This window comes from Vibrio sp. 1401, assembly GCF_033340295.1.
On sequence record NZ_JAWOWF010000015.1, the window covers coordinates 57672 to 101856 of the forward strand.

The window sequence follows — 44185 nt, forward strand, 5'->3', positions numbered from 1 at the left end:
AATTAAAAACCAATGCTTCATACCATTACCAACGTAGAAAAACTCTTGTTCATTGTGTCGACAAAACACGCCGAATCTTTAGCGCTTTTGTCCACCGACTGGTTTGTCTATGCAGCGTTCATGCCACTGGAGTCAATGCAAAATCATCTCTCAAATAAAACGCAACACTAAAATACCCTACCCTTACAGTCCATACGTCAGGCAAAGTCTGTTACCAATGGTCTCACTTTATTGTTATTTAATGGTTTTAGTCACTATCGTTAACCGATAAACTAACGCAAATTTCTCATTTAGAGCACTACTATGTTAAAAACCATATCGAAAGGCTTTGCTGTTGTTGTTGCCGTAATGGCTTTGTCGGCATGCGATAGCGGCAAGAGTCAGCCTCAGCAAGGCAAACAATACGAAGTTTTGCCAGTATCCCTTGAAGAATATGATTTAGCTCCCCTGACTGAAGCATTCTCTTTAACTTGTGGCCACTGCCGCTCAATGGAAGAGTTTGTCCCTCAAATTGAATCATTGACCGATCAAAGCGTTGAAAAAATGCATGTAACGTTCAATGAAAGTGCACAAGTGAGCGCCATCATCTTCTATACTGCCGTAATGCAGCTTGAATCAACACCAGATAAAGCGTTTATGGCGGATCTTTTTACTGCTGTGCAAATGGGTGCCGATGCAACGGCTGAGGAACGCCAAATCGCCGTAGAGAAAGCCTTTGAGTCTCGCAACCTTATCAGCCCTTACCATTTAGATGAAGCACAGCAAAAAACGCTGTTTGAGTACATCACTAAGGCAGAAGCGATCACGACTCGCGGCCAAATTAACTCCGTTCCAGCCTTTATCGTAAACGGAAAATATCAAGTGATTACTGGTGGTCATGACAGCGTTGAAGCCATGGCAGAAACCATCAACTTTTTGCTAAAACAACCTAAATAGACAAGGAGATTACGTGTCTAAATTTTTGTTTCCTCTTATTATTTTTATTTTGGCGGGCTTTTTCATTTACCGTACTTGGACAAACCATAAAGTAGCAGATGAAAACTTTGCCAAAGGCCAAGCATTCTTACTAGAAAATGCGAAAAAAGAAGGCGTTATCACAACAGAAAGTGGCCTTCAATACATGGTTCTTGAAAAAGGCGAAGGTGAGGTTCACCCAACTGCAACAAGTAAAGTAAAAGTACACTACCACGGCACCTTGATTGATGGCACGATATTCGATAGCTCTGTTAATCGTGGTGAGCCTATTTCATTTGGTCTTAACCAAGTCATTAAAGGCTGGCAAGAAGGTCTACAATACATGGTAGAGGGTGAGAAAATCCGCCTTTTCGTACCAAGCACGCTTGGCTATGGTAAGAGTGGCTCAGGCCCAATTCCACCAGCAAGTGTTTTGATCTTTGATGTTGAACTGCTAGAAATTCAATAAATCTAGAAAACTTTGTCTTAAAACCAAAGTATCAAAACCAAAAACGCCGCGAACCACGCGGCGTTTTCTGTTTTAAGAAAGGTTAAAAACCAATATAGTGATCCGAAAGCAATGCAATGAACAACGCCAAAAGATGATAGATAGAGAATTTAAACGTCTCCATCGCGGTATTTGGCTCTGGTGCATATTTTAGCTTCCATGCATGGTACATAAAGCCAACATTGAGTAGTAGTGAGGCAAAAATATACACCACGCCGACCATACCAACCAAAACCGGTAGGACACAAACCAAAGTCAATAGCACCGTATACAACAGAATAGAAGTTTTGGTGTACTCAATGCCGTGTGTCACTGGCAGCATGGGAATATCTACCTTGCGGTAATCCTCGACACGATGAATAGCCAGAGCCCAAAAATGTGGTGGCGTCCAGATAAAAATGATCATTACGAGCAGCCAGGCATTCGCATGTAATTGCCCTGTTACAGCAGTCCAACCGAGAAGAGGCGGCATCGCACCGGCAATCCCTGCAATGACGATATTTTGGGGCGTAGCACGTTTGAGGTACATTGTGTATACCATCGCATAGCCGAGCAAACTCATCAAAGTCAACCATGCCGTCAGCGGGTTGACTATCGCATAGAGAAGTACAAACCCTAAGACACCTAAAACTGTAGCGAAGGCTATCACCGATGATGGTTTAGTCTCACCCGATGGCAATGGTCGTTTGTGTGTACGTGCCATTCTCGCATCAATTCGGCGGTCAATTAGATGATTAAACGCTGCCGCAGACCCTGCCATCAGACCAATCCCCGTTAGGCCAACTACCGCCTGCAACCAGGGGAAATCATCAACCGGGGCTAAGCTCATACCTACTACTGCCGTCACCAACATTAACGCCACCACTTTAGGTTTCGTTAACTTCAAATAAACGGAACTTAGTCGCTTTCGCCCATTTAACGACAGCGCGATTTCTTTACTCATAGCGAACTCCTTTCGCGGTGTAATTCCAAGCCGTTTTACCCTGCCACAAGTAAAACTGGCTAACACAAACGAGACTCAACATAACAGCGGCACCAAGGTTGTGCGCCACCGCGACATAGATAGGAAGTTGAAATACTACGTTGCTTACACCCAGCATAATTTGGCACACCAGAGTGAATAACAACCACCCTCCAATTCTCTGTGAATGATGAGAATCTTGCCTCATAAGCCCAATACTATAAGCCAATACCACGGTGGCGGTAACAATAGCGCCTATACGATGAGTGACGTGTATAGTCATTCTTGCCGGATACTCCAAGACACCAAATTCATAATTCTCGAATCCAGTTTGCCAGAAAGAAAACGCTTCTTTCCATGAGAGATGGCTCATCCAGTCTCCCTCACAAATCGGCAGTGTGGTACACATCAGCGCAGCATAATTTGACGAAGTCCATCCTCCAAGGAGCACTTGCACCAAAACAACCAGGAAAACCAACAATGAAAAGCCTCTCAGAGAGCTAGAAGATGGAGAGAAATAGAGATTGTTTTGCGCTTTTAATTGGCAGTAAAAAATCGCCTGTAACGCCAATAAAACAAAACCACCGAGCAAGTGAAGCATCACGATGACGGGCATTAATTTAAGAGTAACTGTCCACATTCCCAAAAGTGCCTGCCCAATCACCAATACGCTTAGCAACATCGGAATGGTTGAATTTACACGCTCAGACCTTACTGATATCGCTGCCATCGCAAAAATGACTAAACCTAACGTTCCTGCAAAATAGCGATGAATCATCTCAAGCCATGCTTTCTCATGCTCTACTGCCCGCTCGGGGAAGTTCAGGTTAGCACGTATGACGTCTTCTTCTTGATGCGGCACAGAAAAGTGCCCATAACAACCAGGCCAGTCCGGGCAACCTAACCCTGCATCTGAAAGGCGAGTATATGCCCCTAACATGATCACCACGAGAGTTAGGAGCAAACTGAATCTCACCAACTGAATTAATTTCATATGCACTTCCTCTAACCGACTCGTGACAGTTTTAAGAGCTTGCGTAAGTCCGCCAACATACCTTTATTCAATAGGACTAAGTCCTCATTTGGTTTCGGCGAGTAAGACATCACCAGCTGCCCAAGAGGATCAACGATCAACATTTGCCCAGGTTTCACTTTAGAGGTAACCAATTCATTCATTTGCATCGCTAACATCGATACTTCCATGGGATCTGAATGCTCAGTCTGCCAAACGACTGGCACTACTCGCTCTTGATACTTACCTAAAGCAACATGGCTTTGCTGAAGCAGGTAAAGCTGCTGTTTACACTCTTCAGTGCATTCGTTAGGCAATACATAAGCGAGTTGCCAACCATGGTCTTTGAGAGGTGACTCTTGACCAAGTTGCTCTAACGTCGTGTATGGTTCGACTAACTCGCCTCTATTGGTCACTCCGCTTTGATACCACCCTTGTGTGAGAATGACTTTTGCAATGACAGCGGGAAGCGCGAACGTACAAACCAGCACAATCAACATTAGTCGTCCTTTGGTTACTTTAGATGTCATGCTTCACCTCCATGTGACGCAACTTTTTTTGCCAACGAACAAAAACAATTAAAGTCAGTAATAAGAAAACACCTGCCATCGAAAACCATTGAATCGAATAGCCAAAATGTTTGGCACTATTGAGTGGCAATGGATTCCAAGGAAAGTCATAGGGCCAACGAGTTAAATTGTCTGGCTGCAAGACTGCGGGCATAAGTTCAATATTCAGTAGCTGATTCAATTGCGCGATGTTTAGGTTTTGCACGCGAATAACATCGCCAACTTCCGGCATTAACTCTGAACTCAGTGGATTAGTAGATTTTCGGTACAGGCGTCCTGTGATGAAAGTCGAATTATCGAGTTTGGTGACCGTTGGTAACACTGAGCGTTCTGCTCTTCCCTCGACAAAACCAAGCTCCAATAACGCATAGGCACTAGGCTCATCGCTCGTCAATACAATCTGAAATGCTAAATATCCCACACTGCCTTTATGCGTTTGGTTGTCTAACAAAATTACGGGAAACGCCTGAGGAACAACATTAACTTCCACTTTTTTCCCGAGGATACTTTCCTCTCGCCAGTCGTTGTCTTCAAGAACGACGCTTAGTGCTTGGTACGCACTATCCGCACGCGCGAGAATGGCTTGTTCCAATGCTTGTTTTTCTTGCCCTCTCTCAAACTGCCAAAAACCCAGTTTGACCAAAAGAGAAAACACAACCACAGTTAAACCAACTGCAACCCAAAACCGTTTCGATAGCCATAATTGTCTTGATAACAACAATGATGAAACCGGAGGTGCCATGTCCACCGTATTTCTATTCAAACTGACGCTTGTCCTTTTGCTGCTTTTCATTATCTTCAACCTCGCAAAAGCGCTTATCGAAATGGTTCGTGAAGACCCAGATAATCCTGAAAAAAGAGACAAACCCATGAGTCATTACTTAGGCCGTCGAGTCATGTTCTCCGCTTTGGTGGTCGTCCTTTTGCTTATTGCGCTCAGCTCGGGTTGGCTAGCACCAAACCCTCGCCCTTATTAGTCGAACCAAGAGTTCACAGTGCGCCTAAAGTACGTAAACAAACACAAACAGACATAACCAAACCACATCCACGAAATGCCAATACCAGCTGCCCGCTTGAAAGGCAAAATGGTTCTTTGGCGAAAAGTGATCTTTAGCGATTCTGAACAGCAGCACGATCAAGAAGATAGTCCCAAGACAAACGTGTAAACCGTGGAACCCCGTCAACATGAAGAACGTGTTACCGTAAATACCGGACTGCAACGTGAGCCCTATGTCTTGATAAGCATGAACATACTCAACCGCTTGGTAATATAGGAAAAAGCCAGCAAGTACGATGGTTATCTCTAACCAAACAATCAGTGCCGTTCTTTTGTCTTGTTCAAGGCTTATATGCGCCATATGTAGCGTAATAGACGACAATAGCAGCAAGATAGTATTGGTAAGGGGTATGCCCTGCCACGGCATAGCTTGTGTTGTTTCTCCCCCCGGTGTCAGTGTGAGTGGCCACATCGCTTCGAAGGTTGGCCACAGGACTTCGTTAGTCATGAATTTATTATCTGCCCCACCTAACCAAGGCACAGAAATCATTCTGGCGTAGAACAAGGCACCAAAAAAGGCACCAAAAAACATCACTTCAGAAAAGATAAACCAGCTCATTCCTTGGCGAAAAGAACGAGTAATTTGCGAGCTGTATTTTCCACTCAGTGATTCAGTAATCACATTACTAAACCAACCAGCCAACATGTAAAGCAAGAACAAGAAGCCCACCGCTAGCACAATGCCACCAATGGTTCCCACTACACCGTCGCTTTGTGTCCCCTGGACGGTCATGCCTGCGCCAACAGCAACCAAAAACAGAGCAAATGCACCGATGATCGGCCAGCTACTTTGAGCGGGAACATAATATGTTCCTGGCTTGTTACTCATAATTTCTCTCCTTACTGACCAACCTTGGTCTGTATCTCTCTCCCTGAGTGGCTAAGAGCCTGTAGGAGGGGGAAGTTTATAGAGTGTGTAAGACAGCGTTAACGTGTGTATAGACTCCGGCAAGTCCGGTTCGATATAAAAAATCAACGGCATTTGAGCTTGCTGTTTACCATCCAGAGGCTGCTGGTTAAAGCAAAAACACTCAATCTTATTGAAGTAAGCAGCTCCAGTCCCGGGAGAAACAGAAGGAACGGCTTGCCCCACCAACTTCTGCCCGCTTTCATTAAATGCAAGGTATTCGGTTTGTACGACTTCACCTGGGTGAACATCCATCGAAATCACTTTGGGTCTAAACTCCCAAGGCATATCTGGGCTGACATGAGCCATAAACTCCACGCGAACAGTTCGGCTCATGTCCGGTTGCATACCTGTCGGTTGAATGGCGGCTACTTCACTTGTCTTTCCATTGATTCCCAGTGCGTCGCACATCACGTCATAAAGTGGGACCAGTGCATAGCCGAAGCCAAACATTAACAGGGTCGCCAAAAGCAACTTCACTGTGAGCTTCTTGTTTGATGGATTCGGTTTCATGTCACTCACCCCACTCTTTGCTAGTCAATCTTAGGCGGTGTAGTAAACGTATGATGCGGCGCAGGGCTTGGCACTGTCCACTCTAAGCCTTCCGCACGTTCCCACGGTTTTGCAGAGGCCTTTTCCCCGCCACGAATACACTTGATCACCAACCATAAGAAGATCAGTTGTGACAACCCGAATGCAAACCCACCAATTGATACTATTTGATTAACATCAGCAAACTGAATGGCGTAATCCGGTATGCGTCTTGGCATGCCCGCTAAGCCTAGGAAGTGCATTGGGAAAAACAGGACATTGACGGAAATAATTGAGCACCAGAAATGCCATAAACTCAGCTTGTGGTCGTACATATTGCCCGTCCACTTAGGTAGCCAGTAGTATGCCGCTGCCATGATCGAGAATACCGCACCAGATACCAACACATAATGGAAATGGGCAACCACGAAGTAAGTGTCATGATATTGGAAATCCGCCGGCACAATCGCCAACATCAGTCCCGAGAAGCCGCCAATAGTAAAAAGCACAATAAAGGCAATGGCAAACAACATTGGCGTTTCAAATGTCAGAGCTCCACGCCACATGGTGGCAACCCAGTTAAAGACTTTAACCCCCGTTGGTACCGCAATCAGCATAGTGCAATACATGAAGAAGAGCTCAGCAAAAACTGGCATCCCCGTGGTAAACATGTGGTGCGCCCACACAAGGAAAGATAACAATGCAATGCTGCACGTCGCGTAAACCATCGAATGATAACCAAACAGCTTCTTACCACTGAAAGCAGGCAGAATGGCGGAAATGATTCCAAACGACGGTAAAATCATGATGTACACTTCTGGGTGACCAAAGAACCAAAAGATGTGTTGGAACATTACCGGGTCACCACCACCAGCTGCGTCAAAGAAGCTAGTCCCGAAATATTTGTCAGTAAGAACCATGGTCACTGCACCCGCTAGTACCGGCATAACCGCGATCAACAAGAAAGCGGTAATTAACCAAGTCCAAACAAACATTGGTAACTTGAACCAAGTCATTCCCGGAGCTCGCATATTTACGATCGTCACGATAACGTTGATCGCGCCCATAATGGAGCTGATACCCATGATATGCACAGAGAATACAAACAGCGCAGTGCTATCTGGTCCATAAGTCGTGGACAGCGGAGCATAAAACGTCCAACCAAAATCAGGACCGCCGCCAGGTAAAAACAACGAGCTAAACAAAATAAGAAATGCAAAAGGTAAGATCCAAAAGCTCAAGTTGTTCATGCGCGGCAGCGCCATATCAGGAGCGCCGATCATCATCGGGATCATCCAGTTAGCAAGACCCGTAAATGCTGGCATCACCGCACCAAATACCATCACTAAACCGTGTACCGTGGTCATTTGATTAAAAAACTGCGGATCGACTAGCTGTAGCCCTGGCTGGAACAGTTCGGCACGAATGATCATTGCCATCGCACCACCTGTTAGAAACATCGCAAAGCTAAACCAAAGGTAGAGGGTGCCTATGTCTTTATGGCTTGTAGAATACAACCAACGAGTGATGCCCTGGGGTGCATGATGCTCGTGACCATCATCGATCGCAATGGTACTGTTCGCACTGGCTTCTGCTGGCGCAGACTTCACTGCCTTATCTATTGGCTTACTCATATTTCCTCCTTAGCACTGCCTTGTGCCTTAAAGGCATTCACATCGGATGCTTGCACTGTATCGCCAGTATCGTTGCCCCATGCATTTCGTTGATATGTGATAACCGCGCCAATTTCTTTGTCACTTAACTGATTAGAAAAAGCCTGCATTGCGGTGCCCGGGCGACCGTTGACAATAATATCTATGTGCTCTGTAACATCTCCGGTTGCAATAGGACTGCCTTTAATCGCGGGAAATGCACCCGGAATCCCCTCACCATTTGCCTGATGACACACAGCGCAACGCGCCGTGTATATCGATTCGCCTTGCGACATCAATTCGTCCATAGATAAGTCTTGAGAGAGCGCTTCTTGTGCCGCCGCTTTTTGAAGCGCGAGTTCTTCCTTCTTACTCGCTAGCCATTCATCGAACTTTTCTTCTTCCATTGCATGCACCACCACTGGCATAAATCCGTGTGCACGACCACATAGCTCCGCACACTGACCGCGATATACGCCTGGCTCATCAATTCTTGTCCATGCTTCATTGATAAAACCTGGAATGGTGTCTTTCTTGACGGCAAAGTCTGGTACCCACCAAGAGTGAATGACATCATCAGAAGTCATCAAAAAACGCACTTTGCGATTCACAGGCAACACCAAAGGGTTGTCTACTTCCAGTAAGTAATGCGCGCCTTTAGCTTCGATTCCATCAATTTGTTTTTGGCTGGTGGCAAGCAAACTGAAGAACTCAACATCTTCACCAAAATAGCTGTAATGCCATTTCCATTGCGAGCCTGTGATCTTGACCGTGATATCCGATTGGCTTGTGTCTTCCATTGCTACTAGAGTTTTTGTTGCGGGAATCGCCATAGCGACAAGAATGATGATGGGTATGACCGTCCAAATAATTTCCACTTTTGTGCTTTCATGGAAATGTGCTGCAACTGCTCCTTTTGACTTGCGATGACGGAAGATGGAATAGAACATCACACCAAAAACAATCAAAGCAATTACACAGCAGATATAGAAAATCAGCATATGTAATTCATACACTTGCCCACTTATCTCTGTGACCCCTTTTGTCATGTTGTAGTCATTTTCCTTTGACCAACCAAAAGAGGAAAATGTGATTAAAATCACATTCAGTGATAAGGCTAGAGTAGTCGTTAATCTTTTCAAAAGATCTCTCCTCTGCTCAGCCGCTACGCCTACGCGAGCTTCCTTGCGTCCCGATGCAAATATCGAACAACTTTACGAAAAATCACAAAAACTACGATTTCGACACGGTTTGTTATATTTATGTTAAAAGGCTAGTTATAGTTCCAAGGTTCTTCAAGAAATTAAATATGATTAAATTTTGTTCGGATAAGAAAAATTAATTCGGTTTATCGATTGCCCTCTTTGAAATGTAATTGAGAACCATTTACATTGATTTAAAAGAAAACATTGAGATACTTACCAAACGAAGTGTCCAAGAAAGTAGGCTCCCCCTACTAAGGAATGACTGATATGACAGCACTAATTACGCAATGGCTAGAACGAGACCCTGATCCTAAGACTCGTGAAGAGCTACAACACCTCGTCGATACGAACAATGAACAAGAACTTACTGATCGCTTTGGCTCACGCCTTGCCTTTGGTACTGCAGGCTTACGTGGCAAAGTGGGCGCAGGTCCAAACCGAATGAACCGCTTGGTGATTCAAGAGACCGCCACTGGTTTAGGGAACTATTTGCTTGAGCAAGTCAAAGATGCCGCGAGTCGTGGTGTCGTTATTGGCTACGACGGTCGTCCCGATTCAAAACAATTCGCGCATGATACCGCATCCGTACTGACGGCCCTTGGTATCAAGGTTTACCTAACGTATGACGTTGCAGCAACCCCAATTGTCGCGTTTGGTGTCCGTACATTGAATGCGGCGGCCGCTGTTGTTGTTACTGCCAGTCACAATCCACCAGAATACAATGGCTTTAAAGTATATTGGGAGAATGGCGCACAGATTATTCCTCCACACGACTCTGGAATCGCAGCGAAAATTGATGACGCAACAACGAAGCCATTACCTTTAATGTCTCTCGATGATGCAAAACAGCACGGTTTGTTAGTTTGGTTGGAAGACGACTACTACCAAACTTACCGTAAGACAATGAACGAAAACGCGCTGCTTACTCCTGACAACAATACCGATATATCTATTGCTTACACCGCAATGCATGGCGTTGGCGCGAATATGGCGGAAACGCTACTTGCCGACGCAGGCTTCCAAAAAGTGGCAAGTGTTAAGGAACAGCGCGAACCTGATGGAAGCTTCCCAACCGTCAACTTCCCAAACCCTGAAGAAGCCGGTGCAATGGATATGGTGATGGCATTAGGTAAGTCCGTAGATGCCGATATCGCTTGCGCGAACGATCCAGATGCGGACCGTTTTGCCGTGGCAGTTAAACGCCCAGATGGCGAGTATCAAATGCTAACAGGTGATCAGGTGGGCTCACTGTTTGGCGATTACTTGCTGGAACAGCAACCTAACGCTTTGGTTGGCAACACCATCGTATCCTCAAGAATGCTGAGCAGCATCGCTAAGGCGCATGGCGCACAATACTATCAAACATTAACTGGCTTTAAATGGCTTACTAACGTTGCCATGGAACAAGAGACAGAAACCAACCCATTCTTGTTTGCTTATGAGGAAGCGCTCGGTTATACCGTGGGTAACAAGGTGTGGGATAAAGATGGTTTATCTGCAATCGTCGCGTTTTCACAGCTAACAGGCAAGCTTAAAGCGCAAGGCAAAACACTGTGGGATAAACTGGAAGAGCTGTACCGCGAGCACGGTTTCTACTTCAACGCACAACGCAGCATCGCTCTCGACCCGAACTCTCCACCAATCGGCGACAAACTCCGAGCCAATCCACCAACAGAGATTGCTGGTAAAAAAGTTGCAGTAACCGAAGATCTAAAAACATCGGTTCGCATGTTTGACGACGGCTCTGAAGAATCCATTGACTTACCAGCAAGTGACGTATTGATTTATCACCTAGAAGATCAATCTCGCGTGATTGTTCGTCCTTCTGGTACTGAGCCAAAACTAAAATGTTACTACGAAGTCATCAACCTCTTCCCTGCGGATATGAGCTATGAACAAGCACAGCAAGCAGCAGAAGCGAAGATGAACGAACTTATCGACGCGCACCAGCAAAGTTTGTAAGTCAAAGAGAAACATAGATATTTGATACAACAAGAGGCGCAAATTCGCGCCTCTTTTTTGATTTTCACTAGAACAAGTCAAGCTAACCCGTGCTTTCCCTAGCCTACAATTTCCTTTTGTAGAAAGTACTTGTGGATGCCCTCTGCAGGATAGCCTGAGTACTGCCCCACTTTCTCAAAACCCAATTTGAGATAGAACTCAAGAGCTTGAAAGCTGTAGGTATCCAAATAAACATGGGTAACCCCATGAGGCTTTACTTTTTGTTCTAGCATCGACATTAATTGACTACCGAGACCAGAGGTTCGACTTTCAGCGTCTACCCACAAAAACTCAACAAACACCGTATTTTTAAACATTTCGCCAGTCAAGCCACCCATGATCTTGCCATTCTCATCTTTTGCGAAACAGCCTACAGCATGCACTTCCCCTTCAGGTAAATGCAGTCGGTTATAAGATCGAATACCTTCACGAACAAAATCAAGGTCTGTTTGATCTGGATTTAAACAAAATTCAAGCTTCATATATCCTCTCCTTAGGAAACACCAATATCCTAAAACAAAAAGCCAGCAATTGCTGGCTTTCTAATGGAATATGATAACTTTACAAGGCGAAACTACTCAGCATCCACAACGCCAGAATAACAAACACTAACCCCATTAGTTTATGTTGATACGTGCGGAATTTTTCGTTCTCGAGCAGCCCTTTGCCCAATGTGCCTGCTAACCCAACAAGTAATAAATTGAATGACAAGCCAAGAACGTTCAACAATAACCCTAGCGCTAGCATCTGCTCACCGGAAGATGCAGTGATATTGCTTGAGACAAACTGCGGCAAAAACATCACAAAAAAGACCAAGGCTTTAGGGTTAAGCAAATTACTCATCAAAGCACGCTGATAATAAGTTGATGCCATTTTGTTTTGACCATCAAGCTCTGGAGCCGAAGATGCCTCAGCTCGTAAGCAGTCCCAACCCATTTTTAACAAGTAAGCGCCACCTAATAGATGAAGGACTTTAAGGGCTATTGGGCTCATGGCAATCAGGGTAGATACGCCCATCGCAGCAAGCAAAGTAAGAATAACACCAGACGTCGCATTGCCTAAGCTAGCAAAAAGACCGACCTTCTTACCGTAACTCATACTAGAGCTCGCTATCAGCAACATATCGGGCCCTGGTAACAGCAACAAAGCCACTACTGCGGTGAGATAAACAGGAAGTACAGATAAATCAATCATGATGGAACCGCTTTTCTACAACAAGGCGGCGAATGTTATACCAACAAAATAACATCATCCAGCCCAAAATAGCCAAGATAAGTCAAAAAATAAAAATCATAGTTTGCCCAGTTGAAAAGTAGCAATCAATTCGCCTGTTTATCAAAATCGAATAGCAATTTTGTACAAAAATAAGCACGATGGATCCGTTACACTTCTAAAATGATTTTCTTGAGCAGACCGGATAAAGATGAAAGAAAAGAATAAGGAAATCGCTACCTTCAAGATAGCTCAAGAGCTCGGCGGTTTAGAACTTCTCGATGCAAAGTATGAGAAGCAGAATTTTTCACGCCATAGCCACGAAGGTTACACTATTGGTGTCATCGAAAAAGGGGCACAACAATTTTTTAGGACGGGCGGGAATCATATCGCGCCACAGGACAGCATCATCCTTGTTAATGCAGATGAAGTACACAACGGGCATTCAGCCTCGGAAGGCGGTTGGGAATACAAAGCAATGTACCCTGTACCTCAGCAGTTTCAAACTTTAGGACAAGAGCTTGGTTCACCAAATGTAGCTCTGCCCTATTTCCCTCAACCTGTGGTTTACGATCCTGAGCTGGCTAGTCAGTTACGATTGGTATTTGAAACACTAGAAAAATCAGACAACCGTTTATTGAGAGAAACTTTGGTTTACGGCACGTTGATCAAGCTAGCCAGTAAACACAGCACTCATCGGGCACCACTGAAAGAGTCAACCAGAGCTCAGCGACAAGTGCAGCTCGTCAGAGAATTTTTGGAAGACTTTCCACAAACGGACGTCTCACTAGAAGAACTCGCCAAACTGTCTGGATTAAGCCCTTTTCATCTGCTGAGAGAGTTTCAAAAGCAATTTGGCTTTCCGCCTCATGCCTATCAAATTCAGCAACGTTTACGTATGGCGAAGAAGCTACTAAAAATGGGACAAAAAATTTCAGACGTGGCACAAGAATGCGGCTTCCATGATCAAAGCCATCTGCATCGACACTTTAAAAAAGCCATGGGCGTCACTCCCGGCCAATACGTCCGTCACAGCTAAAGCAGCAATATTGTACAAGGCGTTATGCGACTACCGAGCTATCTTGGTAATCTGATTTAGGAATAAATAAGAAGAAACTATGGACCACACTTTGCCGTTAAAAAAAGAATCAAAAGCCACGCTATTTTGGCAAGGTACACTTGCGATGATGCCTCTGAGTATCGCAGTGCTCCCTTGGGGCTTACTCGCAGGCTCATTCGCAATTGATACTGGGCTTCACCCTTTGGAAGGACAAGCACTATCCGCCATTTTGTTCGCAGGTTCTGCACAGCTCGTCGCGATGGGAATGATTAAAACGGGAGCAGGTCTAGTGACCATGTTACTGACAACGTTTTTTATCACCTCTCGACACTTCCTCTACAGTGTATCGATGCGCAGTAAAATTGCACCGCTCCCTCTAAAATGGCGATTATCACTCGGCTTCTTACTTACTGACGAGCTGTTTGCGATTGTAGGCCACCATTCCGATAAACAATTTAATCGCTGGTATGCACTTGGGGCTGGTCTGAGTTTTTACCTGTTTTGGAATGTCGCGACATTGACGGGCATTATTGCGGGAAGTCTAATCCCTGAACTGAACGAAATGGGTTTGGAATTTGCTGTAGCCGCTACTTTTATCGCGATAGTAGTACCCACCATTAAAAATGCAGCGGTGCTCGCGAGTGTTATTGTGGCTTTGGTGAGCTCAGTTGCCCTAACCTATTATCAAATTGAGGGAAGTTTGATGATTTCGAGCATTTTAGCCATGCTTACTGGTTACTTTGTGGAACAAGTAAAGGAGAAACGCTAATGATCATGTTGGCTATTTTGCTGATGACGGTACTTGTTTTCACCAGCCGCTACTTGTTTTTAGAACCCAAGCTACCATTGCGATTAGGGACGCGCACTCAAAAAGTACTCAATTACGCTAGCCCCGCAGTACTGACTGCGATCTGGGCACCGATCGTTTTCATTCCCGATGGGGAGCTCAGCGTCAATGTGCAAAACCCATTTTTACTGGCTGCCGTACTGGCTGCTTTAATCGCGTATTTTACTAAAAATGTTCTTTTAACGACGGTTATCAGTATGGTGGTATTTCTCGTTCTACGAATTTGGCTTTAATCCGCCAACCACTCAATCTCCAACAAGGTGACATCGCCACACTTTAATCGACCAAGGAAGATGTCACCTTCATGTACCTCACCAACGCCCTTTGGTGTACCAGTCATCACTACATCGCCATCTTGAAGTGTTGTGTAACTGGTTAATTCATCCAGGATAGTTAGCGGCGGATAGAGCATTTGGTTAACGTGACCTTTTTGTACACGAACACAGTTGATTAAGAGCTCAAGGTTTAGATCATTGATATCAATGTTATCCAAAGAGACAAACCGACTAAACACAGCGGAGCCATCAAATGCCTTAGCACGCTCCCACGGCAACCCCTGATTTTTAAGCGAGGATTGCAAACCACGCTTGGTCAGATCCAATCCCAAACCAACCGCTGAATAACGTCCATCCTTGATCAAAAAGCAGATTTCAGCCTCATAATGAAGGGGCTCTTGATGGAATGAACGCAGAGTTGTTGATACGGAGGTTGCGGGTTTATTAAATACAACCATTTGCTCAGGCATTGCATTATTAAGCTCATGAATGTGTTCAACGTAATTTCGTCCAACACAAAGCACTTTACCCACTTCTACTTTCTTTTCTTCAACTTGAATAACACTCATCATTCTTCCCTGCAAAACAAAAATCCCATCATAATCTAACCTATTGACTTAACGACACTAAATAGCAACCTCTAGTGTAAAAAATAAGACATTCACCCCGTTTTGAATTTTGTATCATCTAATTGAAACAGCAAAGTATTTGTAAAACAAATAGACAAAAAAGCCAGCACGAGGCTGGCTTTAGATCAATGAGCTTGAATAATAGTTCTCGCTAAACCCTATTATAGGTAGTAACGAGCACCTAACGCCCATTTGTCATCAGTTTCACGACCATTGTCGTCATTTAGGTCAAACTGGTAACCCGCGTAACCAACAAATTTAGGCGTGAAGTTGTATTCTGCTTGTAGTGCCATTTCTTCACGAGCAGTTTCTGTTTTAGAGTTCTTAAACTCTTTACCTTCCACCATTTCATAGTTAACACTCAAGTTTAGGCTGTTCGCCAGAGCGTATGCGATGATCGCCTCGTACGCATCACTTTCTTCTAAACGGTCACCTTTTGCACTGAAGTTCATGTTTTCGTTTGAACCATAAACTGCAGCAAGGAATAGGCCTTGGCCGTACGCACCGTAAGATGCTGATACAACGTGTGATTCCGCCGTGTGCTTACCTGCATATGCAGGGTGCTGGAAATCGCCGCCATTGTAAGAGTAACCGATTTTAGCGCCCATGATTGAGTAAGAAAGCGCAGCTTGCACACGGTCATCGTATTTAGCACCGCCAGTTATAACTCCAGCATCGTTGCGCGTGTAATCATCGTTTGCACCCTGCCAACCAAGACCAAAGTTGATCACACCCGCTTCACCCAGCTCGATGGCATTACGGTAAGAAAGCATTTTATCCGCACGGCCAGTGCCAAGGTTTCCATGATCGTCATAGATGAAGTCGTTGGCAAACGCGATTGGCATATCTGCAATACCTGCGACATCGTAGTAAGGTGACCATTGCGTACCACCTACTGCACGACCATAAACCTCATGCGTTACACCTAAGTAACCTAGACGCGTTTTAAACGACTCTTCACCACCGTCTAAGTAGTTTAGCGCCCATTCACCACGTGCGTCTGCGGTGAAGCCATTACCCAAATCCTGTGTCGCAGAGATATTGATACGAGGAGAGTTAGTACCCACATCCGTGTCACCTTGCTCTGATCCATTTAAATTAACAGAAACGTGGCCGCCCATCGAAAATGTTGTGCCATCGTTATTATATAGTTCCACTGCAACTGCTTGAGTACCGAAGGTTGCTGCCGCGATTGCCGCTGCTAATAATTTTTTATTCATTTCTAAATCCATTACTTATTAGTTGGTTAGTCAGTTTTAGACCCGGCTTTGGTTCACTTTCGTAAAAACGAAATGATGAACAAAGAGAGGAATACAAAGGCTATCCGAGGCATCGTTTCCACCAGATTAGTTTTACCTTTGTGTAACAACTGCCGACACTTTATTTGATTAGTTCCTGACAACCGAGTGAAAAGATCTCAGACAAAACCTAAAAAGCAATCGTTTACTTAGCCTTCAAGAAATCGAGAAATAAAAACCTTACAATAAGAAATGCTTTAGAGAGAGTTAGCTCACAAATAGCTGATGATTCGCTATTTTTAGGCCAAACTTCCCTGCCAAATTGAAATGTTTACTTACATTTAGGGTCAAGAAGCAATTCAGGAACTTTTTGAAAAAAACACAGTCTTTAACGGAGAGGAAAAAACCTCAAAAAAGATAAACCTTTCTTTTTATAAGTGGTATGAGAAGGGGAACTTATTCTTTCCAGCAATAAAAGTGCAATCAAATCATAACTTAACAGAAATCTATCTTTCATTTTCAGCCTTTACCTTAGCGTCATCAACACATCGGGCAAGAAAGCCCATCGATTACAACTAGGGTAATAAGAAAATGAAAAAGGCAGCACTAACTACTGCAATTCTTACAGCATTGGTATCAGCACCATCATTCGCAGCAACTGTATACAAAAACGACGGTACTGAATTAAAAGTTGGCGGCCGCGTTGAGTTTCGTGGTGACTTCATCGGTTCAGACGGTGCTGAAGTTGAAGGTTCCATGGAAGATAAAAGCCGTGCTCGTCTTAACCTAAAAGGTAAAACAGACATCGGCAACGGCCTTTCTGCTTTCGGTGTTTACGAAGCCGAACAAAAAACGGGCAAGAGTGAATTCAAAAACCGCTACATGTATGCAGGCGTCGACTCTGATATCGGTGCTTTCTCTGTAGGTCGTCAAGACATGGCTGCAGTCATCATCTCTGACATGACGGATATCACAGAATTCTCTGGTGTTCAGCAAGTTATTGATTCGTCGTCTGATAAGCAAGACAGCGTTTTCGCATACCGTGGTGCGTTTGATGCACTACAACTTCAAGCAACCTACCAAGCAAACTCTAGCGATAACGAAGATAAATACGGCATCTCTGGAATGTACTCACTACCAATGGGCCTCGACTTTGGTCTTGCATACTCTGGTGGCGATGTAGATAAAGATAACTCTGAAGATCAAATTCTAGGTGGTATCGCTTACTCGATGGACAACCTTTACCTAGCAGGTACTTATTCTCAAGGTTCCCTGACTGACTCTGAAGACTTTACGGCTTACGAGCTAGTCGCAAGCTACAAAGTAGCAAGCAAAGTGACACTTGCAGCTCTATACACAGCTCAAGAGAATGATCCAGACAACGGTTCAAAGTACGACACCGTTGAAGGTATCGAGCTTGTTGGTTACTACAAACTAAACAGCAACTTCCGTACTTACCTGTCTTACTACATCAACCAACTTGATGAAGCAAAAGATGCAACAACAGGTCTAGTAACAGAAGGCGAAGATACACTGCGCCTAGGCGTACGTTACGATTTCTAGTTCACTCTTGTCCTAAGAGCGAGTCCACTTGGCCAGCACCTTTGCTGGCCATTTTTTATGTAACCCAACACAACTCGATAAGTTTTCACACTATCCAAGCATCGCTCAGCAATGAAAAACGAGCGTAACGACGCCTACTTCTGCCCTCTTTTAATGCGATTGATCACTAAGTTAGTGCATTTCATCTAATCGACAACATAGAAAAACAAAAAAACCATTTAAAATCAAACATATAAAAGTTGGCACGTGTTCTGCAATATTATTTATGCAAATGCATGGCAGCGTTTGTGCTTCTCGTTCTTTGTACCTGTTATAACAGGCACGTCCTTTGAATTGGTAATGTCGCCTCCCTCTGGGAGGCATTTTTTTATTGGCGCGAAAAACAATAGGACGTATGATCCCGCCACCTCTATCAAACTGGAATTTTTCAATTGAATCATCATCCTGTTCAAGGTGCGTCCTGGATGCTAACAGCTGGCTTGGCATTCGCCATAGTGAACAGCTTCGCCCAAATTGCTAGCATCAACTTTGGTGTCTCCTCCACCACATTTGCGTTATTCCAATATGCAATCGCCTTATTTGTTATTCTGCCCTACCTACGTACACTTGGGATTAGACGTTCTTTAAGAACCCAACACTTTGGCTGGCATGCATTCCGCATTTTTCTCTCTGTTATCGGGATTCAACTTTGGTTATGGGCTCTCGCTTACCCAGTTCCAATTTGGCAAGGTATTGCACTTCTCATGACCTCCCCGTTATTTGCCACAGTTGGTTCTGGCTTGTTACTCAAAGAAAAAGTAGGTACTGCACGCTGGCTCGCTACATTGACGGGGTTTGTTGGTGCCATGATCATTCTTGAGCCTTGGGCAGACTCATTTACATGGGCGACCCTGCTCCCTGTTGGCGCCGCATTTTTCTGGGCAGCGTATTCATTAATGGTTAAAAAAATGTCGGTAAACGATCCGCCATCAACCATGGTTGTCTATTTATTGCTGCTGATAACACCATTTAATATCTTGTTAGCGATACCGACGTTTACTATGCCAGATACGTGGACGATATGGGGTGTGCTTTTAGCCGCAGGTGCACTTACAGCACTCGCTCAATGGGCTATCGTTAAAGCATATGCAGTAGCAGACGCCTCATTTGTGCAACCATTTGATCACGCCAAACTGCCTTTGAATGTTGTTGCTGGTTGGTTGGTGTTTGGTTGGGTGCCACCTGGTCGTTTATGGTTAGGTGCTGCGATTATTATTGCATCTATTGCGTTTATTACGCATTGGGAAGCGAAAAAGACAAAGTTAATTGAAAGAAAAATCTAATTTAAAAGTTCTATATTTTCAGGAAAGGAAATGAGGAACCCATATGAGTCAACCAATCAAAATTACACTGTATCGCTGGGCTGGTAGTTGGGGCCCATTCAAAGTCAATATTCCTTGTGGTGAATGTACATTAACCAAAGATATTTTAAAGGATACTTTTGAAAACGAACTAGCCAATGTGCCCGTTGAACTTGAAGTAAAAGATTGGTTATCGCACTGGTGGGAACCATTAAAAGCTGGTGCTTGGCATGCACCCATTCTTCTTGTCGAAGGGAAAGTTATCAGCCAAGGAGAAGCATTGAATCGGGGTGTGCTTGTACAGTCTGTTATTGCTGAGTGGGTAAAACGCGATGAGCTAAAAGGCAACATTGTTTATGGTAAAGCAACTTGCCCTTACTGTGTCAAAGCCAAACAATTACTTGACGAGGCTGGCGTTCAGTATGAGTACCATGATGTAGTTAAAGACAGCGCCGCCTTATATCGCATGATTCCTGAAGTAAAAGCCATCATTGGCGAAAAAACACCGGTAACAGTGCCGCAAATTTGGTTAGATGGAAAATATATTGGAGGCGCTGACGATTTAGAAAAGTGGTTATCAGCAAAGGGGCTAGATAAAGTGCCTAACAATGTTGTGGAGATACCAAGCCAATCCGCGTAATTCTAGATTTAAATGTCATCAGTCTTTGAGTAGCGTTTTGCCAATGTTGTGCAATATGTTGGCTACTTACTAACAACAAAACAGAGAAAAGCAAAAAGCCCTGATTTTTCAATCAGGGCTTTTTAAATTATTTCGCCAGTTTTTTAATAACACGAGCAAAAACAGAAGCTTTTTTCTTCTTCGCTTTACCGTAAAGCGCTTTGTGCATCGCGTCTTTTGCAATCATCTGGCCAATATAAGCACCACCAAGTTCGTTACCCATGACCTTCTCCTGAATGTATTGACTTAACTATGTAGTAATTTTACACCACAAATAGATAAAAACAAGACTCCAGTCACATTTATTTTGTAATTAACTTTCAGTTTGGTTTTCGTGGATTTTTTGAAATGAGCGTCTATCGCTTCGGTTGTTGGTATGTTTTACCCGCCGCGACGTACGTATCTTTCTGTTTGATTTCAAAGAATGTTTCAAAGAACCACGCTGCAAACTTGATCAAGTGATCGCCTTCATTCATGACGTGCTCTACGTATTCTTGCTCTTCTCCGGACTCGTCTTCTTGAGTGGTAATATGGTAAATACGTTTCTCACCATCAACTTCTGCAAGGCCAAACTGACCCGTTAGGGATTGCGCCGCTTGTGCAACTTCTTCTTCCTCACACGCCTTCAAGACTTCGAGCGCCTTTGGCATGCTTTCTTGCTGAGTAATTTCTTTTACCAGTGTTTCAAATTCGTTTTGTTGCATTCTTTCACCTAACGATTAGAGATCGGATAGCCATTGGGCAGAAATGTATTCCAAGCTTGAGAGAAGTATCAAGGTTCGCCCTCTTCCTTTCAAACCAAGTTATTCAGTATACACAACAGGCCAGACTTAATTTAGCTGCGCATTTTAGAAAGCCGACCTTCTGGTTGCAAGTATATTCAGATGGAAGTTTCTGCTTGAACCGTCCCTTCTGGCACTTTACGAAATTGGCTTAGTACAAGAACAAAGCAAGAAAGTAACGCAATAAACAAATAAAACACCCCAAGCTGCTGCTGATTCGTAACCCATGAGTCTACTAAGTACCCACCAAACAAACCTGCTAAACACATTTGAATAGAACCAGATAACGCAGAAACCGCGCCTGCCTGTTGCTTATGTGGCGAAAGTAGCAAACTGATCGATACTGGGAATGACATGCCTTGGGCAAAACTTAAACACGTGAATGCCGTCAGCAATGAAAATACACTGAAGGGGGTAACCAGCAACATGACGCCAGCAACAGAAACAATCGCGAAACTCATCAGCAAGATTTGCTGAGCTTTGTAACGAGCATTGATCAAATTCAGCACTAAGCTACCCGTCAGCAAACCAACTGATGGTATGATCATCAAAGAGCCGTAATCTGCCGCCGTTAATCCTAACTCTTGTTGCATTAAAAATGGATACAAGGAGAGAGTAACCAGAGCCGATAAATAACTAAGCCAGTTGTAACTCGCACTACCAATCACTTGTGTATTCGTTAACAGACGCAAATAGTTCGCGCTTACTTCGCCTACTTTAAATTTTCTCTTCGGATAAGGCAGCGTTTCTGGCAGCACCAATAAACCAAGTGTAAAAATTGCCATTAAGTAAATCAGCACAAACACGAAGACAGCATGCCAACTCAGGTGAAAAGCAATCCAGCCACCAAACAGCGGAGCAATAATTGGCATCACTGAAGCAGTGACTGAAATATAAGATAGCGCTTTGGTTAATTGCATACCGTCATAACTATCACGCAGTACTGACCGACCAAGTACCGAAGCGCTGCCCGCTCCTAGGCCTTGCAGTAACCGTCCCGCTTCAAGGGCAACAATGTTGTCCGAAAACGCGATGCAAATAACCGTACCAACTAGATATACACTTTGCCCCAAAATAAACACCGGCCGACGACCAATCGCATCAGACAATGGGCCGTAAAAAAGCTGAGAGATACCGAAGCCAACGAGAAATAGCGTGACGAGATTCTGAATCGAATGTTGCGGCAAATTCAAGTCATGACCAATCAACGGCAAAGAAGGAAGATAAATACTAACGCCAACTTGGCCTGTGGCAATGATCATCATCGCTAATAACAATGGTGTTTTACGCAAACGTTCCTCCTACTTTGTGACAGATTGATGGCAAACAGTGTATATTTGATACTCAAAGATGATAATCAGCTAAGTTGGAAAGGAATTAATTCCCAAGGAGATACAATGGACTGGATTCAAAGCGTGAAGAGTTATATTCGTGTGGTCGAAGAAGGTAGCTTTAATGCAGCAGCGCGGAAACTCAATACCACCAGCTCAGCTATCAGTAAGCGAGTTCAATGGCTAGAAGATAAAATTGGCGTTCAACTACTCAAACGTACGACCCGCTCAATTAGCCAAACTGAAGCTGGTGCGCTGTTTTATCAACGAGCAAAAAGTCAGCTTGATTCATGGCAATCGGTATTAGATGAAACTCGCTCAGTCAACCAATCACCAGCGGGGCTATTAAAAATTGGCGCGACACTGGCCGTTGGTTCCAAGTTTCTAGTTCATTATCTCGATGATTTTCTTGAGAAATATCCAGACATCACACTTCAATTAACAACAACGCTACCAGGCCAATTGCCAGAGCTAAGCTTAGACCTGTTTATTAGCCGGGAATTAGAGCAACTGAACTCTCTGAGTTTCAAAGCCACTGCGCTTTTCGAACATAAAGCCCAGTTTTACGCTGCGCCTAGTTACCTAAAAAAATATGGAACACCGCAATGCGTTGAGGATCTGACAGAGCATAATGTCCTGATTTGGGGAGAAAAACCCTCACGAGAAATCAAAACAAATCGAGGTAAGCGTATCAGCTTGTCCGGTAACTTTGCCACGACCAACCCAGAAGCGCTGTTTCATGGTGCCAAAAGAGGCATGGGTATTTTGATGACGAACAACGTCATGATCAAAGATGATCTCAAATCCGGCGCGTTAGTCCCTATCCTGCCCGATATCACAGCGGATAAAGCCACTGTATATGCCTACTATCCAAAGCTGGATTATCAGCATACCCGGACTAAGCTATTCCTCGATTATCTCAAATCACGATTAGAAGAGGAGAAGCGCGCCTAGCTTAGCGTTTTTATCGCTATACCTTTAAAAGGTTCAAGCATAAAAACATGAAAATAATGATTTGTTCGTTCACAAAATTTGAAAAATCTGCCTTAGTAACCGATAGTTTATTTGATGCATATCAAATAATAATTCGTCGTGTCTTACACGATATGTTAATAACAACGCTAGGTGAAATGCTCGATGGGTCAGGTACAAATCAGTTTCCACAAAATTGATGAGATATTGAAGCTAAACGGCACGGCTCAGCTAAACCGAGTCACGTTAGATATTCATCAACACTTGCAGAGCCATTGCACTTGCGTTGTAGAAGTTGCGCATCTTCAGCATTCGGCTCATACCATTTCCTTCGCCAGCAATGGAAAAATTACAGACAACCTAAGCTACCACCTTTCAGGCACCCCCTGTGAAAAAGTGGCGAAAGACATTGGCGAACATATTTTCTATCAAGACCAGGTATACAAGCGTTTTCCTGAAGATCAGATGTTTCAAGAAGATGGCATTCAAGCTTACATTGGCCTGCCATTGAAGACACAAAATGGCGAAGTTCTGGGAATTTTACTGTCTACCTTTACCCGAAGCATCCACGCGAAAGAAGCGCAAGATATCCTCGACTTCCACCGATTTTATGCCAATGTCATTATTCATAGCTTACGTGAAAAGTGGGTCAGTGAACGTTCAGATAAGCTTCTTAATCAGCTTAGCTATGAGGTATCGCATGATAACCTAACTGGACTGCTCAACCGTAGCTGTTTAGCTGATACCTTGGAGACATTAACGCAGCAAGCGACTCGTCCATTCAGTTTGGCGTATCTTGATATCGATAATTTCAAATCGATCAATGATATCAACGGAAACTATATCGGCGACCAAATCATTAAGTTCACAGCTAACGCCATTCAACAGAGCTTGTCGTCGCCAAACAATGCGTTCCGTGTTGCAGGAGATGAATTCGCCTTCATCACGTACGACGAAGATCCTGTCGCCGTGTGTCAGGAAGTACTCGACAAAATTGAAAGCGGCTACAGCGACAAATCTAACCGGATTTCTTTCACCGTTAGTATTGGTATTGCACGTGCCCCAGTACATATGTTGAACAGCGATGAGCTGATTTTGAATGCCAGTCTCGCTCTCAAAGATTGTAAAAAACACCGCGATACACGGATTCAGCATTACGACACACACCTTAGTGCGTTATACCACCGTAGGACGCAGCTTATTGAGGCAATGCGAATCCAGCTAAGTACTGATATACAAGACAGCGATGAGTTGTATGTAGTGGTTCAACCGATCGTCGATATCACGAGCGACCGCTGGAATTACTTTGAAATTTTGACTCGTTGGAATAGCAATATCTATGGAAATATCTCTCCAGCGGAGTTCATTGAAGCTGCCGAACAATCAGGCCTGATTATCGAGTTAGGTGAACGGATTATTGAACTCGCGTGTATCGCAAAGCAAGAACTCGAAGCGAACCTAGGCTATAAAGTCAAACTCTCCATCAATTGCTCAGCGTATGAGCTGGTTGATTCCAACCGTTATATTAATCACTTAACCAACATGGTTGAAAAGTATCAGCACGAAGCAAAAGACTTTGTTATAGAGCTCACCGAGACCGTCTTACTCTCACAAAGTGGCCGTGAACAGATGGTACTTAACTCGTTGCGATACTTGGGTTTTAAAGTCGCACTGGATGATTTTGGTACGGGATACTCAAGCTTGAACTATATACACAATTATCCGATTGATAGCATCAAAATCGATGCTACCTTTGTGCAGAACATGCTCTCAAATACAACCTCTGAACAAGTAGTGTTTTTGATAGCGCAATTGGCAGAGCTGCTCGATGTGGATTTGATTGCCGAAGGAGTAGAAGACGATAGAGCACTACAAAAGTTAATTGAAATGGGCTGCCACTACATCCAAGGTTATTTTTACTCTCGTCCACACAGTGTTGAAGAAATCGTACACCTGATAAATGAACGTGAAGTGCGGAGTGCCTAACGTACTGAACAGACTGCTGTCATAGAATTCAAATCTAGTTAATGCACAAAGTAAAAGAGACCAAGCTATGCTTAGTCTCTTTTTGTTTTTTGAGCGAAGTACTTTATTACAGCACTGCTTTCTCTTTATCGCGTAATAGTCTATCCATTTCATCTCTGTTCGCGACAAAAGTAGCCATCTCTTTCTTAGGAACAGAACTCGCCATTGGGATATTTGCTCGCATAGCGTTAACTGGACGGCCGTATTCAATCAACTCATAGTGAAGGTGTGGCCCAGTCACTCGACCTGTTTTACCAGAAAGACCGATACGCTGGCCTCGAGAAACCTTTTGCCCTTTCTTCACCAAAATCTTACTTAGGTGTAAGTAACGGGTTTTGTATTTGCTGCCGTGCTCAACAACCACGTAGTTACCCGCATAAGGGTGTTTACGAGTCATGATCACTGTACCATCACCAGTAGAAACGACTGGTGTACCGGTTGGTACAGCAAAGTCAGTGCCGTTGTGCGGCGCAACACGCCCCGTTACTGGATGTAAACGATTAGGGTTGAAGCCAGAACTGATACGCCAACGACTACTTACAGGGTAACGCTGGAATGCGCGCTGTAAGCTTTCACCTTTGGCATTGTAGAATTGACCATCAGTATGAAGGTAAGCGGTGATCTCGCGGCCGCGATTATAAATCTTAATCGCCTCAATTTCGTTCTTACCTGTTGGTACACCATTGATGCTTTGTGAGCGACGAACAACTTCAAATCGATCACCTGCACGAAGATCACGTCCAAAGTTAAGTTGCTCTTTGAGTAAGCTTACGACTTGACTCACTTCCGCCGACGTTAAACCTAAACGACTCGCAGAAGAAGAAAAACTGCCTTGAATAACGCCAACTAAAGGTTCTTGGCTCCACACGCCAGGAATGGAAATATCAGTAAAGTCATAGCTACCATCACTATTCAGCTTGTAGACCACTTTATCTGCAATAGAAAATTGCAGTTCCATTTTCGCTAACTCGCCTGTCGCATCATCACGCCAGAAACGGAGCGTATTGCCCGGCTTAAGTGTATCAAGTGCCAAGTAGTTCAAATCCGTTTCCATTACTTTCATTAACGAGCTGTAACCGAAACCGAGCTGACTAAAAATAGTGCTTAGGTTGTCACCTGCTTGGATTTGATATTCGAAGTTCGGGGGAGTGACAACTTCGGCAGTTGTCGCATCAAGAATTTTTTCAACGACCTGAGATTCAGGTAGGTTCAATGCGATGGTTTTGGTTAAAGATGACTCTTTGAGAGAGTGAGAAACACCAATCGCAACTAAAACTGGCAAGGAGTATAACAGCAGCGCTCTACGACTTGTCAGATTCGGCAACCGTCTTGTAATTTCATTTGTAGACACGGGAATTACTATCTCCTTTCAAACAAGGCTCATAGCTTATGCATTCCCGAATAAGAAATCACTAGGAAATTTCGAGATCTAGCGCAGAAAATACTGAATTTTTACAGAACTCAAAAAAAATTCATCACTGTTGCATATGTAAGTTATTCCCTACACGCTGTAATGTGGATGAATTGAATTGATTTGGCGTGTCTGCCATTGCTTGATCGTCACCGTGCGCTAAATATGAAAGCGTGATAGTTGTATCACTTTTCCATTCGAGCTGAGTAAATTTCACGCGGTCACCAACAAAAATACTGTCTAAAAGTACAACTCGGCTCGGCACGGGGTCAAACTTGAACAAGCCAACATAGTTAAACGAACCGCTACCTTGTGTCGTTACAATCATCGGTGCAACAACCCATGAAACACCTTCAATCTCACGCTGACTAATCGACGCAGTTGGGACAAGTACCTGACCTTTTGTCGCACCTGCATCATAGTCACCGATCAAATAGCCGTTTTCTTTATCCCACTCATCAAGAAAAGTGACCGCACCCTGCTCGGGTACTTGGATCGTCCAAGGGTTACGTGCAGTGATGCCAAGCGTCTCTTGCACAATAACGTTAGTTTCTACTTCTGTTTGAGGAAACTTAGCCATGATCTCGTCATCAGACAAACTAAAACGATAAACACCTGCGATCACAACCACAACTAATAAAACGATTGGAATAAGTAGAATAAGTGGTATCGGCAGGATTTTTTTGTGAGTCATGAAGACTTCCTTGTTTAAAGGTATAAACGAAAAGCGAGTATACCATTGTATACCCAAATGATTTCACCTCTTCAAGTGTTTCAAAATTAAACTAAACTGATTGTATCCAAATAGTTTCAAGTCCAGAGCTCATAACGAGCCAGTGACATAAGCTCTGTGCTCTAGGTCTATTGGTGTATTGGGACAAATAGGTAATCACGATGACAAAAACCATTCATACATGCGAGTGCGCCTGCGGTTTAGTTGAGATCCGTTGTAAGGGAGAGCCCACCCACACGTCTGTCTGCCATTGCTTCGAATGCCAAAAACGAACTGGCAGTGTTTTTGGGGTACAAGCTCGCTTTGAAAAAGAGCACGTCACTTTAAACGGTGAAGTCACTAGCTATACCCGAATTGGCGATGATGGCAGTGAGGTTCAGTATGACTTTTGTCCATCCTGCGGCACGACAATGAGGTTGTTCGTTTCTGCATACCCGGAAATCATGATCATTCCCGTCGGTCTATTTACCGATAAAGAGTTCCACCAACCTACCGTTTCAGTCTATGAACAAATGAAACACGGGTGGGTGAGTTTCGAATGCACAACGGAACACATCTGCTAGCGAGCAATCCGCGTTCACGTATTTACTTTGGCTCGGACAAACGACCTATAAGTGAGATTTTTTTGAGAATGATCAATCGAGTTTTACTGTAAAGGGTTTCGTAACTCGGTGTGAGCGTTATAATCGGCTCCTAATATTTGGTTGGGGTTTATTGTGATTTCCAGACTTCCTCGTTGGGTGGAATATGGCGCGTTTCTACTAGCTCTTCTCGCGGGCTGCGTCAACGCCGTTGGTCTTCTCGGCTTTCAACACCAAGCGATAACTCATCTTTCGGGAACCGTAACTCAGCTAGGGAACAGCTTGCTAACAGGTGTGGATAGCTCCATTCACCTGCTCTTCATCGTATTTAGCTTTTTGATTGGCGCTGCCTTTAGCGGCTTTTTTATTGAAAGCAGTGCGTTAAAACTAGGGCGAAGATATGGTGTTGCACTGTGCATAGAAGGGAGCTTGCTCTTACTCAGCTTGGGCTTTTTGGTGCAAGGGGATTTGTACGGCCAATATCTAGCATCAGCAGCATGTGGATTACAAAACGCAATGATCACCACGTTTAGCGGCGCAGTAGTCAGAACCACACATATGACCGGAATCATCACCGATCTAGGGATTATGATTGGAGAGAGCTTGAGAGGTCGTCAATTTGACCGACGTAAAGCAAAATTATTCCTATTCATTTTCTTTGGCTTTTTGTTTGGCGGCGTCGCGGGAGCGGCTCTATTTACGGTATATGGTTTATATACGCTGGTTTTCCCAGCAATATTGGCTTTTTCTACAGCTCTGATTTACTGGAGTTACCTATACATACTTAGCCGTCAACAAAAAGCATAAAATTTCGATCCGATTGAAGCGACATACTTCAATCGGATTTGGCTCAATAGGTTCACACTGCAACGGTACAAGAAACGCTGAACGGTATTTTGACACCACTAAAAACCTTAGAATAGATAAGGCTAACTGAATTTCTGGCAAAGAAGTTAGTTAGATCAAAATCACATTTGTTTACCATTTTATTATTCCAGTCACAATGCGCCCCATAATTCACTGCGCAATTCGCCCCTCGTGCTACAATTTTCTAACACAAGCAACATATTCGCATACACTTAGACGTTATTTGACCAATTACCCGACAAATCGGCTGAATAACTAGATGTATTTAATGAATAGTATTGCAATGGATGCAGTTTGCGGGTACCCTCCGCAAAACTGTGATTAAATACGGATGTTTAGTGAATATTTATGTCATGGAAATGGCAAGTATTGACTAGTAGTAACACGAGACAACTATGCATAACACCACTAATGCTACTGAAGCTCCTAAGGGCAACTTTTGGATGTTTTTCATCCCTTCCCTAATTGGTCTTCTACTCTTTATGGCTCCGATCTCTTACGATGGTGGCCTAACCATTCCCGTTGCCGTGATGGCAAAAGTCATCCCAGCGGTGTTAGGCGATACCTTGATTGCTATCGTCACCAGTATCATCGCTTTCATGGCCGTTGCTTCTGTTCTTTGCAAAATTTTTAAGCCAGCTGCAATTTTACGTAATGGTTTTTTAAACGGTCTCTTCAACCCATCTCCACTTTGGCTCGTTGTTCGTTTAATCGGCGGCGCTGCCGTGTTAATGACGTTTTTCCAAGTGGGTCCAAAAGCAATTTGGGAAGAAAACACTGGCGGGCTTGTTCTTACTGGTCTCCTACCTACTCTGTTTGCCGTTTTCATTTTCGCGGGTTTACTGCTTCCGCTTCTTTTGAACTTCGGTCTTCTGGAGCTATTTGGTGCGTTACTCAGTAAAATAATGCGTCCGGTATTCAACCTACCTGGCCGCAGTGCAATTGACTGTATGGCATCTTGGTTAGGCGACGGAAGTGTTGGTATCTTGCTAACCAGCAAGCAATACGAAAATAAGTTCTATACTCAGCGTGAAGCGGCTGTTGTCGGGACCACTTTCTCAGCAGTATCGATCACGTTTAGCTTAGTTGTTATCGCTCAGGTAAAACTAGAGCACTTATTTTTGCCTTTCTACGGCGCTATCTGTCTAGCTGGTATCGTAGCTGCGATTATCATTCCTCGCCTGCCTCCGCTTAGTCTGAAGAAAGATCGCTACATTGACGGCAGCAACCCAGATAAAGACGCAGATGCAGTGCCAGAAGGCCACACCACATTCTCTTGGGGTATGGATCTAGCTCTTAAGCGTGCTGGTCAAGTCACATCGGTTCAGTCTGTATTTAAAGAAGGCGTACACAACGCAGTCGACATGGTATTTGGCGTACTACCTGTAGTTATGGGTCTTGGTACCGTCGCATTGGTGATTGCAGAATACACGCCTGTATTTGCAATTCTGGGTCAACCGTTTATCCCATACCTAGAGCTACTGCAAGTCCCTGAAGCTGTTGCAGCATCACAGACAATAGTTGTTGGCTTTGCAGATATGTTTATTCCAGCAATTTTAGCGGCCTCAATCGATAACGAAATGACACGTTTTGTTATTGCAGCAATGTCAGTAACTCAGCTTATCTACATGTCGGAAGTAGGTGCCCTACTGTTAGGCAGCAAAATTCCAGTAAACATTGTAGAGCTCTTCGTAATTTTCATTTTACGTACGTTAATCACGTTACCTGTGATTGCTGGCGTTGCTCATCTTATTTTCTAAAATCGAGACGTCAATTAACAAAGGCTCCGCATCGTCGGGGCCTTTTTTATACCTAAAACTCCGTCCACATTAGGCTTTTAGTAAAAAGCTCATAATTTACAAAGACAAAACTTCAACAAAACACCTTTCAGCACCAACAAAATTTTCATCACCTCACCTGTAAAGCCAGTTAATGCCACTGTTTGTTAAGCAATTCTTTTCATTATGACAATTTCACTAATCGAGCTCGCAAACATGATCACACTCACAAGTTTTAACGTAAATTGTCGGTTTGTTTAAATTTAGTTAAAAAAGACGACAAATGAGTTCATGTTTTTGACAAAGATGTCGATAAAAATATAACCAAACACAATAGGTTTCTCTTTATGCCCAATTCGCTCGGTTTAAAAGAGGCGAAAGCAAAGTGGAACCAACCGGGAGAATCAGAGGAAAGCTCATGAAATTCAGACATAAGGTTGTCACAGCCTCTTCATTTTTGCTGCTAATTACCGTGTCGTTATTGTCGACACAACAAGTTATGACCATCCGCTCCCAAACTCAGGAGCAAATCGACTCAAGTGTAAACGAGATATTGACCAGTGTTGGTAACACTGTGCAATCAGAAATGAATGCAAAGAAGGATCTCGCTCGCTCCATTACTGAAGTGATTGAGCTTGATCCCAGTTCACATAGCTATGTTCAAAACATACTTGAAAGACCGACGCCAAAAAGCAGCTTCCTTGCCATCGGTTTTGGTTATGAAAGTAATGGCTTTGTGATTGAAAATGACGACGGCTGGGATGCGGGTCCAGACTACGACCCACGTCGGCGTCCTTGGTTTATTGCAGCTAAGAGCAAAGGCGATTTGGTCGTAACCGATCCGTACGTCGATGCGTCTTCGAAAAACGTTATCATCTCTGTTGGTACGCCAGTAAAAGAAAATGGCCAGTTTTTAGCCGGTATGTTTTATGACCTCGAATTAACTACCCTTTCTGATCTGGTCAACCAAGTGAATCTGTTTGATGCTGGTTACTTATTTCTGATCACCGCTGATGGCACAACTATTGCTCACCCTCAAAGTAAGTATAACGGCGAGAAGGTCGGTAGCTACCTCCCGCAAATCGAACTTACGCAATCAGCACAACATGTTGAGATTGATGGCAACCGCTACATGGTTAACCTGACTCACATTCCTGGCGAGAACTGGTACGTAGGTTCGGTGATCGATGAAGCTGTTGCCTATTCTGCCGTAGGAGAGCTTCGTAACAACGCTATTATTTATTCAATCATTGCCGTGATTGCATCTATTATCGCCCTAACTCTGTTGATTCGCACTCTCATGCGTCCTTTGGACACGCTAAACAATGCGATTAAAGATGTAGCATCAGGGAAAGGCGACCTTACACAACGCCTCGAAACAGATACTGACCAAGAGTTTTCTGAGCTTGCCACAAACTTCAATACGTTCATGGAGAACTTACAACAGCAAATCATTGAGTCGAAACGTATTTCTGATCAAATTTTAAACGGAACTCAAATCACCGCTGAGGGCGCAAAAGACTCGGCAGGCGCAATTCACACTCAGCTGCAAGAGCTAGAACAACTTGCTACCGCGATGCATGAGATGTCTGTCACCGCGACAGAGGTTGCTAATAATGCGCAAGGTGCGGCAAGTGCAGCTAAAGAAGCCGACCAAGCAACGGTTGAGGGGTCTTCTATCGTTGGTGAATCGACACAAACGATAAACATGCTTTCCGATAGCATTGACCTTGCAGTCGAAGAAGTACAAGTGTTGGAATCTGCTACCGCCAATATCGAAACGATTCTAAAAGTCATCAACGATATTGCGGACCAAACAAACTTACTCGCGTTGAATGCCGCAATCGAGGCTGCACGTGCGGGAGAATCTGGCCGAGGCTTCGCCGTTGTTGCAGATGAAGTACGTACACTGGCACAACGTACTCAAGAGTCGACAACAGAGATTCGTACTATGATTGAGCAACTACAATCTGGCGCTTCATCTGTGGCAAATGCCATGCATCAAAGCAAAGGTAGTGCTATAGAGGCCGTTGAAAAAGCGGGTTTAGCAAATAGTGCGTTACAACGCATTCGTGATGCGATTCAGCGTATTTCCGATATGAACTTGCAAATTGCCTCAGCAGCGGAAGAGCAAAGCCTCGTCGCTGAAGAGATCAACAACAATACGGTGAATATTAAAGACCTATCGACTCAAGTCGCCGAATCGGCAAATCGAACCAACGACGCGATGCAGGCGCAACAAGAAGATGTACATAAACAAGATCAAATCTTAAATAGATTTACTGTCTAACACTCATTTAAGCAAAAACAGCGAGCACCGGCTCGCTGTTTTTGTTTTTAACCCTCTACCCTAGTGTTGGTCGATGTTACATGTGCCATGTTGGTGCTATTAAGCTCAACATTACAAGAACGCCGACTATGTGTCCTTTCAAGTTTAATTGAGCTCGACATGGATATAGCGATCATTAGAACGACGATAATAGCGGTCGTCCACTTTTAGATAAGTGAAATCTCCAATCTTTATGTAGGTACTATTCCGAGGAATTCGGTCATGGTAATAGTAACTGCGCCTTGGTCGTCTGGTCTCCACATAAATAACGTCACGATGTTTGTGTTTATGCTTGTGCTTGCGCTTGTGTTTATGATGGTGGTGATGCGCATGATGGTGATCGTACCCGTACCGATGTCCATGCTTATGCTTCGGGTCAGCCACCGCTTCTGTACTCAACACACCTAAAGACAACATAACGCCAACCATGGCAAAAGATAATTGCTTTGACACAACAGAGCCTCTTATTCATATCAACATTGATATAATAGGAGGGTGAATCACTGTACATGTCAGCCTTTCGCTAAGGAGTTTTACTAAAAAGTCAGCGCTAACCGTGATTATCAGAGAAACGTCAAACATCACAAATGCTGATGACTTTGAGTGGCCTGGGTTCGGCTATGAATACAAAAAAGCCGCCCGTTTGAATACGAGCGACTCAGTTTTTAAATAAGCTAGCGTGGTTTTATACTGCTTGGGCAAACAGCAAGAAACAGCCGAATAGGAAGATCATGCTCATTCCCATTGCGCCGCCACCAGCTTCATAAATATTGTCATCTTCTACCGGCACTCGGCGCACTTTCATGGTCATTGATAATGGGACAAAGACCGCGAGAAACACAAGAATAATCCCCGCGTAGCTGAGAATAGCTAGGAAGTGTTCTGGCGCAAATACAGCACCTAATAGTGGTAGCACAAAAGTAGTAACAAAAATCACTGGCTTACTTGCTTTCAGTAGGTCTGCATTTTGATCGTATAGCGCCATTGCAACACCTAAGAACGACGTTAGTAGTGCCAAACCAGTAAACATGGATAGGATGAACTCTAAGCCCTCGTATTGCTGACCTAGTACCGAGATCAACTCTGTTACGTTGGAGTATTGAACAAGCTCATGAGGTGGTAGATTGCCGACAACCGCTAACAACCATAATAGGTAACAAACAAGCGGAATAGTTGAGCCCACGATAATCATATTACGCAGCTGTGTTTTACTCGCTTCTTTGTTGTAAGTTACAAGCGATGGGATCACGACCATAAAACCGAAACTGGTGAAAAGCACCGAACTGGTTTTGATAAGTGCCATTTTATCGTCGCTCACAACCTCATCAAGTCCTTCAAACGAGACGCTTGGTGCAAGCGCAAAAAGTGTCAGGATCAGCGCTACGATCATGCCTAGGAACAAACCGCGATTCAGCTTATCTACTACCCCTGTACCTGCCGAAACAATGATACCAACTAAAAGAGTAAAACCGACTTGGCTTGAGATCGTAGATGTTGGAAGCCCAAATGAGGCTGTTACTTTTTGTACGAGATCACCCGCACCAATGATGTAAGCCATTAATAGACAAACTAACAGGGCGTAAAGCAAGCTGTTGGTTACCAACTGGCCTCCTTTACCAAGCGTTTCGCGAGCAATTGCATTCATGCTCACACCACCACCTACTTTACAACTGGCTTCAAGAAGGAGCAGCGCAGCATAAGTCGTTCCAGCCCAGATGAACAACATAAGAAGAGTGCCCCAAAGGAGGCCAAATTGAGCAAGCACCATTGGTATAGCAAGCATACCAGCGCCAAGAGCAGTACCTGCAACGATCAGGGAGCTGCCGACAAGTTTTAGGTTCACGGTTAATACCTCTAAATTCAATCCGTTAATTTCTCGCCAGTTGTGCTTTATCTAAAGCACACAACAAAACGCTCCGACTTAGTCAAAATTTGGTTACAAGAGCACTATGTTACAAGAGCCCTGTATGGCTAAGAAAACATGCAACAAAAGGTGGTTAATCATTTGCACATGAACACTTGAGAGTCATTTTTGGCGATGTCATCGCTGATGAAATGTGCGCAACTTTGGGTTCGAAGCAAAATTGTTCATCTTAATTCATCAACCCCATTCGTTATGAATGGATTTGGTTCGAAAAGATTGTAAGGCATAAGCAGGACGATTGAAAAGCAAAAGGTCAATCTTATAGCGATATATTTTAACAACTCTTATCTTTTACCTAAGATGTGTTGTTTTTTTCGTCACTAATTAGTCTTTTATCGCTAAAAGAGAAGGAAGAACGTGCTCAATGGCTCAATTTGGCTGGGTGTACAGATTAATTTACAGTTTAAGTGAAGGTGTTAGATTCCAAGGACGTAGCCTAGATCGGACAATATCGCTATTATTCGCTGCGTACCGACACTGTTCGGTTCACATACCTCTAAACACTGATTTACGGTTCGAAAATATAGGTAAATGAGTGTCCGAATGCTGGGTGTGGTTCCCCAGCATTTGCATCCTTTCTTTTAGATGTCATCAATTGATCGAAATTGCATAAATCTTGTATCGCCCGACTTTACGATTGTGTTAATACGCTTTATCTAGCGCGCCAATGATATAAGTTAACACTGGAATACCCATATCGGCGACCTGCTTCTCAGTCTCACTCATGTTTTCATGCGCCATCCGCAGCTCTACTTCACTTATCGATTCTTTGTGAAGGTAAAGCTCTTTGTAGTTCATCAATCGCTGTTGTGACTGTTGAATCAGTGTCACAACATTCTCTTTAGTCTCACGATGTTGCTGATCAATTTCACTAAATAAATGATCTAAAATGCGTTGCATTTTGCGAATAGAAGCTTTCGTTTCTATTGATTTGTATGATTGATACTTTTCCATTGAGTTAATAACTGACTAAAATATTTACGTTTTTATAAGACAGTTATTTTTATACTGATTGCAAAGCAGGTAAATATGTAGTGGTTAAACTGGTCCACTTCTTGCTCCGTTTAGGTCAAAACTGTCCTTTCAGGAGAGCACATGCAGGTAGACCCTATAATTCAAGCACTGATCGCAAGACGAAAATCGAATGGCCTCTCCCGTGAGCAAATGGCAAACATCGCTGGAATGAGCGTAAAAACATATCAAAGGATCGAGCGCGGAGAGTCCGATCTTAAACTCTCACAATATCGTGCCATATTGCGTTCGCTTCATTTGACTGACCTAGATATTGCTTTAGATGTACGTGATGTTCAGCATGTCACAGCAAATGACTTAACGGCCGTGGCGCGATTGCTCTCACCGGAAGCTCAGTCCCTGCTCGTTCGCCTGTTATCGTTAATCCTTGAACAAAAGAACAAGAAAGGTGATTAACGACATTACTCATACCCAAACGATGAATGCCCTGTTGAGCGTTGAAACATGAATCGTTTAGACAAGAATAAAACTCGTCAAATGACGAGCTTTATTCTTTATATCAGTCCGTTACTCTAGGCTTTTCAATTCCGATGTATCAACGCCTTTTATTGCATCTTTCGCCACTTTATCAGGATCAAAGACATCACGTTCTTCATATGAATTATCAATCATGCCTTGTCCTATCGCGGTCGCCTGCTTTTGTAACTTGTTACCCTCTACCTCACCAGCATCCCAGCCTTGTCGATAATCTGAGTCGGTTTGATACCTTGTTTCGTCCTTAATATAGTGTTCAAAATCATTCCCTGCCTCTTGCATACCACTATGCCGACCGTCATGAAAGCCTTGGATATAAGCTTCATCATAACCGCTCTCTTTTAACGCGCTGTCACTCGTACCACAGCCTGAGAGGAGAACAAAAAATAGCGAAACGAATACCTTATGAAACATATTTAGGCCTCAAAGCTTTCAAATAAATTAATCATAGTTCGCGATTTCAACTTCTGCTTACTTCAGGCTATTAGATAGCTTTGTGACTCGACGAAGCCTGTGAACTTGGAGTACAAAGCTGGACAAAGCATCACACCTACTGATAAACATTATACTCAACGCGCGTTTAATACTTCCATCGCAAGTGCTTCATCATCTTGCTCAGCCAAACCGCTAATGCCAATTGCACCGACGATTTTCCCCTCTTGTTCTATAGGCACACCACCCATAAAGCCTGTGATCTTCGGGTCAGTCCAATAACTCAACTGCTTACCCGTCTCACGAGCCCAAGCACCCAGATTGCCGCTAGGCTGACGGTCTCTAGCCGAGGTGTAAGCTTTGTTCTGTGCCAATAAACCTGCTTGCACACTCACATCATCCATTCGGGTAAAACCGAGCAATTCTCCATGTGTATCAACCACGGCAACCGCAATGTTTTGCTTGCGAGCAGTCGCAATTTCCAATGCCGTTTGAATTAGAGTTTGAACTTGTACGTATTTCATTTTTCTCTCCTACGGGATCTCATGACCAAGGGTTTTCTCGAACAAGCCATACCAATGGCTACGTGATAACGTGACGTTCTCTACTTGAGCACAAGCGCGAATACGCTGTGGGTTTGCAGTACCAATAACAGGCTGAATTTGGTTTGGATGACGCGTCAAGAAGGCTAAAACAATCGCCTCAGACGACACGCCATATTCAGCTGCTAGCGCCATCACCATCTCCGCCGTCTGCCTGGTGTTGTGATCATCAGAATGTAAGCCTCGCTCTGAGAATCTTCCTTGCGCCATACTGCCCCACGCTTGCAGTTGGATATTATGCTTACGGGCATGTTCCAATGTTCCCGCAACGTAGTCAGATGCCGACGAAGGAAGCCCCATGCCTTGCTTGATAAAGTCAGACTTAGCCAGACTCATTTCCAACTGGTTCGCCACAACAATTTCGCCCGTTGCTTGTTGAAGAAGATCAATTTGAGCACTGTTCATGTTAGAAACACCGAAGTGGTTAACTTTGCCAGCTTGTTTCAGTGCTTGGAGCGCTGTGCCCAGTTCTTCAAATTCAACCAGAGGATCAGGACGATGCAGCATCAAAACATCAAGGTTTTCCACGCCAAGGCGCTCAAGAATGCCCTCAACAGAAGCCGTCACCCATTTGGCAGAGAAGTCATACTGCTTAACACCTTGCTCATCTCCTAGACGGATGCCGCACTTGGATTGCAGATAAATTCGCTCTCGTAAGGTTGAGTCATTGGCTAAGATGCACCCAAACACTTCTTCTGCCTTACCGAATTTGTAGATATCCGCATGATCAAAGAGATTGATGCCAACCTCTAATGCAGCCTCGACAGCGGCATAAGCTTGGTTTTCATCTTGGGCGGTTAATGGGTTGCGATTCCACTCCCCTCCAAGTCCCATACAGCCGAAGACCAAGCGGCTAACGTTAGGTAAGGTTTTGGCGAGCGGTAGTGTTGGATTGTTCATCGTTATTCTCACTTTTCCGATTTCTGCATCTTCAATTTCTTAAGTTAACTCTAACCATCTTACCGTTCGTAAAAATTAGTTTAATACCGTAAAATCGAATTCATTATCCTCGCTACCGAACAATTAAAGCGAACAATAAAGACGAGCAATCAAGATGGCAGATTATAAGAGAATCGAAAAACTGATGCTGTTTGCTGAAGTGGCTCAAACACTCAACTTTTCTAGAGCAGCAGAGCAACTTGGTATCTCTAAAAGTTACCTGTCGGAACAAATCAAGCGATTGGAATCGGAACTCGCCACGCCTTTGATTGTTCGAACCACACGCAGCGTGAGATTGACGGCAGAAGGTGAATCGATCTTTGCACAAGCGGAAGATCTCAAACGCCGCGTAATGGAAATGGAAAAGAGTTTAAGTCAGCAATCTGAGCAAGTAGACGGTCTGATTCGTCTTACTGCTCCCAAGATGTTTGCCGAAGCGGTGCTGCATGATTTGTGTGTGGCGTTTCGCGCTTTACATCCAAACGTAGAGTTCGAGATTCTTTCTAGCTATCAAGCGTTTAATCTGACGGAAACCAGCGTCGACTTTGCGTTTCGAGCAACAAGAACGCCGCCCGAGAATATGATTGCGCATCACCTTTTGGACTACCACCACTGGCTGGTTGCCTCACCTCTGTATCTGCAAGAAGAAGGTACGCCAGAGACGTTAGCGGATTTAAAACAGCATCAATGCTTAACCACACTGCATCAAAAAGAGTGGCCGTTAAAAACGGGAACAGTTCAAACCCAAGGTTGGCTTTCAAGCAATGAAAACCGCTTACTCAAAGAATCAGCCCTGTCTGGCAATGGCATTGCTCGGTTAGCAAGTTACTTTGTCGAACAAGACGTTGAGCACGGCTGTCTAGTGCAGGTTCTATCGGAAGAAACTGACCACCAGCACAACGCGGTTTACTTGGTGTACCCACAACTTATCTATCAATCGGCGAAAACCAGAGCCTTCATTGAATTTGTGAAGCAGCACTTTGCTCAATAACTAAAGCAGTTAATCCGCCGACCACACCGAGCGAATATCTGGCCAACCCCAGTTAGTAAGAGCGACGTCTTCTAAAACACCTTGGAAACGCAAAGTTTGTGTATGGTGGAACATGGGTGCAATCCAATACTCGCTGATCAACGTCGATGCAATTGGCTCCAATGCATTAAGGTAATCCTCAAGTGGAACGAAAGATCTGACTCTCTGTAGTTGTTCATCTAACCATTTTGCGTTCTTTTCTCCCAAAGTGTGGAATAGCACAGCGTTGCTGAAGAAGTTCGTGAACGCAGAGGCATGACGATTATCATCTAGGTTTATGTTCGTTACGACCATTGTCTCATTTAGCTCACCGTTCTTAGCCTTCTCGTTCAGCTCACGGTAGGAATACATAACAATTTCTACTTTACTGCCAACACTCGCCAAACGATTAGAAATAGCCCGCGCACAGCGACGCAACGCGGTATAGTTATATCCTGCTATCGTAATGTGTTTAGGTAACTTAAGCGGCTCACTGAACGGACGGAGCACTGGCTTCCAACCTGGTAGCAGGTTATAAGCGGGTATACTCCCAAATACAATATTCTCGCGGCGCATCACTTCGGCCAAGCGCTCAGGTTGAATTAGCTCACTAATATAACGGCGCTGCGCTAAAGAGAGTTTGTGCTTAGCGTGCTGATTAAATAAGGCGAATAAGCAACCATCTTCTATTCGACTACGCTTGCTCGCCGATGAGTTTTCTCGGTTTTGCGTCGACATATAGTGTCCACACAAATCCTCCTCGGGCGAAGTATCCCTTTGCAACGTATTTGCTGCCAATGACGGGTTCTCCATTTGCTCGTCATTAACAATCCAGATAGTCACCAAATCCGTTAGAACTCTACATGCATAGTAACCATTAAATGCTTGCAGTTTTAAACGACTTTCATTGTGCTCGACAACAGAGAATGGGCCACTTCCGACCACCAGCTTGTTATTCGCTACGTTAACTTGGCTTACTGGTTGAATGCCGTATTTCACACCAGAAATAAGTCCAGCAAAGCCCAAGTCAGCTCGATTAAGCTTAAAAACAACTTTCAATGGCGTTGGCGCAGTAATGTTAGCAACATGTGCCAACTCTTTTTCGTAGTACTGTAATGAACTCAACTTTGCAAACAAGCTAACCACTGTTTCTGCATCAATGGAATTACCATTATGAAAAGTCAGACCTGGACGAAGGTAGAAAGTCCATTCGTAGGTGTCTTCGTCATAACGCCAGTGATGTGCGAGTTCTGGTTGCACTTTCCCATTGTTATCACTCGAAACTAAGCAACAATAGATTTGCCTTAATAAGAAACGTTCGCTGCTACGCTGAAGTTGATGTGGAACGACGCGCTCAAACATTCGCTTATAGGTTAATTGAATATTGAGCTGTCCTTCTTGAACAGAAGCACCAGACGTTGTTTTTAACAAACGGCCAAATGCCATTTCGTCTTCATCTAATATCGCCAGTGCTTTTTCATACTTGCCTAGCTTGATACGTTCAAGAGCCAAGCTCTCTTTTAAAACGTCTAACTCCATATTCAGAATAAGAGTCGATCGTTGGTTCCGCCCAGCTTTCGGGTGCCAGCTCAACCACGCCTTCTGCTGCATCTGCGTTAGCAGGCTACGAGCATGCCGAGAAGAAGTGAACATGATGTCGGCAATGTCCTGTAACGTGGTTTTTGTTTCATCACCAACACTAAACGAGAGTAATCGTTGGTAATAGCGAAACAAATTGAGATCAGACACTGAATCAACCTTAGATCTGTGAAGTTTGTGGATAGGAATAGTTTACTTAAGTTGGCGGTAATAAAATAAGAAAACTTCCTAATTATCTGTTCCCCTTTTCCACAATTAACCTCCAAATTCGGCTTTAAAGCCCCAGATATTTACGTTATTAGGAATAAAGTCAACAAAAGCACTCTCTTTTTTATCTCCCCTTTTATACGCATAATTTACTCGTCAGCGTAAAGGAGGAAGAAATGAAGAAGCCAATGATGGCGTACTTTTTTCAGCAACGCCTAGCTCAATCGAGTAATAAAATAGAAGTGATGACTCTGGTTTATCTTAACGATATGTTCCAGTGGTCATAGCCTAACCTCAAGCAGAACTTAGCTCCTGATACTACACCCCCACTTCGTTGTATCTTAAGTTCTGCTTTTTCATCTTTTGCACTCTACTACCTTATTGCAGGTTACTAAAAGTTAACTAGTTGAAACACCGCAAAACAGAGTCTACATTGAAGTCTCATCCCCCAATCGCTTTGTTGAGAAAGGGGCATTCATGGATATACACCACCAATTCGGGAGTCAATATGGCAACTTCAGTGAAACTTAAAGCGGGCGACAGCTTCCCTCATCTTCAAGCCACTTTGCTAGATGGTTCAAGCGTAACGTTGGGTCAGCCGCAAGGTGATGCGACTTGGCAAGCAGTATTCGTTTATCGTGGTAAACACTGCCCTCTTTGTACTAAGTACCTCAACGAGCTTGAGAGTTACAAACAGGCTTTCGCTGATGCTGGCGTCGATATTCTTGCCGTTTCTGGCGATTCAAAAGCACAGCTAGAGGGGCATCTAGAGAAGCTCGAAATCAGCTTCCCTATCGCTTACGGCCTGACCGAAGAACAAATGAAAACGCTAGGCTTGTATGTATCTATTCCTCGATCTGAACAGGAAACCGATCATAATTTCGCAGAACCAGGTCTGTTTGTGGTGAATGAACACGGCGACTTACACGTGGTGGATATTTCAAACAACCCGTTTGTTCGCCCTGAGCTTGGCGCGCTATCACGCGGATTGGCATGGATTCGCGATCCAAACAATAACTACCCTATCCGTGGCACATTGGATTACTAATATCTTCTACACCCAAGTAAACTTTCTATCCTTAAATAAGCTAGGATTCTTGCCTCAGTGAGAATAACTTGGAATGCATATCAGATCCGTGAGATCTGATATGTATCAACAAGTTGGAAATAGAGTCCTTGTTCATTATACAACGCCTTGATGAAAAACGAGATCAGTGAAGCTCAGGCTCCCCTCAAACGACGTTAAGTATTTACTTCTAAGTCACTTTCACGATAAATACATGAAATTAAGACTAAAAACTTAGACTTAACGGATATATAAATCATAACGGTATCTACACAAGTAGTTGGCTAGCGATTATTATCCTATTGCAGCTCACAATTGTGCAATTCTAATAATTCATACCATAAATGAAAACATAGATACCGTAAGAGACAAAATAAAAGCAAACGATTAAATTATCAATAAAACACCGTTCAATTAAAAATAAAAATTTTCACTTTATATAAATATAATTAATCGTTATTTGCAATCACACATCTTAATTGAGAAATACAGTATGAATAAAATCTCTTTGCTTTATATGGCCGTTTGTATCGGATTAGTTGGATGCGGTTCAGGAGGAAGCGACAACGATCCAGCAAAAGATATACATCCCACCATTTCAAATCCGGAACAAGTCAACGCAATGACGGTGGACAAAGGTCATTTCTATTGTTCTGTAAACCAACAAAAACTGGAACACGGAGGGACATCTGCAAGCATGTCCTACCTGGTTGAAAAGAAAAGAAATTCTACGGTTGTCGACGATTATGAATGTACCGAATACGGTTTAAAGAAAGGTGAGTCAATTATCGTCACTAAAAGTGCAATTGAAAACTTTTCATACTCAAAACATTATAAAAGCACGAAGAAGAATGACATTAATGGGTTTAAAATCATCTACCCTACAGGGCTTACGACTCCGATTAATAAAGATTATGAAAAAATTACGATCACGTATAATACGGAGAGACCTGACGTTAACATTAAGATAATTCAATATTTTGACGAAAAGTCTAAATTATATACCATCAAAAAATATGAAAACCACGTTAACGACAAATCACCAATAGGTTTAGTTGAGAAAGAGGAATTCGATAAATATTCCGATTTTGAAAAGAAACTGGAATTAAATAGTGCTTTTTTAAATTCAACTGAAGTGAGTGATTTATTCTACAACTTATTAAGTATGATAAAATAATAACTAAAAATCAAAAACTTAAAAAGTACGATTATTCTCAAGTAGCCTCGATATGCCTGACTCGAAAGAGTACGTTGTTTTACGAAACAAATTACGATTTAAATGAAGCACATCTAAGTTACTTGGGTATAAACGGCGATGTATTGTTAATCAGCTTTCAAAAGAGAGTAACGTTTGCGATTAACTACTTTGGTCTTAACGAAGCTCAATTTGATGCTTTTCAGACCAAATTCGCAAATCATCAAGAATCTTAAGTGCGGTACGGCCGAACTCTGTTAGTTCATAGCTTACGGCAATTGGGCGGTCGCTGATCACTTTGCGCACCACCATACCTTCCGCTTCTAGCTCTTTAAGGCGTTGGTCGATCATCTTTTTACTTGCACCGCCTAGCATGCGTGCTAAGTCATTGAAACGAACTGGGCCGTCTTTCAAATGATAAATCAGAGAACCTTTCCATTTACCACCAATTAGACGCATCCCTTTCTCGATAGCACATGGCTCCGCACATACGTTCGCCACTGACTTACGACCTTTGCTATCTACACTGATTCTGCTTTCCACAATACACCTCAAGATACGCACCTAATCTAGGTAACGAAAAGTAAGCTAGATACATTTAGTGCTTTAGAGTAATAAAACCGAGATTCCGCAGCCAATTTAGGAATAAACTGCTTCATACAGAACACCAAGAAGCTTAAGCAGCCGAGTCTGATGC

46 protein-coding genes (1 of these 46 running past the window's edge) are annotated in these 44185 nt (G+C 43.6%); 20 read left to right on the top strand and 26 right to left on the bottom strand.

From position 1 onward, the window contains the following. On the bottom strand, positions 1-21 hold the beginning of the coding sequence (locus R7Z77_RS10050) for an OmpA family protein (RefSeq protein ID WP_025768460.1). It extends 606 nt beyond the left edge of the window; 21 of the gene's 627 nt are visible here — the first part of the coding sequence; its start codon is at positions 19-21; the stop codon falls past the left edge of the window. A 282-nt stretch (positions 22-303) separates the two neighbouring features. Between R7Z77_RS10050 and R7Z77_RS10055 the strand changes: the two genes are divergently transcribed. Together R7Z77_RS10055 and R7Z77_RS10060 are read left to right on the top strand one after the other, a co-directional pair. After that, positions 304-936 carry a thiol:disulfide interchange protein DsbA/DsbL gene (locus tag R7Z77_RS10055; RefSeq protein ID WP_005375635.1) on the top strand — a complete coding sequence of 211 codons (633 nt, stop codon included), beginning with the start codon at positions 304-306 and terminating at the stop codon, positions 934-936. Between the two features lie 13 nt (positions 937-949). Continuing rightward, the gene (locus R7Z77_RS10060; RefSeq protein ID WP_054578695.1) at positions 950-1423 is read left to right on the top strand and encodes an FKBP-type peptidyl-prolyl cis-trans isomerase; all 474 of its coding nucleotides are present in this window, start codon (positions 950-952) and stop codon (positions 1421-1423) included. Positions 1424-1505: 82 nt separating this feature from the next. On the opposite strand, the gene cyoE is transcribed toward R7Z77_RS10060, so the two are convergent. From cyoE to R7Z77_RS10080, 4 genes are read right to left on the bottom strand one after another with little or no spacing between them, the layout of a single operon-like run. After that, the gene (cyoE, locus tag R7Z77_RS10065; RefSeq protein ID WP_213967841.1) at positions 1506-2405 is read right to left on the bottom strand and encodes a heme o synthase; all 900 of its coding nucleotides are present in this window, start codon (positions 2403-2405) and stop codon (positions 1506-1508) included. Further along, complete coding sequence (locus tag R7Z77_RS10070) at positions 2398-3417, bottom strand: COX15/CtaA family protein (RefSeq protein ID WP_017635865.1); 1020 nt, start codon at positions 3415-3417, stop codon at positions 2398-2400. The genes cyoE and R7Z77_RS10070 overlap by 8 nt, the downstream gene beginning before the upstream one ends. Before the next feature lie 11 nt (positions 3418-3428). Then, on the bottom strand, positions 3429-3965 hold the full coding sequence (locus R7Z77_RS10075) for a cytochrome oxidase biogenesis cluster protein (protein WP_318136649.1): 537 nt from the start codon (positions 3963-3965) through the stop codon (positions 3429-3431). Next, complete coding sequence (locus R7Z77_RS10080; RefSeq protein WP_169644602.1) at positions 3955-4746, bottom strand: SURF1 family protein; 792 nt, start codon at positions 4744-4746, stop codon at positions 3955-3957. Before R7Z77_RS10080 ends, R7Z77_RS10075 begins: the two co-directional genes overlap by 11 nt. Between R7Z77_RS10080 and R7Z77_RS10085 the strand changes: the two genes are divergently transcribed. After that, positions 4745-4981 (top strand): DUF2909 domain-containing protein, encoded by a 237-nt coding sequence (locus R7Z77_RS10085; protein ID WP_005375504.1) that lies wholly within the window; start codon positions 4745-4747, stop codon positions 4979-4981. The genes R7Z77_RS10080 and R7Z77_RS10085 overlap by 2 nt on opposite strands. Before the next feature lie 24 nt (positions 4982-5005). Here the strand turns inward: R7Z77_RS10085 and R7Z77_RS10090 are convergent, their stop codons facing one another. From R7Z77_RS10090 to coxB, 4 genes are read right to left on the bottom strand one after another with little or no spacing between them, the layout of a single operon-like run. Beyond that, positions 5006-5890 carry a cytochrome c oxidase subunit 3 gene (locus tag R7Z77_RS10090; protein WP_213967840.1) on the bottom strand — a complete coding sequence of 295 codons (885 nt, stop codon included), beginning with the start codon at positions 5888-5890 and terminating at the stop codon, positions 5006-5008. Between the two features lie 51 nt (positions 5891-5941). Further along, complete coding sequence (locus R7Z77_RS10095; RefSeq protein ID WP_005385211.1) at positions 5942-6481, bottom strand: cytochrome c oxidase assembly protein; 540 nt, start codon at positions 6479-6481, stop codon at positions 5942-5944. Positions 6482-6501: 20 nt separating this feature from the next. Next, entirely contained in the window at positions 6502-8133 is a 1632-nt protein-coding gene (ctaD, locus tag R7Z77_RS10100) for a cytochrome c oxidase subunit I (protein WP_064354592.1), read from the bottom strand. After that, a complete protein-coding gene (gene coxB / locus R7Z77_RS10105) occupies positions 8130-9293 on the bottom strand; it encodes a cytochrome c oxidase subunit II (RefSeq protein ID WP_005385208.1) in 1164 nt (387 codons plus the stop codon). The genes ctaD and coxB overlap by 4 nt, the downstream gene beginning before the upstream one ends. Before the next feature lie 330 nt (positions 9294-9623). Between coxB and R7Z77_RS10110 the strand changes: the two genes are divergently transcribed. Beyond that, complete coding sequence (locus tag R7Z77_RS10110) at positions 9624-11318, top strand: phospho-sugar mutase (RefSeq protein ID WP_025768465.1); 1695 nt, start codon at positions 9624-9626, stop codon at positions 11316-11318. Between the two features lie 98 nt (positions 11319-11416). Here the strand turns inward: R7Z77_RS10110 and R7Z77_RS10115 are convergent, their stop codons facing one another. Together R7Z77_RS10115 and R7Z77_RS10120 are read right to left on the bottom strand one after the other, a co-directional pair. Further along, complete coding sequence (locus tag R7Z77_RS10115) at positions 11417-11839, bottom strand: GNAT family N-acetyltransferase (RefSeq protein ID WP_005375519.1); 423 nt, start codon at positions 11837-11839, stop codon at positions 11417-11419. Between the two features lie 79 nt (positions 11840-11918). Beyond that, positions 11919-12551 (bottom strand): LysE family translocator, encoded by a 633-nt coding sequence (locus tag R7Z77_RS10120; protein WP_005375522.1) that lies wholly within the window; start codon positions 12549-12551, stop codon positions 11919-11921. Positions 12552-12780: 229 nt separating this feature from the next. Between R7Z77_RS10120 and R7Z77_RS10125 the strand changes: the two genes are divergently transcribed. The 3 genes from R7Z77_RS10125 (at position 12781) to R7Z77_RS10135 (ending at position 14709) form a co-directional block, all read left to right on the top strand. Further along, positions 12781-13608: an AraC family transcriptional regulator gene (locus R7Z77_RS10125; protein WP_005385198.1), complete on the top strand. Its 828-nt coding sequence runs from the start codon at positions 12781-12783 to the stop codon at positions 13606-13608. Positions 13609-13687: 79 nt separating this feature from the next. Beyond that, the gene (locus tag R7Z77_RS10130; RefSeq protein ID WP_064354591.1) at positions 13688-14398 is read left to right on the top strand and encodes an AzlC family ABC transporter permease; all 711 of its coding nucleotides are present in this window, start codon (positions 13688-13690) and stop codon (positions 14396-14398) included. Then, on the top strand, positions 14398-14709 hold the full coding sequence (locus R7Z77_RS10135; protein ID WP_005385193.1) for an AzlD domain-containing protein: 312 nt from the start codon (positions 14398-14400) through the stop codon (positions 14707-14709). The genes R7Z77_RS10130 and R7Z77_RS10135 overlap by 1 nt, the downstream gene beginning before the upstream one ends. On the opposite strand, the gene R7Z77_RS10140 is transcribed toward R7Z77_RS10135, so the two are convergent. Further along, a complete protein-coding gene (locus R7Z77_RS10140; protein WP_017635857.1) occupies positions 14706-15320 on the bottom strand; it encodes a fumarylacetoacetate hydrolase family protein in 615 nt (204 codons plus the stop codon). The genes R7Z77_RS10135 and R7Z77_RS10140 overlap by 4 nt on opposite strands. 221 nt (positions 15321-15541) lie before the next feature. Further along, a complete protein-coding gene (locus R7Z77_RS10145) occupies positions 15542-16600 on the bottom strand; it encodes a porin (RefSeq protein WP_064354590.1) in 1059 nt (352 codons plus the stop codon). Between the two features lie 609 nt (positions 16601-17209). On the opposite strand from R7Z77_RS10145, the gene R7Z77_RS10150 reads away from it, so the two are divergent. From R7Z77_RS10150 to R7Z77_RS10160, 3 genes are all read left to right on the top strand, one after another. After that, positions 17210-18181 (top strand): porin, encoded by a 972-nt coding sequence (locus R7Z77_RS10150; RefSeq protein WP_005375535.1) that lies wholly within the window; start codon positions 17210-17212, stop codon positions 18179-18181. Between the two features lie 464 nt (positions 18182-18645). Further along, positions 18646-19503, top strand: coding sequence for a DMT family transporter (locus R7Z77_RS10155; RefSeq protein ID WP_318136650.1), 858 nt, complete (start codon positions 18646-18648; stop codon positions 19501-19503). 43 nt (positions 19504-19546) lie between these two features. Then, entirely contained in the window at positions 19547-20161 is a 615-nt protein-coding gene (locus R7Z77_RS10160) for a glutaredoxin domain-containing protein (RefSeq protein WP_064354589.1), read from the top strand. A gap of 127 nt (positions 20162-20288) precedes the next feature. Here R7Z77_RS10160 and R7Z77_RS10165 read toward each other — a convergent pair whose 3' ends face one another. The 3 genes from R7Z77_RS10165 to R7Z77_RS10175 all read right to left on the bottom strand — a co-directional run bounded on the left by R7Z77_RS10165 (position 20289) and on the right by R7Z77_RS10175 (position 22274). Next, a complete protein-coding gene (locus R7Z77_RS10165) occupies positions 20289-20423 on the bottom strand; it encodes a hypothetical protein (protein WP_017635854.1) in 135 nt (44 codons plus the stop codon). Between the two features lie 133 nt (positions 20424-20556). After that, on the bottom strand, positions 20557-20904 hold the full coding sequence (locus R7Z77_RS10170; protein ID WP_005391198.1) for a hypothetical protein: 348 nt from the start codon (positions 20902-20904) through the stop codon (positions 20557-20559). A gap of 176 nt (positions 20905-21080) precedes the next feature. After that, positions 21081-22274, bottom strand: a complete 1194-nt coding sequence (locus R7Z77_RS10175) for a multidrug effflux MFS transporter (protein WP_064354587.1) — start codon at positions 22272-22274, stop codon at positions 21081-21083. A gap of 105 nt (positions 22275-22379) precedes the next feature. On the opposite strand from R7Z77_RS10175, the gene R7Z77_RS10180 reads away from it, so the two are divergent. Both R7Z77_RS10180 and R7Z77_RS10185 read left to right on the top strand, forming a co-directional pair. Continuing rightward, a complete protein-coding gene (locus R7Z77_RS10180; protein ID WP_017635852.1) occupies positions 22380-23267 on the top strand; it encodes a LysR family transcriptional regulator in 888 nt (295 codons plus the stop codon). A 183-nt stretch (positions 23268-23450) separates the two neighbouring features. Continuing rightward, entirely contained in the window at positions 23451-25271 is a 1821-nt protein-coding gene (locus tag R7Z77_RS10185; protein WP_005375494.1) for a putative bifunctional diguanylate cyclase/phosphodiesterase, read from the top strand. Positions 25272-25377: 106 nt separating this feature from the next. On the opposite strand, the gene R7Z77_RS10190 is transcribed toward R7Z77_RS10185, so the two are convergent. Further along, positions 25378-26661, bottom strand: a complete 1284-nt coding sequence (locus R7Z77_RS10190) for a peptidoglycan DD-metalloendopeptidase family protein (protein WP_025768471.1) — start codon at positions 26659-26661, stop codon at positions 25378-25380. Positions 26662-26785: 124 nt separating this feature from the next. After that, complete coding sequence (locus tag R7Z77_RS10195) at positions 26786-27415, bottom strand: hypothetical protein (protein ID WP_017635850.1); 630 nt, start codon at positions 27413-27415, stop codon at positions 26786-26788. A 200-nt stretch (positions 27416-27615) separates the two neighbouring features. Here R7Z77_RS10195 and R7Z77_RS10200 point away from each other — a divergent pair, with 200 nt between their 5' ends. The 4 genes from R7Z77_RS10200 to R7Z77_RS10215 all read left to right on the top strand — a co-directional run bounded on the left by R7Z77_RS10200 (position 27616) and on the right by R7Z77_RS10215 (position 32970). Beyond that, positions 27616-28017 carry a GFA family protein gene (locus R7Z77_RS10200; RefSeq protein WP_017635849.1) on the top strand — a complete coding sequence of 134 codons (402 nt, stop codon included), beginning with the start codon at positions 27616-27618 and terminating at the stop codon, positions 28015-28017. A 153-nt stretch (positions 28018-28170) separates the two neighbouring features. Beyond that, a complete protein-coding gene (locus tag R7Z77_RS10205; RefSeq protein ID WP_005375484.1) occupies positions 28171-28842 on the top strand; it encodes a YoaK family protein in 672 nt (223 codons plus the stop codon). 455 nt (positions 28843-29297) lie between these two features. Further along, complete coding sequence (locus R7Z77_RS10210) at positions 29298-30662, top strand: YjiH family protein (RefSeq protein WP_017635848.1); 1365 nt, start codon at positions 29298-29300, stop codon at positions 30660-30662. Positions 30663-31098: 436 nt separating this feature from the next. Then, complete coding sequence (locus tag R7Z77_RS10215) at positions 31099-32970, top strand: methyl-accepting chemotaxis protein (protein ID WP_064354586.1); 1872 nt, start codon at positions 31099-31101, stop codon at positions 32968-32970. A gap of 144 nt (positions 32971-33114) precedes the next feature. On the opposite strand, the gene R7Z77_RS10220 is transcribed toward R7Z77_RS10215, so the two are convergent. From R7Z77_RS10220 to R7Z77_RS10230, 3 genes are all read right to left on the bottom strand, one after another. Continuing rightward, positions 33115-33462, bottom strand: coding sequence for a hypothetical protein (locus tag R7Z77_RS10220; RefSeq protein ID WP_080996664.1), 348 nt, complete (start codon positions 33460-33462; stop codon positions 33115-33117). 232 nt (positions 33463-33694) lie between these two features. Beyond that, complete coding sequence (locus R7Z77_RS10225; RefSeq protein ID WP_053303777.1) at positions 33695-34852, bottom strand: amino acid permease; 1158 nt, start codon at positions 34850-34852, stop codon at positions 33695-33697. A gap of 723 nt (positions 34853-35575) precedes the next feature. Next, positions 35576-35887 (bottom strand): hypothetical protein, encoded by a 312-nt coding sequence (locus tag R7Z77_RS10230; RefSeq protein ID WP_005375472.1) that lies wholly within the window; start codon positions 35885-35887, stop codon positions 35576-35578. 141 nt (positions 35888-36028) lie between these two features. On the opposite strand from R7Z77_RS10230, the gene R7Z77_RS10235 reads away from it, so the two are divergent. Then, positions 36029-36361: a helix-turn-helix transcriptional regulator gene (locus R7Z77_RS10235; RefSeq protein WP_005375470.1), complete on the top strand. Its 333-nt coding sequence runs from the start codon at positions 36029-36031 to the stop codon at positions 36359-36361. A 111-nt stretch (positions 36362-36472) separates the two neighbouring features. On the opposite strand, the gene R7Z77_RS10240 is transcribed toward R7Z77_RS10235, so the two are convergent. From R7Z77_RS10240 to R7Z77_RS10250, 3 genes are all read right to left on the bottom strand, one after another. Further along, a complete protein-coding gene (locus R7Z77_RS10240; protein ID WP_005375467.1) occupies positions 36473-36853 on the bottom strand; it encodes a hypothetical protein in 381 nt (126 codons plus the stop codon). Between the two features lie 155 nt (positions 36854-37008). Beyond that, positions 37009-37395: a GlcG/HbpS family heme-binding protein gene (locus R7Z77_RS10245; protein ID WP_064354585.1), complete on the bottom strand. Its 387-nt coding sequence runs from the start codon at positions 37393-37395 to the stop codon at positions 37009-37011. A gap of 9 nt (positions 37396-37404) precedes the next feature. Continuing rightward, positions 37405-38373, bottom strand: a complete 969-nt coding sequence (locus R7Z77_RS10250) for an aldo/keto reductase family oxidoreductase (protein WP_064354584.1) — start codon at positions 38371-38373, stop codon at positions 37405-37407. Positions 38374-38527: 154 nt separating this feature from the next. On the opposite strand from R7Z77_RS10250, the gene R7Z77_RS10255 reads away from it, so the two are divergent. Continuing rightward, complete coding sequence (locus R7Z77_RS10255; RefSeq protein ID WP_064354583.1) at positions 38528-39403, top strand: LysR family transcriptional regulator; 876 nt, start codon at positions 38528-38530, stop codon at positions 39401-39403. 9 nt (positions 39404-39412) lie between these two features. Here R7Z77_RS10255 and R7Z77_RS10260 read toward each other — a convergent pair whose 3' ends face one another. Further along, the gene (locus tag R7Z77_RS10260; protein ID WP_064354582.1) at positions 39413-41170 is read right to left on the bottom strand and encodes an SgrR family transcriptional regulator; all 1758 of its coding nucleotides are present in this window, start codon (positions 41168-41170) and stop codon (positions 39413-39415) included. A 565-nt stretch (positions 41171-41735) separates the two neighbouring features. Here R7Z77_RS10260 and R7Z77_RS10265 point away from each other — a divergent pair. Continuing rightward, positions 41736-42275: a redoxin domain-containing protein gene (locus R7Z77_RS10265; RefSeq protein WP_005385152.1), complete on the top strand. Its 540-nt coding sequence runs from the start codon at positions 41736-41738 to the stop codon at positions 42273-42275. A 511-nt stretch (positions 42276-42786) separates the two neighbouring features. Then, positions 42787-43470, top strand: a complete 684-nt coding sequence (locus R7Z77_RS10270; protein WP_064354581.1) for a hypothetical protein — start codon at positions 42787-42789, stop codon at positions 43468-43470. A gap of 195 nt (positions 43471-43665) precedes the next feature. On the opposite strand, the gene R7Z77_RS10275 is transcribed toward R7Z77_RS10270, so the two are convergent. After that, positions 43666-44031: a winged helix-turn-helix transcriptional regulator gene (locus R7Z77_RS10275; RefSeq protein ID WP_005375456.1), complete on the bottom strand. Its 366-nt coding sequence runs from the start codon at positions 44029-44031 to the stop codon at positions 43666-43668. Positions 44032-44185: the final 154 nt, after the last annotated feature.

Coding starts and splice junctions, on each gene's coding strand:
- R7Z77_RS10055 (WP_005375635.1), top strand. CDS start 304: ATGTTAAAAACCATATCGAAAGGCTTTGCTGTTGTTGTTGCCGTAATG.
- cyoE (WP_213967841.1), bottom strand. CDS start 2,405: ATGAGTAAAGAAATCGCGCTGTCGTTAAATGGGCGAAAGCGACTAAGT.
- R7Z77_RS10070 (WP_017635865.1), bottom strand. CDS start 3,417: ATGAAATTAATTCAGTTGGTGAGATTCAGTTTGCTCCTAACTCTCGTG.
- R7Z77_RS10075 (WP_318136649.1), bottom strand. CDS start 3,965: ATGACATCTAAAGTAACCAAAGGACGACTAATGTTGATTGTGCTGGTT.
- R7Z77_RS10085 (WP_005375504.1), top strand. CDS start 4,745: ATGTCCACCGTATTTCTATTCAAACTGACGCTTGTCCTTTTGCTGCTT.
- R7Z77_RS10080 (WP_169644602.1), bottom strand. CDS start 4,746: ATGGCACCTCCGGTTTCATCATTGTTGTTATCAAGACAATTATGGCTA.
- R7Z77_RS10090 (WP_213967840.1), bottom strand. CDS start 5,890: ATGAGTAACAAGCCAGGAACATATTATGTTCCCGCTCAAAGTAGCTGG.
- R7Z77_RS10095 (WP_005385211.1), bottom strand. CDS start 6,481: ATGAAACCGAATCCATCAAACAAGAAGCTCACAGTGAAGTTGCTTTTG.
- ctaD (WP_064354592.1), bottom strand. CDS start 8,133: ATGAGTAAGCCAATAGATAAGGCAGTGAAGTCTGCGCCAGCAGAAGCC.
- R7Z77_RS10110 (WP_025768465.1), top strand. CDS start 9,624: ATGACAGCACTAATTACGCAATGGCTAGAACGAGACCCTGATCCTAAG.
- R7Z77_RS10115 (WP_005375519.1), bottom strand. CDS start 11,839: ATGAAGCTTGAATTTTGTTTAAATCCAGATCAAACAGACCTTGATTTT.
- R7Z77_RS10120 (WP_005375522.1), bottom strand. CDS start 12,551: ATGATTGATTTATCTGTACTTCCTGTTTATCTCACCGCAGTAGTGGCT.
- R7Z77_RS10125 (WP_005385198.1), top strand. CDS start 12,781: ATGAAAGAAAAGAATAAGGAAATCGCTACCTTCAAGATAGCTCAAGAG.
- R7Z77_RS10130 (WP_064354591.1), top strand. CDS start 13,688: ATGGACCACACTTTGCCGTTAAAAAAAGAATCAAAAGCCACGCTATTT.
- R7Z77_RS10135 (WP_005385193.1), top strand. CDS start 14,398: ATGATCATGTTGGCTATTTTGCTGATGACGGTACTTGTTTTCACCAGC.
- R7Z77_RS10140 (WP_017635857.1), bottom strand. CDS start 15,320: ATGAGTGTTATTCAAGTTGAAGAAAAGAAAGTAGAAGTGGGTAAAGTG.
- R7Z77_RS10145 (WP_064354590.1), bottom strand. CDS start 16,600: ATGAATAAAAAATTATTAGCAGCGGCAATCGCGGCAGCAACCTTCGGT.
- R7Z77_RS10150 (WP_005375535.1), top strand. CDS start 17,210: ATGAAAAAGGCAGCACTAACTACTGCAATTCTTACAGCATTGGTATCA.
- R7Z77_RS10155 (WP_318136650.1), top strand. CDS start 18,646: ATGCTAACAGCTGGCTTGGCATTCGCCATAGTGAACAGCTTCGCCCAA.
- R7Z77_RS10160 (WP_064354589.1), top strand. CDS start 19,547: ATGAGTCAACCAATCAAAATTACACTGTATCGCTGGGCTGGTAGTTGG.
- R7Z77_RS10165 (WP_017635854.1), bottom strand. CDS start 20,423: ATGGGTAACGAACTTGGTGGTGCTTATATTGGCCAGATGATTGCAAAA.
- R7Z77_RS10170 (WP_005391198.1), bottom strand. CDS start 20,904: ATGCAACAAAACGAATTTGAAACACTGGTAAAAGAAATTACTCAGCAA.
- R7Z77_RS10180 (WP_017635852.1), top strand. CDS start 22,380: ATGGACTGGATTCAAAGCGTGAAGAGTTATATTCGTGTGGTCGAAGAA.
- R7Z77_RS10185 (WP_005375494.1), top strand. CDS start 23,451: ATGGGTCAGGTACAAATCAGTTTCCACAAAATTGATGAGATATTGAAG.
- R7Z77_RS10195 (WP_017635850.1), bottom strand. CDS start 27,415: ATGACTCACAAAAAAATCCTGCCGATACCACTTATTCTACTTATTCCA.
- R7Z77_RS10200 (WP_017635849.1), top strand. CDS start 27,616: ATGACAAAAACCATTCATACATGCGAGTGCGCCTGCGGTTTAGTTGAG.
- R7Z77_RS10210 (WP_017635848.1), top strand. CDS start 29,298: ATGCATAACACCACTAATGCTACTGAAGCTCCTAAGGGCAACTTTTGG.
- R7Z77_RS10215 (WP_064354586.1), top strand. CDS start 31,099: ATGAAATTCAGACATAAGGTTGTCACAGCCTCTTCATTTTTGCTGCTA.
- R7Z77_RS10230 (WP_005375472.1), bottom strand. CDS start 35,887: ATGGAAAAGTATCAATCATACAAATCAATAGAAACGAAAGCTTCTATT.
- R7Z77_RS10235 (WP_005375470.1), top strand. CDS start 36,029: ATGCAGGTAGACCCTATAATTCAAGCACTGATCGCAAGACGAAAATCG.
- R7Z77_RS10240 (WP_005375467.1), bottom strand. CDS start 36,853: ATGTTTCATAAGGTATTCGTTTCGCTATTTTTTGTTCTCCTCTCAGGC.
- R7Z77_RS10245 (WP_064354585.1), bottom strand. CDS start 37,395: ATGAAATACGTACAAGTTCAAACTCTAATTCAAACGGCATTGGAAATT.
- R7Z77_RS10250 (WP_064354584.1), bottom strand. CDS start 38,373: ATGAACAATCCAACACTACCGCTCGCCAAAACCTTACCTAACGTTAGC.
- R7Z77_RS10255 (WP_064354583.1), top strand. CDS start 38,528: ATGGCAGATTATAAGAGAATCGAAAAACTGATGCTGTTTGCTGAAGTG.
- R7Z77_RS10265 (WP_005385152.1), top strand. CDS start 41,736: ATGGCAACTTCAGTGAAACTTAAAGCGGGCGACAGCTTCCCTCATCTT.
- R7Z77_RS10270 (WP_064354581.1), top strand. CDS start 42,787: ATGAATAAAATCTCTTTGCTTTATATGGCCGTTTGTATCGGATTAGTT.